Source organism: Streptomyces sp. NPDC049813 (assembly GCF_044465085.1).
In the GTDB taxonomy this organism is placed as follows: Bacteria; Actinomycetota; Actinomycetes; order Streptomycetales; family Streptomycetaceae; genus Streptomyces.
This window is the reverse complement of sequence record NZ_JBITLI010000024.1, coordinates 39,834-89,061: the sequence shown is the minus strand read 5'-3', so window position 1 is coordinate 89,061 and position 49,228 is coordinate 39,834. Positions and strand designations below refer to the sequence as shown.

The window sequence follows — 49,228 nt, the reverse complement described above, 5'->3', positions numbered from 1 at the left end:
GCCCCCCCCCCCCCCCCCCCCCCCCCCCGCCCGGCGCCCCCGCGCCCGCCCCCCCCCCCCCGCCCCCCCCCCCCCCCCCCCCCCCCCCCCCCCCCCCCCCCCGGCCCGGTTCCGACCCCGCCTGGCCCCGCCCGGCGGCCCCCACGAAAACCGGCACAAGGGACGGTTCCTCATGCCCGCTTCCTCCTCCACCGGGCCCGTCGGCACCGTCGGGACCACCGACGCCGTGGCCCGCGCCGACGCCCTGCTCAGCGCCGACCGGCAGTTCGGCGACTCCGCCGCCATCGGCGAGCGCAACCTCGCGCGGTTCCGGCTGGGCCTGACCATGCTGGCGCGCCACGACGCCGAGGGCGCCGACGTGCTGCGGACGACGGCCGCGGGGCCCGACGAGCGACTGCGCCCGCTGTTGTACGACCCGGTGCTGCGCAACTGTTTCGAGGTGGACCTCGTGGAGCTGGAGCGGGGCCGGCTCGACCGCAGTTCGTTCGCCGTCCGCCTGGGCGACGGTGCGGCGCAGACACCACCCCCCACGGGCCCCTGCGAAGCACTCACCGATCCGCATCTGCGTGCCTGGCCGGAGCTCGGCGACACCTGGGTGCTGACGGAGCCGGCCCCGCGCGACGACGCGCAGAAGAAGCTGGGCGAGCGGCTCATGGCGCTGTACCGGGCCGCGCTGGGCAGCGGCGCGACGGCTCCGGTCCGCCCGACGGACGAGACCCTGGCGGGCCTGCGCGAGGGTGCGGCCCTCCTCGCGACGCTGATGCCGGCCTCGGGGGCCGGTGTGCTCGGGCATGTCACCGTGGTCGGCTTCACCCACCGGGAGAGCGAGGAGGGTCCCCTGCAGTCGATGTCCGGCGGCGACCCGCTCCCCTCGGCGGTGCTGCTGGCGCCCGAGCGCTGCGCCAGTCCGTGGCTCGCCGCCGAGAGCCTGCTCCACGAGGGCGCCCACCTCAAGCTCTTCGACGCCCTGCGGACGGGCTCCCTGGTCGCGAACCCCACTGAACGGGTCCCGATCCCGTGGCGGATCGGCTCGTGGACCCTCATCCGGGTCTTCGTCGCCCTGCATTTCTACGTCCATGTGCAGGTGTTCCGTGCGGCCGCGGCCACCGCCGACGAGACGGTGCGCGAGCGATTCGGAGCGCCTCCCACGGTCGAGGAGATCGACGAGCCCAGCCCCGGCACCCCCGCCGCGCGGGGCGGGACGTACCGGACCGCCGCCGAACGGGCCCGCTGCCTCGCGGAGTGTGTGCTGTCGCTGCCCGACGAGGCCCTGACCGAGAACGGGCGGCGGTTCGCCGGCTGGCTCCTCACCGCACTGCGGCTGGTGGACGCCGAGGCCCCGGAGTACCCGGCGCGGACCACCGCTGCGGCGACCGGACCCGAGGTGGCGGCCGTGCGCCTGCCGGAGACCCCCGTGGAGGGGGTCCTGGAGCGGGTCGCACCGGTCGACGCGTGCGCCCTCCCCGGCCTCGGACAGCTCATCGTCAGCACCGCCCGGTCGGCGCGCATGCACTGGCTGAACGCGCGCTCATGGACCGTCTACTCCCTGTGCGACGGACGCGCCCCCGGCTCGCTGCGCACGGCCTACGCCCGCGTGGTGGGCCTGCCGGCGGACTCCGCCGAGGTCGCCCGGCAGGTGGACGGGAGCCTGCGCCGGCTCCTGGCGGCAGGTCTCGTCACCCACAGCGGGTGATGTCCGGGCCCCGTCGCTCCGTCTACGTGTCCGTCAGCCCGGCATCTATGTGTCCGTCAGCCCGGCATCCGTCCCCGCGCCCACATCCGTGCCGGGGCTGTTGGTCTGCAGGCCGGCCAACTGCGCCGCGACCATGGCCTCCTGCCGGCTCGCCACCTGGATCTTCGGCAGAATGACCGAGACGTAGTTGCGCACGGTCTTCTCCGATATGAACAACTCCTGAGCTATCCGGCGATTTCCGTAACCGAAGGAGACCAACCGGAGCACTTCCCGTTCCCGGTCCGTGAGCACCGGGAACGGGAGCGCGTCACGGAATTCCGAGGCCAGGCTCGTCAGCAGGGCGGAGAAGGCGCCGCCGCCCCGCGGCCCCACTATGACGTACCCCCGGGCAACGGCCCGCACGGTACGCAGCAGATCCGTCGTCTCCGTGTTCTTGAGCAGGTATCCCGTGCCTCCCGCCATCAGCGTGGTCAACAGCAACTTGTCGTCGTCGTGTTCAGGGGAGACCGCGGCGATCAGCCGGGCTTGCGGGTACTGCCGGCGTAACTGCTCCAGCAGCTCGATCCCCGCGCGACCGGGCGGGTCGAGGTCGACGATGACCACGTCCGGCCTCTGCTCGTGCACCACCCACGCGCCCTCACGCGCATCCCGCGTTTCCGCGGCGACGGTCATCCCTCCGCTTTCCAGAGCGGAGCGCAGACCGTTCAGGATCAGGGGAATGCCTTCTACGACCACCACGCGAATGCCGGAATCCCGCAACGTGTCGCCCACTCTGCCCCACTCTTCGCGCCATGACGGCGTGCCGCATGCGCAACAGGCTCCGCACGCTGCTTGCTCGTCCTTCACCCCGCAGAGTAGAACTCCGCCCGTCCGTCACCGGCCCGTCCCGGTCACACCTTCCCGGACCTCCCGGGCCCGCGCAGCGCCGTCAGCACGTCGACGCGGTTCGTCGTGATCGAGTCCACGCCCGCCGCGAGCAGCCTGCGCATCGCGCGGCGGGTGTCCGGGGTCCAGGCGGAGACCAGGCAGCCGTCGCGGTGGACGCGGGCCGTCAGCTCCCGGTCGAGCAGCGGGAAGCGGTAGTTGAGCCAGCGCGGGCGGACCGCCGCCAGCAGGGCGGGGCGCGGCGGGGCCAGCGTCGTCCAGGTCAGCGCGATTTCGGCGGCCGGGTCCGCGGCCCGCACCAGGAGCATCGCCCGGGCCCCCGCGCAGTAGTAGACGCGCTCCTCGGCGCCGCACTCCCGGACGGTGCCGACGACCGTGCGCACCGTCCGCGCGTCGGCGCCCGGCAGATCGACCATGACGCGGCCGCCGGCGGGTCCCCCGGACGCGGCGAGCGCGTCGGCGAGCGTGGGCACGCCGCCCGCCGTCAGCCCGCGCACCTCCTGCGCGCAGAGCGCGGACAGCGGGCGGTCGTGTCCCCACAGCCGCTTCAGCGTCGCGTCGTGCAGGAGGACGGGGACCCCGTCGCGGGTCAGTCGGACGTCGATCTCCACCGCGTCCGCGCCCTGGTCCAGCGCGGAGCGCAGGGACGGCAGGGTGTTCTCGCGGACGCGGTACGGGTCGCCCCGGTGGGCCACGGCAGTCAGGGTGCGCATGGCCCCATTGTGGGCCGGGCGGGCTCAGGCGCCGGCGAGCCAGCCGTCCGTGTACATGTCGATCTCCGCGGCGATCCTGGCCTTGCCCGGCGCGTCGAGGAAGGAGGCGTGCACCGCGTTCTTCGCCAGCTCGGCCAGGCTTCGCTCGTCCAGCGACAGGAGGCGGGCGGCCACCGCGTACTCGGTGTTGAGGTCGGTGGAGAACATCGGCGGGTCGTCGGAGTTGATGGTGACGGTCACGCCCGCCTCCACGAACTGCCGCAGCGGGTGCTCGTCGAGCGTGGCGACCGCGCGCGTCGCGATGTTCGACGTCGGGCAGACCTCCAGCGGGATGCCGCGCTCGGCGAGGTGCGCGAGCAGCTTCGGGTCCTGCGCGCTGGACGTGCCGTGGCCGATGCGCTCGGCGCCCAGGTAGGTCAGGGCGTCCCACACCGTGCCGGGCCCGGTCGTCTCGCCCGCGTGCGGCACGGAGTGCAGGCCCGCGGCGAGCGCCCGGTCGAAGTAGGGCTTGAACTGCGGCCGGGGCACGCCGATCTCGGGCCCTCCGAGGCCGAACGAGACCAGCCCCTCCGGGCGCAGCGCGTCGTCCGTCGCCAGGCGCACCGTCTCCTCGGCCGACTCCAGGCCCGCCTCGCCGGGGATGTCGAAGCACCAGCGCAGCACCGTGCCGAACTCCGACTCGGCGGCCTTGCGGGCGTCCTCGATCGCGTCCATGAAGGCGCGGGCGTCGATGCCGCGCCGGGTGGAGGAGAAGGGGGTGAGGGTCAGCTCGGCGTAGCGCACGTTCTGCCGGGCCATGTCGCGGGCCACCTCGTAGGTGAGCAGCCGTACGTCCTCCGGGGTGCGGATCAGGTCCACCACGGACAGGTACACGGTGATGAAGTGCGCGAAGTCCCGGAAGGTGAAGAAGTCGGCGAGGGCCTCGGGGTCCGTGGGCACGGCGGAGTCGGGGTGCCGGGCGGCGAGCGCCGAGACGATCCTGGGCGAGGCGGAGCCCACGTGGTGCACGTGGAGTTCGGCTTTCGGCAGTCCGGCGATGAAGGCCTGCATGCGCTGGCTCACGGATTCCTCCCCAGGAACTCGGGTGATCGGCTGATCGGGGTACCCGGGCATCGTATGCGGGCCCGCCCGGGCGGCGGTCCGGCCGGTCCGGGTGACCCGTAGCATGACGGGACCGACGAACCGAGGGGGCGCTTCACATGGCAGGCGGCACCACACCACAGGGGAACGACCCCTGGGCCGCGCCGCAGGACGCGGCGGCCCGGCAGCCTCAGGGGCCCGAGGCCCGCGGCCTGCACGAGAGCCAGACGGTGACGGCGATGCCGGCCACCAAGGCACCCCAGGTGCCGCCCCCGTCCCCGGCGCCGCCCCAGCCACCGCACGCGGCCCAGGCGGCGCAGGCACCCCAGGCTCCGCAGAGCCCGTACGCCCAGCCGCCGCAGGCTCCGTACGGGCAGCCGGCGCAGGGTGGTCACGCCCCGCAGCCGCCCCAGCCGCAGTCGCCGTACGCGCCGCCGCACGCCCAGCAGGGCGGTGGCCCGGTGCCGCCCCCGCCGGTCTCGCCCGCGGGCCCCGGCCTTCCGGCCTACGGCAGCTACCAGGCCGCCCCGCCGTACGCCCACCCTGGGCAGCCCGCCCCGTACGGGGTCCCGCCGCAGTACGGCTGGCCGGGCGGGATGCCGCCGCAGCCGAGCAACGGGCTCGGGGTCACCGGCATGGTGACCGGCATCGTCTCCGCCGTGCTCTGCCTGATGTGGCCGCTCGCCATCATCCTCGGCATCCTGGGCATCGTCTTCGGCGTGATCGGCCGCGGCAAGGCCAAGCGCGGCGAGGCCGCCAATCCGGGGCAGGCCCTGACGGGGATCATCTGCGGCTCGTTCGGCCTGGTCGTCGGGCTCGGCTTCCTCGGCCTGCTGATCGGCTTCAACGCCTGACCCCGAACCGGGGAACCCCGGCGGGGTGACGGCCGGGCCCGCCTGCGTCAGCGCAGCCGGGCCCGGGCGGCCATCAGCGCGAACCCCAGCAGGTTCGGTCCTCGCCACTGCGCGGGGGAGTGCGCCGCCGGGTCGTCCGCGGCGAGCCCGATGCCCCAGATCCGGTCCAGCGGGCTCGCCTCGACCAGCACCCGCTCGCCCGTGCCGAGCAGGAACGACCGCAGGCCCGGATCGGCGGCGAACTTGTGGACGCTGCCCTCGACGACGATCCGGAACCGCTCGCGCCGCCACACCGCGTCGTCGAAGCCCCGCACCAGTCGCCCCGCGTCCTTCGCCTGCGCGGGGTGGCCCGCCGCCAGCACCGCGCGCTCGGCCTCCCCGTCGGCGAACAGCCGGGCCTTCGCCGCCATCATCCAGTGCTCAGCCGTCGCGTACTCCACGCCCGCCACGGTGAACGGCGACGGCCACCACTGACTCAGGCAGCTCGCGCCCAGCACCCCGTCCGTGCGCGGAGCGTGCCCCCAGAAGTGCAGATACTTCACGCGCGCCCCCGCAGCGAGGGCCGCGACCAGCGATTCCCTGCTGTCGATCTCCATGCACGCGAGTCTGGCACGCACCACGGACACTCCGTCCTGGGTTTTTCAGGGTGACTCGACACCTGGTCGACAGATTCCGTCGCGTAACCAAAAGGCAACAACGGAATCACTTGTTGGCGTACCAGCCCTCTGTCAGGATCGGCACTCAAATCGAGCTGGAGCCACGTCGGGGGCCCGGGACGGGTCGCCGACGCAGGAGAGCGAGAGCGAGCACTCATGCACCACCCCACCCCGGACCACCCCCTCCAGGCCGCGGCCGTCGCCGATGCGGCGCGCGAGCGCTTCGCCGACGGGACGAACTTCGTCGGCGGACGTCCGGCCCGGGGCACCTCGGGCCGCACCCACACCGTCGTCGACCCGGCCACCGGCGCGGACGTGCTCCGGTACGAGCTGGCGGGCCCGGACGACGTGGACGCCGCCGTCGCCGCCGCCCGCGCCGCCTTCCCCGGCTGGTCGGGCGCGACCCCGGGCGAACGCTCCGACGCGCTGCACCGGTTCGCCGGGGTGCTGGCCGAGCGCGCCGAGGAGTTCGCGCGCCTCGAATCGCTCCAGTGCGGCAAGCCGCTCAAGCTGAGCCGCGAGTTCGACGTCCCCGGGACCGTCGACAACACCGCGTTCTTCGCGGGCGCCGCCCGCCATCTACAGGGCCAGTCGGCCGGCGAGTACAGCGGCGACCACACCTCCTACGTGCGGCGCGAGGCCATCGGCGTCGTCGGCTCCATCGCCCCCTGGAACTACCCGCTCCAGATGGCCGCGTGGAAGGTGCTGCCGGCCGTCGCCGCCGGGAACACCATCGTCCTCAAGCCCGCCGAGCTGACCCCGTTCACCTCGCTGCTCTTCGCGCGGGCCGCGACCGAGGCCGGCATCCCCGACGGCGTCGTCAACGTCGTCACGGGCGCGGGCCGGGACGCCGGCGAGCACCTCGTCGGCCACCCCGACGTCGCCATGACCTCCTTCACCGGCTCCACCGGCGTCGGCAAGCGCGTCGCCGAGATCGCCACCACCACCGTCAAGCGGCTCCACCTGGAGCTCGGCGGCAAGGCCCCCTTCGTCGTCTTCGACGACGCCGACCTGGAGGCCGCGGTGCACGGCGCCGTCGCGGGCGCCCTCATCAACACCGGGCAGGACTGCACCGCGGCCACGCGCGCGTACGTGCAGCGCCCGCTCTACGACGCCTTCGTCTCCGGTGTCGCGGACCTGATGGCGACGGTGCGCCTCGGCGACCCGTTCGCCGACGGCACCGACCTGGGGCCGCTCATCTCGCACGCGCAGCGCGACCGCGTCGCGGGCTTCGTCGAGCGGGCGCGCGGCTACGCGCGCGTGGTCACCGGCGGCGAGGCCCCCGGCGGCGACCTCGCCCGCGGCGCCTACTACCGGCCCACCCTCATCGCCGACGCCGCGCAGGACAGCGAGGCCGTGCAGTCCGAGATCTTCGGCCCCGTCCTGGTGGTGCTGCCCTTCGACAGCGACGACGAGGGCATCCGGCTCGCCAACGACACCCCCTACGGGCTCGCCGCCTCCGCCTGGACCCGGGACGTGTTCCGCGCGAACCGCGCCACCCGTGCCATCCGGGCGGGGTGCGTGTGGATCAACGACCACATCCCGATCCTCAGCGAGATGCCGCACGGCGGATATAAGGCATCCGGCTTCGGCAAGGACATGTCCGCCTACTCCTTCGAGGAGTACACGCAGGTCAAGCACGTCATGTTCGACAACACGGCGACCGCGAGGAAGGACTGGCACCGCACGGTCTTCGGGGACCGCCGACCGTGAACCGACCTCCCGCACGAGCCCGGCACCGGGCTCCGAGGGCCTCCCGAAAGGGCACCACGCGCATGGAGCAGTACGAGTCCGACCGCCTGTCCCCAGCCCAAGTGGCCGCTGTCCGGCGGAGCATGACCACCAGCAGGACCCGGGCGGCCCTCTCCCGCCGGTCCCTGATCCGCGGGTCGGCGCTGGGCGCGCTCGCCGTCGGCGGGGCCGGGACGCTGAGCGCCTGCGGCATCCCGGCCGCGAGCAAGTCCGGGGGCGGGATCTCGTCCGAGGACCACTCGGCGAAGGAGAAGGAGATCTCCTTCTCCAACTGGACCGAGTACATCGACATGAGCGACGACGAGAAGCACCGGCCGAGCCTGGAGGCGTTCACGAAGCGCACCGGGATCAAGGTCAAGTACACCGAGGACATCAACGACAACGTCGAGTTCTTCGGCAAGATCAAACCGCAGCTCGCGGCGGGCCAGGACACCGGCCGCGACATCCTCGTGCTCACCGACTGGCTCGCCGCCCGCCTCATCCGCTACGGCTGGGTGCAGAAGCTCGACCCGGCCCACCTGCCGCACGCCTACACCAACCTGGCAGGCCAGTTCCGCAACCCCGACTGGGACCCGGGCCGCGCCTACTCCTACCCCTGGCAGGGCATCGCGACGGTCATCGCCTACAACACGAAGGCCACCGGCGGCCGGAAGATCACCTCCGTCTCCCAGCTGCTCGACGACCCGAAGCTCAAGGGCAAGGTCGGCCTGCTCTCCGAGATGCGCGACACCGTGGGGATGACCCTGCTCGACCTGGGCAAGGACCCGCGCGACTTCACGGCGGACGACTTCGACGCCGCGATCGCACGGCTGCAGAAGGCCGTCGACAAGAGCCAGGTCCGCCGCTTCACCGGCAACGACTACATAGCCGACCTGAGCAAGGGAGACCTGGCGGCCTGCCTCGCCTGGGCCGGTGACGTGGTGCAGCTCCAGGCGGACAACCCGCACGTGGAGTTCGCGATCCCGGACGCCGGATACATCTCGTCGACCGACAACATGCTGGTGCCGAACAAGGCCAGGCACAAGACGAACGCCGAGAAGCTCATGGACCACTACTACGAGCCCGCCGTCGGCGCCCAGCTGGCCGCCTGGATCAACTACGTCACGCCGCTCGACGCCGCCGTCGTCAAGCCGGAACTCCTCAAGATCGACAAGGACGTCGCGAACGACCCGCTCATCGTCCCCGACAAGGCGATGTCGGCCAAGGCGCACAGCTTCCGCTCGCTCACCGCGAAGGAAGAGACGTCGTTCGAGGAGAAGTTCGCCCGGCTGTCCGGCGGCTGAGCCGGCCCCCGCCCGTACCCGCCCCCGCCCCCAGACTCCTTGGACACACCATGACGACCGACCACGGCGGCGACGTCCGTCTCACCGGGATCAGCAAGACGTACGACAACGGGTTCACCGCCGTCCGGCCGCTGGACCTCACCGTCCCGCAGGGCTCCTTCTTCGCGCTGCTCGGCGCCTCCGGCTGCGGCAAGACGACCACCCTGCGCATGATCGCGGGTCTTGAGGACCCGACCACAGGAACGGTTCACCTCGGCGACCAGGACGTCACCGCGCTGCCGCCCCACAAGCGGCCGGTGAACACCGTCTTCCAGTCCTACGCCCTCTTCCCGCACCTCGACATCTTCGAGAACGTCGCCTTCGGCCTGCGCCGGCGCGGCATCAAGTCGGTGAAGAAGCAGGTCGAGGAGATGCTCGACCTGGTCCAGCTCGGCGAGCACATCCGTAAGAAGCCGCAGCAGCTCTCCGGCGGCCAGCAGCAGCGCGTCGCCGTGGCCCGCGCCCTCATCAACCACCCCAAGGTGCTCCTGCTCGACGAGCCGCTCGGCGCCCTCGACCTCAAGCTGCGCCGCCAGATGCAGCTGGAGCTCAAGCGGATCCAGACCGAGGTCGGCATCACCTTCGTCCACGTCACGCACGACCAGGAGGAGGCCATGACCATGGCCGACACCGTCGCCGTGATGAACCGCGGCCGCGTCGAGCAGCTCGGCGCCCCCACCGACCTGTACGAGAACCCCTCCTCCACCTTCGTCGCCAACTTCCTCGGCACCTCGAACTTCATCACCGCCGAGATCGCCGGGCGCGCCGGTGACGACCTGACGCTGAAGGCGGGCGGCGGCACACTGGTCCTGCCCGCCGCGCGCTGTTCCGCCGCCACGGCCACCGGCGGCAAGGTGCTGGTGGGCGTGCGCCCCGAGAAGATCTCCCTCACCCACGCCGACGACGCGGCAGGCGTGCCCGACGGCCGCAACCGCATCACCGGCCGCATCGCGGACTCCAGCTTCATCGGCGTCTCCACGCAGTACGTCGTCGACAGCCCGCTCTGCGACGCCTTCGAGGTCTACGCCCAGAACATCGAGCGCGACGCCCGGCTCGTGCCCGGCGCCGAGGTCGTCCTGCACTGGAACCCCGCGCACACCTTCGGGCTCGACGCGGGACAGGACGCCGGAGCGGGCGTGGAGAAGGTCGCGGAGGACACGGCGGCATGAGCACCCTCACCGAAGCGCCCCCCGAGGCGCCCACCGACACCCCGCGCAGGCCCCGGCGGCGCGGCCGTCTCGTCCCGTACTGGCTGCTGCTGCCCGGCATCCTGTGGCTGGTGGTCTTCTTCGCCCTGCCGATGGTCTACCAGGCCTCCACCTCCGTCCAGGAGGGGTCACTGGAGGACGGCTTCAAGGTCACCTGGCACTTCGCCACCTACTGGGACGCGCTCGGCGACTACTACCCGCAGTTCCTGCGCTCCGTGCTGTACGCGGGCTGCGCCACGGCGCTGTGCCTGCTGCTCGGCTACCCGCTGGCCTACCTCATCGCCTTCCGCGCGGGCCGCTGGCGCAACGTCGTGCTGGTCCTGGTCATCGCGCCGTTCTTCACCAGCTTCCTGATCCGCACGCTCGCCTGGAAGACGATCCTCGCCGACGGCGGCCCGGTCGTCGGCGCCCTCAACACCCTGCACCTGCTCGACGTCACGACCTGGCTCGGGATGACCGAGGGCGACCGGGTGCTGGCCACCCCGCTCGCCGTGGTGTGCGGCCTGACCTACAACTTCCTGCCCTTCATGATCCTGCCGCTGTACACGTCCCTGGAGCGCATCGACGGCCGGCTGCACGAAGCCGCGGGCGACCTCTACGCCTCACCCGCCACCACCTTCCGCAAGGTGACCTTCCCGCTCTCGATGCCCGGCGTCGTCTCCGGCACCCTGCTCACCTTCATCCCCGCGGCGGGCGACTACGTCAACGCGGACCTGCTCGGCTCCACCGACACCCGCATGGTCGGCAACGTCATCCAGACGCAGTTCCTGCGCATCCTCGACTATCCGACCGCGGCGGCGCTCTCCTTCATCCTCATGGCGGCCATCCTCCTCATGGTCACCTTCTACATTCGCCGGGCCGGAACGGAGGATCTCGTCTGATGCGCTGGCTCCGGAAGAATCTCGTGGTGATAGCGGGCCTGATCACGCTCGCCTATCTGCTGCTGCCGAACGTCATTGTCACGGTCTTCTCCTTCAACAAACCCAAAGGCCGCTTCAACTACGAATGGCAGCAGTTCTCGCTGGACGCCTGGAAGAACCCCTGCGGCGTCGCCGACATGTGCGGCTCGCTCTCGATCAGCCTGCAGATCGCGGTGTGGGCGACGCTCGGCGCGACCGTCCTCGGCACGATGATCGCCTTCGCGCTCGTGCGCTACCGGTTCCGGGCGCGCGGCGCGGTCAACTCGCTGATCTTCCTGCCCATGGCCATGCCGGAGGTCGTGATGGCGGCCTCGCTGCTCACGCTCTTCCTCAACATGGGCGCCCAGCTGGGGTTCTGGACGATCCTCATCGCCCACATCATGTTCTGCCTCAGCTTCGTGGTGACGGCCGTGAAGGCGCGCGTCATGTCGATGGACCCGCGCCTGGAGCAGGCCGCGCAGGACCTCTACGCGGGCCCCGTGCAGACCTTCCTGCGGGTGACGCTGCCGATCGCGGCGCCCGGCATCGCGGCGGGCGCGCTGCTCGCCTTCGCGCTCTCCTTCGACGATTTCATCATCACGAACTTCAACGCGGGCTCCACCGTCACCTTCCCCATGTTCGTCTGGGGTTCGGCGCAGCGCGGGACGCCCGTACAGATCAATGTCATCGGCACGGCGATGTTCCTCGTCGCCGTGGTGTGCGTGCTGGCCGGAATGATGGTCGGCAAGCGGAAGAACAAGGCAGTTTCCTAGAGCGTTTTCGAGGGAGTTGGAATCATGGCCGCTGGCGCCATGAATCGTGTGGACCGTGGGCACCGCTGGACCGCGTCGCTCGCCGACGCCAAGCCCGTCCCGTACTGGCTGGACGACCCCGGCAGGCCCGGGGCGCTGCCCGCCCTCACCGGCGACGAGCGGTGCGACCTGCTGGTCGTCGGTGGCGGGTACAGCGGCCTGTGGACGGCGCTGCTCGCCAAGGAGCGGGACCCCGGCCGGGACGTCGTCCTGGTCGAGGCCAAGGAGATCGGCTGGGCCGCCTCCGGGCGCAACGGCGGCTTCTGCGCCGCCTCCCTCACCCACGGCACGGCCAACGGGCTCGCCCGCTGGCCGGCCGAGATCAAGAAGCTGGAGGAGCTGGGCGCCGCCAACCTCGACGCCATCGAGGCCGCCGTCGCCCGCTACGGCATCGACTGCGACTTCGAGCGCACCGGCGAACTGGACGTGGCGACACAGCCGCATCAGGTGAGCGAACTGCGCGACTTCTACGCCGAGTTGGACGAGGCGGGGCTGGCCGGCGGTCTTGAGCTGCTCGACGCCGGGCAGGTGCGCGAGCAGGTCGCGTCCCCGACCTTCCTCGGCGCCCTGTACGACCGCGACGGCGTCGCCCTGCTCCACCCGGCCAAGCTCGCGTGGGGCCTGCGCCGGGCCTGCCTGGACCTCGGCGTGCGGATCTACGAGCACACCCCGGCCACCCGCCTCGCCTCCCACAGCACCGGCGTGGCGGTCCGCACCCCCTACGGCCGGGTCTTCGCCCGGCACGCGGCCCTCGGCACGAACGTCTTCCCGTCCCTGGTCAAGCGAGTGCGTTCGTACACGGTGCCGGTCTACGACTACGCGCTGATGACCGAGCCGCTCACCGCCGCCCAGCTGGAGTCCATCGGCTGGAAGAACCGCCAGGGGCTCGGCGACGCGGCCAACCAGTTCCACTACTTCCGCCTGTCCGCGGACAACAGGATCCTGTGGGGCGGCTACGACGCGATCTACCCCTACGGCGGCCGCGTGCGCGAGGAGCACGACCACCGGCCCGAGACGTACGCGCGGCTCGCCGGCCACTTCTTCACCTGCTTCCCGCAGCTGGAGGGGGTGCGCTTCACGCACGCGTGGGGCGGCGCGATCGACACCTGCTCGCGCTTCTCGGCGTTCTTCGGCACCGCCCACGGCGGCCGGGTCGCCTACGCCGCCGGGTACACCGGCCTGGGCGTCGGCGCGACCCGCTTCGGCGCGGACGTGATGCTCGACCTGCTCTCCGGCGAGCGCACGGACCGTACCGAACTGGAGATGGTCCGCACGAAGCCGCTGCCCTTCCCGCCGGAGCCGTTCGCGTACACCGGCATCGCCCTCACCAAGTGGTCGCTGGCCCGCGCCGACGACAACGGCGGGCGCCGCAACCTGTGGCTGCGGGCGATGGACACCCTGGGCCTCGGCTTCGACAGCTGACGCGGGCCGCGCGGACCGGCGCGCGAAGAAGCCGCCCGAACCCGCGTAACGCCCGGCCCCGCGGCCGCTCTCCCTCGTGACACATCCGCGTCGCAGTGCACAGGGAGGTCCGGATCATGACGGGCTCGGAGATTGGGTCGGCGGTCGAGTGGCTCGTGGCGGTGGCGCCGGACCCGGCGGCGTGCCGCCGCGAGTGGCGGCACGATCCGCTCGCGGTGGCGCTGCTGCCCGCGGGGAAGAAGTGGGACGTGCTGGTCCTGCCGGGGGATCTCGGCCACCCCACGCTCGACGTCCTGCACCGCGTCGTCGGCCGCCCGGGCCCGGTCCTGGCCGGTTTCGGCGACGCCCGCATCGGCTTCTTCGTGCCCCCGGGCACGGTCTCCCGCTGGCTCGGCACGGGCGTGCGCGGCGCGGGGCTCGGCACCTGGATCGTGGTGCCCCGCCCCGGGCGCGCGGCCGGCGGGGTGCGCTGGCTGGTGGAGCCGGACGGCTCCGGCACGCTCACCGATCCGGGGCTGCTGGAGCTCGCGATGCACGAGGCCGCCGCCCAACTGGCACGCGGAGCTGGGGAGGAGCGGGGGAGCAGGGGCTGCTGAAAGCCTTGACAACCGAATTGGTCTGGACCAAGTTGGGCGCACTTCCCCGTGCGCCCGTGCGACCCCGTCGGGCGCACTCCCCGTGCCCCTTCCCCCGCCCCGTCCGGAGGCACCCATGGACCGACCCAGACCCCGGCCCCGTATCGGCGGCCGGCTGCTCACCGCGCTCACGGCCGCCGCGCTCGCCGCGACCGGCCTCACCGCCCTCGCCGCGCCGACCGCCGGCGCGGCCGACGCCGACCTGGCGAAGAACGGCGGCTTCGAGTCGTCGCTGACCGGCTGGACCTGCTCGGCGAACAGCGGCGCGACGGTCACCTCACCGGTGCACGGCGGCGCGGCGTCCCTGCGCGCCACGCCGAACGCGTCCGACAACGCCCAGTGCTCCCAGACCGTCACCGTGAAGCCGGACTCCGCCTACACCCTCTCGGGTTACGTCCGCGGCTCCTACGTCTACCTCGGCGCGAGCGGCACCGGCACCACCGACGTGTCGACCTGGACCGCGTCCGCCCCCGACTGGCAGCTGCTGACCACGACCTTCCGCACCGGGCCCGCCACCACCAAGGTCACGATCTACACCCACGGCTGGTACGGCACGCCCGCCTACAACGCCGACGACATCACCCTGCTCGGCCCCGGCACCGAGGCCCCCGTCCCGCCGACGGCGCCCACCGGCCTGCGGACCGGCTCCACCACCGCCACCAGCGTCGCCCTCTCCTGGACCGCGGTCCCGGGCGCCACGAGCTACGCGCTCTACACGAACGGCACCAGGTCCCGCACGGTGACCGGCACCTCGGCGACCCTGACCGGCCTGACGCCCGCCACCGCGTACAGCCTCCAGGTCACCGCGCTCAACGACGCGGGCGAGTCCGCGAAGTCGGCGGCGGTCACCGCCACCACGGCCCAGGGCACCGGCAACCCGGGCGGGGGCTCCGGTGACCTGCCCGCGCACGCGCTCGTCGGCTACCTGCACGCCAGCTTCGCCAACGGCGCCGGCTACACCCGCCTCGCCGACGTCCCCGACAGCTGGGACGTCATCGACCTCGCCTTCGGCGAGCCGACCTCGGTGACCTCGGGCGACATCCGCTTCAACCGCTGCCCGGTCACCGAGTGCCCGAACGTCGAGTCGGACGCCGACTTCAAGGCCGCGATCAAGGCCAAGCAGGCCGCGGGCAAGAAGGTGCTGATCTCGATCGGCGGCCAGAACGGCCAGGTCCAGCTGACCACGACGGCCGCCCGCGACGCCTTCGTCACCTCGGTCTCGAAGATCATCGACACCTACGGCCTCGACGGCCTGGACATCGACTTCGAGGGCCACTCCCTCTCCCTGAACACCGGCGACACGGACTTCAGGAACCCGACCACGCCGGTCATCGTCAACCTGATCTCGGCGCTGAAGACCCTGAAGGCCAAGTACGGCGAGAAGTTCGTCCTGACCATGGCCCCGGAGACCTTCTTCGTCCAGAACGGCTACCAGTTCTACGGCTCCGGCAAGTGGGGCGGCCAGGACCCGCGCTGCGGCGCGTACCTCCCGGTCATCCACGCCCTGCGCGACGACCTGACGCTGCTGCACGTCCAGGACTACAACTCCGGCCCGATCATGGGCCTCGACAACCAGTACCACTCCATGGGCGGCGCCGACTTCCACATCGCGATGACCGACATGCTCCTCACGGGCTTCCCGGTCGCGGGCGACGCGGCCAACGTCTTCCCGCCGCTGCGCCCGGACCAGGTCGCGATCGGCATGCCGGCTTCCGTGAACGCGGGCAACGGTTACGTCGCCCCGGCCGAGACGGTCAAGGCGCTCAACTGCCTCACCAAGAAGACCGACTGCGGCTCCTACACCACCCACGGCACCTGGCCGGCCCTGCGCGGCCTGATGACGTGGTCGGTGAACTGGGACCGGTTCAACGCCTGGGAGTTCCAGAAGAACTTCGACGCCTACTTCGGCTGATCGCCCAGGCGGCGGCGGTCAGCAGCAGGACCGCCAGGCACCAGCTGCCGACCACGTCCACCGGCCAGTGATACCCCTGGCGGACCAGACCGAGGCCCACGGCCGCGTTCACCACGACGCAGCCGTGGGCCGTCGCACGTGTACGGAACACCGCCCGCAGCAGCAGGACGCACAGGCCGTAGGCGACCGCCGCCGTCGCCGTGTGGCCGGACGGGAAGAAACCGGTCGCCGGGGCCATCGGCGGCGGTCCGGGCCGGGCGAGACCGGCCTGGAGCGGCACGACCAGGGCCGGCACCAGCGCCATCGTGACCAGCGCCACCAGGGCCGGGAACCACTGCCGGGTGCGCCAGGTGACGTAGGCGAGGGTGAGCGCGAGGACCGGCAGCGCCACCGACATGTTCCCCAGGTCGGCGAAGAACTCGGCGGGTCCCGCGGGGAGCGCGCTCGTGCGGGTCGCGTCGCCGAGGCGCTCGTCGGGGGCCAGGAGCGGACCGTCCACCGCGACCTGCCAGGTGAGCCCGGCGAACAGGAGAAGGGCGAGGCCCGCGAGAAGCGCGGGAAAAATGGTCGGCCGGCCCGGAACAGGGGGGGTAGTTCCGGGCCGGCCGAACGGACCGGCGTGCCGCGCGCCCCGGGGGGTGTGGGGCGGGCGGCCGTCCGATCGGTGAGGAGTTCCGGAGCCGGAAGCTCCGGGTGTGTGCGCGAGGGCACGACCAGGGCGGGGCTGGGGAGGCTCCGACCCGGCATCGCCCACAGTCCCCTGTGGGCGGGGTGTTTCTCTCATCTGCAGGAACCGTACGGCAGCGGCCCGGGGGCGCGACAGCGGCTTGGCCAACCTGCCATCGGGCCCCCACACCTTCTTCACATGGCCCGACCGTCGCGGCCCTCGGGCGGCGGGGTCAGAGCGCGGCGAACGCGTTCTCGATGATGTCCAGGCCCTCGTTCAGGAGGTCCTGGCCGATCACCAGCGGGGGCAGGAAGCGCAGCACGTTGCCGTAGGTGCCGCAGGTCAGGACGAGCAGCCCCTCGGCGTGGCAGGCCTTGGCGAGGGCGGCGGTCGCCTCCGGGTGCGGCTCCTTGGTCGTGCGGTCCTTCACCAGCTCGATGGCGATCATGCCGCCGCGGCCGCGCACGTCGCCGATGACGGAGAACTTCTCCGCCATGGCCGACAGGCGGGCCTTCATCGTCCGCTCGATCTCCTGCGCGCGGGCGTTGAGGTCGAGCTCCTTCATCGTCTCGATGGCGCCGAGCGCACCGGCGCAGGCCACCGGGTTGCCGCCGTAGGTGCCGCCGAGGCCTCCCGCGTGCGCGGCGTCCATGATCTCGGCCCGGCCGGTCACGGCGGCCAGCGGAAGGCCGCCCGCGATGCCCTTGGCGGTCGTGATCAGGTCGGGCACGATGCCCTCGTCCTCGCACGCGAACCACTGGCCGGTGCGGCAGAAGCCGGACTGGATCTCGTCCGCGACGAAGACGATGCCGTGGTCCGCGGCGAACTGGCGCACCGCCGGCAGGAAGCCCTTGGCCGGCTCGATGAAGCCGCCCTCGCCGAGCACCGGCTCGATGATGATCGCGGCGACGTTCTCCGCGCCGACCTGCTTGGTGATCTCGTCGATCGCCTGGGCGGCCGCCTCCGGACCGGCGTTCTCCGCGCCGGTCGGCCAGCGGTAGCCGTACGCCACCGGCACCCGGTACACCTCGGGGGCGAACGGGCCGAAGCCCTGCTTGTACGGCATGTTCTTCGAGGTCAGCGCCATCGTCAGGTTCGTACGGCCGTGGTAGCCGTGGTCGAAGACGATGACCGCCTGGCGCTTGGTGTACGCACGGGCGATCTTGACCGCGTTCTCCACGGCCTCGGCGCCCGAGTTGAACAGCGCCGACTTCTTGGCGTGGTCGCCCGGCGTCAGCTCGGCCAGCGCCTCGGCGACCTCGACGTACCCCTCGTACGGCGTGACCATGAAGCAGGTGTGGGTGAAGTCCTGGAGCTGGGCGGAGGCCCGGCGCACGACCGCCTCGGCGCTCGCGCCGACCGAGGTCACCGCGATGCCGGAGCCGAAGTCGATCAGACGGTTGCCGTCGACGTCCTCGATGATGCCGCGGTCCACCCGGGCGGTGAAGACCGGCAGCGTGGAGCCCACACCGGCCGCGACCGACGCGAGGCGGCGGGCCTGCAGCTCCTGCGACTTCGGGCCGGGGATGGCGGTGACGACGCGGCGCTCCTGCGGGATGTCGCTCATGCGGGGCTCCTGGTTCAGATTTCCGGTCTCGCCGGGTGGATCGGGGGATGTTCTCGCAGGTTAGGTGCGCCCGCCGGGGCCGGTCATGCTCCATTCGGGTGGGGTCGGACGGGCGGGTTGTCCGGGATGGACAGCCGTGCCCGGCGGCACGCGGCGGACACCGCGCCACGTCAGCAGTGGACTCCCTGGACACGGGCACTAGATTGAGCCCGGATCTACGTGCTGGGTGACGGACGGACCGCCAGGTCAGGGGGAAGGCCATGAGCAGCGAGGGCATGCAGGGCACGGGCGGTTTCGCCGGGGAGCGCGGGCTGCCCCCCGGCGGGGCGGTGCCGCCGCCGCGCCCCGCCCACGCGCCCGGCGAGCAGAGCGGCTCCGCGGGCAGCGCGTTCCTGACCTGGCTGCGCACGCCCCGGCCCGCCGCCGCGCCCGGCGTCTGGCGGTTCGGACACCGGCCCCGGGCGGCCCAGGAGCCCGAGCGCACCCCGACCCGGCAGCTGCTCAGCGGGGCGCTCATCGCGTTCCTCGTCGGCTGGCTCGTCTGGTCGCTGCTGTGGAACGGCTACCTGGGCGGCTGGTGGCTGCTGCCGCTGTACGCGATGGTCCCGGACTCCTGGGCCTCACCGCACTCGGTCGCCTCCGTCGTCGTGGTCTACCTCTACTACGCGATCTTCGCGGTCGGCATCGCGGTCGCCGTCGGCCGGCTCGGCCGCTGGGGCGAGGTCTGGCGCCGCTTCGGCTACCCCGCCTGGCGCACCGCCGCCCCCGCAGGACCCGAGCGGGCCCCCGCGCCGGACGCCGACCCCGCCCAGTGGCCCCAGCTGCGCGAGGCGGGCGCCGTCGACGCCGCCGAGCGGCTCGGCGCCGACGCCCGCGCGGGGCTGATGCGCGACGTCGACCACGCCCGCATCGCCCGCGCCTGGCAGGGCGTCCGGCGCGGCCGGCACAGCCTCGCCTCGTTCACCGCCGCCGTCGCCCAGGACGGCGCCGCCGCCTGCCCGCACCCCTCGGGCACCCGCGACCTGCCCGCCCGCGCCGCCCGCCACGACCTCGCCACCGCCCAGGTCAGGATCGGCACCGCCGCCGACGACGACCGCAACCCCTACGCCTACCGCGGCGTCGGCCTCGCCCTCGGCCCCGACCTGGTCGGCACCTCGCTGCTGGCCGTCGGCCCGCCCGGCGCGGGCAAGACGAGCGGCGTCGTGTGGCCGCTGGCGGAGTCGCTCTGCCTGGGCGCGCTCGCCGGACGGGCCGCCGTGGTCGTGGTGGGAGCGGCGGGCGCGGGGCTCGGCTCGCCCGACACCTACGACGTCGTCGTCGGCGTCGGCCGGCCCGACTCCGTCTACGACCTCGACCTCTACGGCGGCAGCACCGACCCGGACGAGGCCGCGGCCGTCCTCGCAGAGGCGCTCGTCGGCGACCTCACCGACCCGCACCCCGGCGGCGACAGCCGGCGCTCCACGACCGTCCTCGGTCAGCTCCTCGGCCCCTACTTCACCGTCCACGGCCGCTTCCCCTCCGTGCCCGAGCTGCGCCGCCTCCTCGACGGTTCACCGGCGGCGCTCGGCGCCCTGCGCACCGCGCTCACCGAAGCGGGCCACGAGGCGATGCTGCGCGAACTCGACGCCCGCGAACGCCAGCTGGGGCACCCCGGCGACGTCGGCGCGGTGCTCGCCGACCGGATCGCCCTGCTCGACCGGCCCGCCTTCGCCGCGTTCTTCGACACCTCCGGCGCCACCCGGCCCTTCTCGCTGCGCGCCCTCGACCACCCGGTCCGGGTCCGCGTCGACCTGCCCGAGCGCGGCCACGCCGACGCCTCGCGCATCCTGGCGCGGCTCGTGCTCGCGCAGTTCATGACGAGCGTCGCCGTCCGCGAGGACCGCTCGCTCTTCGCCTGCCTGATCCTGGACGACGCCACCGGGGTCGTCACGCCGCAGGCCGTCCGCGGCCTCCAGCGGCTGCGCTCGGCCAACGCGGGCGCCGTGCTGACCCTGCGCACCCTCGACGACGTGCCCCGCCCGCTGCGCGGACCGCTGCTCGGCTCCGTCGGCTGCCGGATGGCGCTGTCCGGGCTCACCCCCTGGGACGGGCAGGACTTCGCCGAGGTGTGGGGCAAGGAGTGGACCGAGGCCCGCGACGTCACCGACCGGCAGATCATCGCCGAGACCCCCGCGGGCAAGGCCCTGCACGCCGTGCGCCGGGTGATCACCGGGCGCGCGCCGACCGCCCGCGCGGTCACCGTCCGCCAGGTCGAGCGCGAACGCTGGTCCGCCTCCGACCTGGCGCACGCCGTGCCGCCCGGCCACGCCGTGCTCTCGCTCACCACCGTGCGCGGGGAGCACGCGCCGCCGCTCCTGGTGCGGCTGCGGAGCTGACCCGGCGCGCACGGACCAGCACGGACCTGCACGGACCTGAAGGTGCGCTGAGAATCGCCGGGGGTGGCCGCCCGCAGTACGTACGGTGAGGCAGAATCGGCACTGGTCGTTCATACGGACCGGCCAAAAGCTTCACACTTTCGGTCCCCCCCACGTACTTCCGCTCACCCGAAGGCCGCCCCATGCCGCCCACGCTCGCCTCGCTCGTCCACCATTCGGCACTGAAACTCACCGTGCGGGCGGGCGAGGACCATCTGGACACCCCCGTCCGCTGGGCCCACGTGAGCGAACTCGCCGACCCCGTCCCCTACATGGAGGGCGGCGAACTGCTCCTGATCACCGCCCTCAAGCTGGACGCCGAGGACGCCGAGGCGATGCGCCGCTACGTGCGGCGGCTCTGCGCCGCGGGCGTGGTCGGCCTCGGCTTCGCGGTCGGCGTCAACTACGACGCCGTACCGGAGGCACTCGTGCGGGCGGCCCGGGAGGAACGGCTGCCGCTGCTCGAAGTGCCGCCCCGCACCCCGTTCCTCGCCATCAGCAAGGCGGTCTCCGCGGCCATCGCCGCCGACCAGTACCGGGCCGTCACCTCCGGCTTCGCCGCGCAGCGCGAGCTGACGAAGCAGGCGCTGAACGAGGGGCCCGAGGGGATCCTCGCCGTGCTCGCCGGGCAGGTGAACGGCTGGGCCGCGCTGTACGACGCCTCGGGCGCCGTCGTCGCCACCGCGCCCGAGTGGGCGGGCCGCCGGGCCGCCCGGCTCACCGCCGACGTCGAACGGCTGCGGGAGCGGCCCGCCCCGGCCAGCGCGGTCGTCGCGGGCGACGGCGACGACCGCGTCGAACTGCACTCCATCGGCACGGGCCGCCGGGCCCGCGCCGCGCTCGCCGTCGGCACGGCGGCCACCCTCGGCACCGCCGAGCGGTACGCGCTGCACTCCGCGATCGCCCTGCTGACGCTCACCACCGAACGGTCGCGGGCGCTGTACGCCGCCGAGCAGCGGATCGGCGCGGCGGTGCTGCGGATGCTGCTGGCGGGCGAGCCCGACCACGCCCGGGCCGTCGCCGGCGATCTGTACGGGGCGCTGCTGGACGCGCCGTTCCGGATGGTGGCGGCGGAGGCCGTGGCGCCGCCGCCCTCCGGGGTCGCGCCGGCGGCCGGCACGTCGGCCGGGATCACGGCGGGCACCGGGACGTCCTTGCTGCTCGCGGAGGCGGTGACCGGGGCGGGGGGCGCCGCCGGTGACCCGCTGACCGTCCTCGCGGACGTCGTCGAGTCCGCCGCCGCGCGGGCCGGGGAGGCGGTGCTCGTCGTCCCGGACGGGGAGCGCGCGGTGCTGCTCGTCGTCGACGGGGGAGCGGCCGCGGAGGCGTGCGTGCAGTACGCCGAGGTGCTGGAGGCGACCCGTGCGGAGGGCTCCGCCGGGGACGAGCTGGTCATCGGGTTCTCCGCGCCGTCCGGGCCGATCGCCGCGGCGACCGCGTTCCGCCAGGCCGAGCAGGCGCTGTCCGTCGCGCGGCGGCGCGGGCGGGTGCTGGTGGAGCACGAGGACGTCGCCGCGGGGTCGATCCTGCCGTTGCTCGGGGACGACGCGGTGCGGGCGTTCGCGGACGGGTTGCTGCGGGCCCTGCGGGAGCACGACGCGACCGGGCGGGGGGACCTGGTCGCCTCGCTGCGGGCGTGGTTGTCGCGGCACGGGCAGTGGGATGCCGCTGCCGCGGATCTGGGGGTGCATCGGCATACGTTGCGGTACCGGATGCGGCGGGTCGAGGAGATCCTGGGCCGCTCCCTCGACGACCCCGACGTCCGCATGGAGCTGTGGCTCGCCCTGAAGACGACCGGCGTCTAGGGACCTGTCTCCGTCTGCGGGCCCGGTGGGGGCTGGTCGCGCAGTTCCCCGCGCCCCCAAAGGCGCACTGCGTGCGCCCCCGTTTGTCTGTACGTCCGGTGGGGGCTGGTCGCGCAGTTCCCCGCGCCCCTGAAGGCATGCGGCTTCGCCGCAGCCTCATGGGCCCGATGAGATGGCGCACGCAGTGCGCATCTCAGGGGCGCGGGGAACTGCGCGAGAAGCCCCACCGGGCCCGCGGACGAGACGGGGGCGCACGCAGTGCGTCTTTTGGGGGCGCGGGGAACTGCGCGAGAAGCCCCCACCGGCCGGTGGACGAACGACGGCCGCAAAGGGCCAGGCGCCGCCGCGCCTGCACGAGGCGGGCCGGGCCAGAACCCCGCCTAAGCGGCGAAGAGACGGGCCCGCCCACTCCACCCCGGCCAAGACGAAGCACCCCCCGACCCCCCTAAGGTCACAGCAGAGCAAGCGCAAGCGCCACGTCATCGAAAGGCCGGTAGAAGAACCATGACCGCCACCCACCCCTTCTGGCTCGCCGGCCGCCAGGCCACCGGGGACGTCACCTTCGACGTCACCAACCCCTACGACGGCCGCCTCGTCGGCACCGTCAGCACCCCGACCGAGGCCCAGGTCGAGGAGGCCGTGGCGGCCGCCCACGCGGTCCGCGACGAGTTCGCGGCGACCCCGGCCCACGTACGGGCCACGGCACTGAACCACGTGGCGGCCCGCCTCGCCGAGCGCACCGAGGAGATCGCCCGCCTGATCTCCGCCGAGAACGGCAAGCCGATCAAGTGGGCCCGCGGCGAGGTCGGCCGCGCGGTCAGCGTCTTCCGGTTCGCCGCCGAGGAGGCCCGCCGCTGGAACAGCGGCGACGCCCAGCGGCTCGACACCGACCAGGGCGGCACCGGCCGCCTCGCCCTGACCCGCCGCGTCCCCAAGGGCGTCGTCCTCGGCATCGCGCCGTTCAACTTCCCGCTGAACCTGAGCGCCCACAAGGTCGCCCCGGCCCTCGCGGTCGGCGCCCCGATCATCCTCAAGCCGGCCCCCGCGACCCCACTGTCCTCCCTCGTCCTCGGCGAACTGCTCGCCGAGACGGAGCTGCCGGCCGGCTCCTGGTCGGTCCTCACCGTCCCGAACGAGCGGATGCCCGCCCTCGTCCAGGACGAGCGCCTGCCCGTCATCTCCTTCACCGGCTCCGGCCCCGTCGGCTACGCGATCATGGACAGCGTGCCCCGCAAGCACTGCACCCTGGAGCTCGGCGGCAACGGCGCGGCGGTCGTCCTCGCCGACTACGCCTCCGAGGCGGACCTGGACTGGGCGGCGGGCCGCATCGCCACCTTCTCCAACTACCAGGGCGGCCAGTCCTGCATCTCGGTGCAGCGCGTCATCGCCGACGCCGCCGTCTACGACCGGCTGCTCCCGAAGATCGTCGCGGCCGTCGAGGCCCAGGTCACCGGCGACCCCGCCGACGACGCCACCGACGTGGGCCCGCTGGTCAGCGAGGACGCCGCCAAGCGCGTGGCGGCATGGGTGACCGAGGCCGTCGACGCCGGCGCCACCCTCCTCACGGGCGGCGAGCGGGACGGCGCGACCTACGCGCCGACCGTCCTCACCGACGTGCCGGCCGACGCCACGCTCTCCTGCGAGGAGGTCTTCGGACCGGTCCTGACCGTGAAGAAGGTCGACGGGGAGGACGCGGCCTTCGCCGCCGTCAACGACTCCAAGTACGGCCTCCAGGCCGGGGTCTTCACCCACGACCTGCAGACGGCGTTCCGCGCCCACCGCGCCCTGGAGGTCGGCGGCGTCGTCATCGGCGACGCGCCGTCCTACCGCGCCGACCAGATGCCCTACGGCGGTGCCAAGCAGTCCGGCGTCGGCCGCGAGGGCGTGCGCTACGCCATGGACGACTACACCTACGAGCGCGTCCTGGTGCTGACGGGCCTCGCCCTGTGACCGCGGGCCGCGCCCGCTGAGGACCGGCGGCGGCCGGAGCCCGCTGTGCGGGGGCTCCGGCCGCCGCCGCGCGCGTCCGGGGCCGCGCGAGGACTGGCCGGGGCGGCCCGGATCGGGTACATACGATCGAGTAGCACCAGCCGGTAACGGGCCGGTCCGGTGCACCGACGCGCGGCGAGGTGAACCTCATGTCCGCAACACCCAAGCCCCGGGCCAAGGTCTCCGAACGGGAGGCCCGGCAGGTCGCCGAGGCCGCCCGCGAACAGGACTGGCGCAAGCCCAGCTTCGCCAAGGAGCTGTTCCTCGGCCGGTTCCGGCTCGACCTCATCCACCCGCACCCGGTGCCCCCCGACGAGGACGCCCGGCGCGGCGAGGCCTTCCTCGCCCGGCTGCGCGACTTCTGCGACACGAAGATCGACTCGGCCCGCATCGAGCGCGAGGCACGGATCCCCGACGAGACCGTCAACGGGCTCAGGGAACTCGGCGCGTTCGGAATGAAGATCGACACGAAGTACGGCGGCCTCGGCCTCACGCAGGTCTACTACAACAAGGCGCTCGCCCTGGTCGGCTCGGCCAGCCCCGCCATCGGCGCGCTGCTCTCCGCCCATCAGTCGATCGGCGTACCGCAGCCGCTGAAGATGTTCGGCACCCAGGAGCAGAAGGACGCGTTCCTGCCGCGCTGCGCCCGCACCGACATCAGCGCGTTCCTGCTCACCGAACCCGACGTGGGCTCCGACCCCGCGCGCCTGGCCACGACGGCCGTCCCGGACGGCGACGACTACGTCCTCGACGGGGTGAAGCTGTGGACGACGAACGGGGTCGTCGCGGACCTCCTCGTCGTGATGGCGCGGGTGCCGCGGTCCGAGGGGCACAAGGGCGGCATCACCGCGTTCGTCGTCGAGGCCGCCGCCGACGGCATCACCGTCGAGCACCGCAACGCCTTCATGGGCCTGCGCGGCCTGGAGAACGGCCTCACCCGCTTCCACCAGGTCCGCGTCCCCGCGGCGAACCGGATCGGCCCGGAGGGCGCGGGGCTCAAGATCGCCCTCACCACCCTCAACACCGGCCGCCTCTCGCTGCCCGCGATGTGCGTCGGCGCCGGCAAATGGTGCCTGAAGATCGCCCGCGAGTGGTCCGCGGCGCGCGAGCAGTGGGGCAAGCCGGTCGCGTTCCACGAGGCGGTCGGCGCGAAGATCTCCTTCCTCGCGGCGACCACCTTCGCACTGGAGGCCGTCCTCGACCTCTCCTCGCAGATGGCCGACGAGGACCGCAACGACATCCGCATCGAGGCCGCCCTCGCCAAGCTGTACGGCTCCGAGATGGCCTGCCTGATGGCCGACGAACTGGTCCAGATCCGCGGCGGCCGCGGCTTCGAGACCGCCGACTCCCTCGCGGCCCGCGGCGAGCGCGCCGTCCCCGCCGAACAGGTCCTGCGCGACCTGCGCATCAACCGCATCTTCGAGGGCTCGACCGAGATCATGCACCTGCTGATCGCCCGCGAGGCCGTCGACGCCCACCTGTCCGTGGCCGGCGCCCTCATCGACCCCGACACCTCCCTCGCCGACAAGGCGAAGGCGGGCGCGAAAGCCGGCGGCTTCTACGCCAGGTGGCTGCCGAAGCTCGTCGCGGGACCGGGCCAACTCCCGCGCTCCTACGCCGAGTTCCACCCGGCGGGCCACCCCGACCTCTCCGGCCACCTGCGCTACGTGGAACGCGCGGCCCGCAAACTGGCGCGCACCACCTTCTACGCCATGTCCCGCTGGCAGGGCCGCATGGAGACCAAACAGGGCTTCCTCGGCCGCATCGTCGACATCGGCGCCGAACTCTTCGCCATGAGCGCCGCCTGCGTCCGCGCCGAGCTCCTGCGCACCACCGAGGAGCACGGCCGCGAGGCCTACCAGCTCGCCGACGTCTTCTGCCGCCAGGCCCGCATCCGCGCCGACGAACTCTTCGCACGCCTGTGGACCAACACCGACGACGTCGACCGCACGGTCGTCAAGGGCGTCCTCGGCGGCACCTACACCTGGCTGGAGCAGGGCATCGTCGACCCCAGCGGCGAGGGCCCCTGGATCGCCGACGCCACGCACGGCCCGAGCAAGCGCGACGACGTCCACCGCCCGATCCGCTGACCACCCCGCCCCACCCGGCGGGCGGACCGGCCGGTACGCTCCGGCGGATCTGCTGCACGAGACACCGGGGGCCGCATGCGCGACGAGACGAAGTACCGCGACGAGCTGGAGCGCCGCTTCCTGGCGGAGACCCGGCGGATGCGCGGGCGCGGCCTGTTCCTGCTGTCCGCCGGCGGCCTCCTGTGGCTCTACGTCGTGCTGCGGCTCGTCCTGCCCTGGTCCGTCCTCGGCGCCGACCCGGGGTGCGGCGCCCCGCTCTTCGAACGGCTCGAACTCGGTTACCGGGACGGCGTCCGCAACCCCTGCGCGGTGATCCCCTGGCCCACTCTCCTGGCCGTCCTCGCGGTCTCCGTGCCGGTGCTCGTCACCGGCGCGGCCCTGTACGTACGGGGTCTGGTCAGCGCCAACCTCGGCCACTACGTGCGCGGGATGACCCGCTGAGGCCGCGGACCGCCCCCGTACGGGGTAGCCCCGTCCGGCTCACAGCGAAGCCAGGCAACAATAGGGGGATGACCGACAGCCCATCGCCGCTCGCCGACCCGCACCTCGTCTTCGACCCCGCTCCCGGCGACGCCCCCAGGGACATCGCCGTGCTGGGCTCGACGGGCTCGATCGGCACGCAGGCCATCGACCTCGTGCTGCGCAACCCGGACCGCTTCCGCGTCACCGCCCTCAGCGCCGCGGGCGGCCGGGTGGCCCTCCTCGCCGAGCAGGCGCACCGGCTGCGCGTGCGCACCGTCGCCGTCGCCCGCGAGGACGTCGTGCCCGCGCTGCGCGAGGCACTGGCCGCGCGGTACGGGCCGGGGGAGCCGCTGCCGGAGCTTCTCGCGGGGCCCGACGCCGCCACCGAGATCGCCGGGCGCGGCGACTGCCACACCGTGCTCAACGGCATCACCGGCTCGATCGGCCTGGCGCCCACGCTCGCCGCGCTCGGCGCGGGCCGCACCCTCGCCCTCGCCAACAAGGAGTCGCTGATCGTCGGCGGCCCCCTGGTGAAGGCGCTCGCGAAGCCCGGGCAGATCATCCCGGTCGACTCCGAGCACGCCGCGCTCTTCCAGGCACTCGCCGCCGGCACCCGCGCCGACGTGCGCAAGCTCGTCGTCACCGCCTCCGGCGGCCCGTTCCGCGGCCGCACCAAGGCGGACCTCGCGCACGTCACCGTCGAGGACGCGCTCGCCCACCCGACCTGGGCGATGGGCCCGGTCATCACGGTCAACTCCGCGACCCTGGTCAACAAGGGCCTGGAGGTCATCGAGGCGCACCTGCTGTACGACATCCCCTTCGACCGCATCGAGGTCGTCGTGCACCCCCAGTCCTACGTGCACTCCATGGTCGAGTACGTCGACGGCTCCTCGATCCTCCAGGCGACGCCGCCCGACATGCGCGGCCCGATCGCGATCGGCCTCGGCTGGCCGGAGCGGATCCCGGACGCGGCCCCCGCGTTCGACTGGACGCAGGCCGCGAGCTGGGAGTTCTTCCCCCTGGACACCGAGGCGTTCCCCGCGGTGGGTCTGGCCCGGCACGTCGGGGAACTCGCGGGCACGGCCCCGGCGGTGTTCAATGCCGCCAACGAGGAGTGCGTGGACGCCTTCCTGAAGGGCGCCCTGCCGTTCAACGGGATCATGGAGACCGTCACCCGGGTCGTCGAGGAACACGGCGTGCCGGCGGTGCCGGGAACTTCCCTGACCGTCGCGGACGTCCTCGAAGCGGAGACCTGGGCACGCGCCCGGGCCCGTGAACTGACCGATCGGGACGAAGCAGCCGCGGAGGCTCGTGCATGACGACCTTGATGATGATCCTCGGCGTAGTCGTCTTCGTGGTGGGCCTGCTCATCTCCATCGCCTGGCACGAACTGGGCCACCTGTCGACCGCGAAGCTCTTCGGCATCCGCGTCCCGCAGTACATGGTCGGTTTCGGCCCGACCCTCTTCTCGCGGAAGAAGGGCGACACCGAGTACGGCGTCAAGGCGATCCCGCTCGGCGGGTACATCCGCATGATCGGGATGTTCCCGCCCGGCGCGGACGGCCGCATCGAGTCCCGCTCGACCTCGCCGTTCCGCTCCATGGTGGAGGACGCCCGCGCCGCCGCCTACGAGGAGCTCCAGCCCGGCGACGAGACCCGCCTCTTCTACACGCGCAAGCCCTGGAAGCGCGTCATCGTGATGTTCGCGGGCCCCTTCATGAACCTGATCCTCGCGGTCGGCCTCTTCTTCACGGTCCTCATGGGCTTCGGCATCACCCAGCAGACGAACGTGGTCGAGTCCGTCTCGAAGTGCGTCATCCAGGCCAGCGCGGAGCGCGACACCTGCAAGGCCTCCGACCCGCAGTCGCCGGCCGCGGCCGCGGGCCTGCGCGCCAAGGACAAGATCGTCTCGTTCGACGGGATCACCACGGACAAGTGGAACGTGCTGTCCGACAAGATCCGCGAGAGCGCGGGCCGGACCGTCCCGATCGTCGTCGAGCGCGACGGACAGCGCCGGACGCTGCACGCGCACATCGCCACCAACCAGGTCGCGAAGAAGGACTCCGGCGGCCAGATCACCGACGGGTACGTCAAGGCCGGCTTCCTCGGCTTCACCGCCGCCACCGGCGTCGTCCACCAGGACTTCGGCGACTCCGTGACGTGGATGGGCGACCGGGTCGGCGACGCCGTCGACTCCATCGTCGCCCTCCCGGCGAAGATCCCGGCCCTGTGGGACGCGGCCTTCGGCGACGGCCCCCGCGATCAGGACTCCCCGATGGGCGTGGTCGGCGCGGCCCGGGTCGGCGGCGACATCGCGGCGCTCGACATCCCGGCCACCCAGAAGCTGGCGATGTCGCTGATGCTGGTCGCCGGCTTCAACCTCTCGCTCTTCCTCTTCAACATGCTGCCGCTGCTCCCGCTCGACGGCGGCCACATCGCGGGCGCCCTGTGGGAGGCGCTGCGGCGCAATCTCGCCCGGGTGTTCCGGCGCCCCGACCCGGGCCCCTTCGATGTCGCGAAGCTCATGCCGGTCGCGTACGTGGTGGCGGGAATCTTCGTCTGCTTCACGCTCCTGGTGCTGATCGCCGACGTCGTCAACCCGGTGAGAATCTCCTGATCACCCCTGGTTCACCGCGGCCGGACACCCTGGGTGTCCGGCCGCCCACCTTCGGGTGGATTGACCGGCGCGATGTGCTCGGCCGCGCGCCGGTGACGTAATCTCGAAAGCCTCTGGACTCGGTCCTCGATCCACACCTTGGGGTTGCACAGCAGATGACTGCGATTTCACTCGGCATGCCGGATGTACCGCTCAAGCTCGCCGAGCGGCGCAAGAGCCGGCAGATCCAGGTCGGCACGGTGGCCGTCGGCGGCGACGCGCCGGTCTCGGTGCAGTCGATGACGACGACGCGGACGTCCGACATCGGTGCCACGCTCCAGCAGATCGCCGAGCTGACCGCGTCCGGCTGCCAGATCGTCCGTGTGGCCTGCCCCACGCAGGACGACGCCGACGCGCTGCCCGTCATCGCCAAGAAGTCGCAGATCCCGGTGATCGCCGACATCCACTTCCAGCCCAAGTACGTCTTCGCCGCCATCGAGGCGGGCTGCGCCGCGGTCCGGGTCAACCCGGGCAACATCAAGCAGTTCGACGATAAGGTCAAGGAGATCGCCAAGGCCGCCCGGGACCACGGCACCCCGATCCGCATCGGGGTGAACGCGGGCTCGCTCGACCGGCGCCTGCTCCAGAAGTACGGCAAGGCGACCCCCGAGGCGCTCGCCGAGTCCGCGCTGTGGGAGGCGTCCCTCTTCGAGGAGCACGACTTCCGCGACATCAAGATCTCGGTCAAGCACAACGACCCGGTCGTGATGGTCAACGCCTACCGGCTGCTCGCCGAGAAGTGCGACTACCCGCTGCACCTCGGTGTCACCGAGGCCGGTCCCGCCTTCCAGGGCACGATCAAGTCCGCGGTCGCCTTCGGCGCGCTGCTCTCCGAGGGCATCGGCGACACGATCCGCGTCTCGCTCTCGGCACCGCCGGTCGAGGAGATCAAGGTCGGCAACCAGATCCTGGAGTCGCTCGGGCTGCGCCCGCGCCGCCTGGAGATCGTCTCCTGCCCCTCCTGCGGCCGCGCCCAGGTCGACGTCTACAAGCTCGCCGAGGAGGTCACCGCCGGCCTCGACGGCATGGAGGTGCCGCTCCGCGTCGCCGTCATGGGCTGCGTCGTGAACGGCCCGGGGGAGGCCCGCGAGGCCGACCTCGGTGTCGCCTCCGGCAACGGCAAGGGGCAGATCTTCGTCAAGGGCGAGGTCATCAAGACCGTGCCCGAGTCGAAGATCGTGGAGACGCTCATCGAGGAGGCGCTGAAGATCGCCGAGCAGATGGAGAAGGACGGCGTCGCCTCCGGCGAGCCGTCGGTGGCCGTCGCAGGCTGAACCGGTCCCCTCCCGGCCGGTCCGTTCGGCTCACCGCCGTCGTGGCTGGTCGCGCAGTTCCCCGCGCCCCTGAGATGCGCACTGCGTGCGCCATCTCAGCGGCCCATGGGGCTGCGGCGAAGCCGCATGCTCCAGGGGCGCGGGGAACTGCGCGAGAAGCCCCACCGGCGCGTCAGCCGAAGAACTGCATGAAAGGGTCGCGGGCAGTCGCGCGAGCAGCCCCGCAGAGGCCGAGGCGGCACAAAGCACCGGCAGGTACAGTGCGGAGACCAGCCCCCACCAGGCGAAGGCCCACCCGCACGTGTTGACTCAGACCACCACCCGGGTCCTCGAACCGAGCGACCTCGACGCCGCGCTCGCCGTGCTCGACCGCGAGCCGGTCGCCAATGCCTTCGTGACGGCCCGCGTCCGCGTCGCGGGCCTGGACCCCTGGCGCCTCGGCGGCGAGATGTGGGGCTGGTACGAGGACGGCATGCTGGCCTCCCTCTGCTACGCGGGCGCCAACCTCGTCCCGATCTGCGCGACGGACCGCGCGATCCGCGGCTTCGCCGACCGGGCCCGCCGGGCCGGCCGCCGCTGCTCCTCGATCGTCGGGCCCGCCGGACCCACCGCCCAGCTGTGGCGCCTCCTGGAGGCGAGCTGGGGCCCGGCCCGCGACGTCCGGCCCCACCAGCCGCTGATGGTGACCGACCGGATGTCCGCCGACGTCCCCCCGGACCCGTACGTGCGCCGCATCCGCAAGGACGAGATGGACGCGATCATGCCGGCGTGCGTGGCGATGTTCACCGAAGAGGTCGGCGTCTCCCCGCTGGCCGGCGACGGCGGCCTGCTCTACCAGGCGCGCGTCGCCGAACTGGTCGGCTCCGGCCGCTCCTTCGCCCGCCTCGACGAGCACGGCAAGGTCGTCTTCAAGGCGGAGATCGGCGCCGCGACCGACCAGGCCTGCCAGATCCAGGGCGTCTGGGTCGCCCCCGAGTACCGCGGCCGCGGCCTCGCCGCCCCCGGCATGGCCGCCGTGCTGCGCTACGCCCTCGCCGACGTCGCCCCCGTCGTCAGCCTCTACGTCAACGACTTCAACACCCCGGCCCGCGCCGCGTACCGCCGCGTGGGCTTCGAAGAGGTCGGCGCCTTCATGAGCGTGCTCTTCTAGCCCACCCGGCCCCCCATACGTAGCCCCCGCCCCCCGGGGTACCCTCCGGGCTATGCCGCACCGGAACCGGACGGACGACGCCGTCACCATCGGGCCCCTCGATCTGCACGCCCGGGTCGACGAAGCCCTCGCCGTCCAGGCGCACGCCTTCGGCCTGAGCGACGAGGAGGTCGCCGTCCGCCGCCAGATCGTGCTGCGCCACATGACGTACACGGGCGCCCGCGCCCTCGGCGCGACCACGGACTCCGGCCGCCTCGTCGGCTTCGTCTACGGCATGCCCAACGACCGCACCCACTGGTGGTCCACGGTCGTCGAGCCGTACCTGCGCGCCCGCGGCCACGACCACTGGCTCGACGACTCCTTCGTCATCACCGAGCTGCACGTCCACCCCGGCTACCAGAACAGGGGCATCGGCCGGACCCTCATCACCACGATCACCGACGGCGCCGCACAGCCCCGCTCGATCCTCTCCGCGATCGACTTCGACAGCCCGGCCCGGGGCCTGTACCACTCGCTGGGCTACGACGACCTCTCCCGCCAGGTCCTGTTCCCCAGCGCCCCGAAGCCGTACGCCGTCATGGGCGCGCCCCTGCCGCTGCGGCGCTGACCCGGACCGATTTCCGGCCGCGCCGACCGCCCGGCTAACCTCCTGGGCACAACCCTTTCGTCGCAGGAGTCAAGAATCATGGCCAAGGTCCAGGTCCAGCGCATGTCCCGCTTGATGGTGAAGACCCTGCGCGACGACCCGGCGGACGCCGAGGTGCTCAGCCACAAACTGCTGGTCCGCGCCGGTTTCGTGCGTCGCACCGCGGCCGGTGTCTGGTCCTGGCTGCCGCTCGGCCGCAGGGTGTACGCCAACGTCGAGCGCGTCGTCCGCGAGGAGATGGACGCCATCGGCGCCCAGGAGGTCCTGCTCCCCGCACTGCTGCCCAAGGAGCCCTACGAGGCGACCGGCCGCTGGGAGGAGTACGGCGCCGAGCTGTTCCGCCTCAACGACCGCAAGGGCGGCGACTACCTCCTCGGCCCGACCCACGAGGAGATCTTCACCCAGCTGGTCAAGGACCAGTGCACGTCCTACAAGGACCTGCCGGTGATCCTCTACCAGATCCAGACGAAGTACCGCGACGAGGCCCGCCCGCGCGCCGGCATCCTGCGCGGCCGCGAGTTCCAGATGAAGGACTCCTACTCCTTCGACCTGACCGACGAGGGCCTCGCCGAGTCCTACGCCCTGCACCGCGCCGCCTACCAGCGCGTCTTCGAGCGCCTCGGCCTCGACTACCGCATCTGCGCCGCCACCGCGGGCGCCATGGGCGGCTCCAAGTCCGAGGAGTTCCTCGCCCCGGCCGGCGCGGGCGAGGACACCTTCGCCGACTGCCCGCAGTGCGACTACGCCGCCAACACCGAGGCGGTCACCTTCGCCCTGAAGCCGGTGGACGCGGCCGGCGCCCCCGCGCTCGAGGAGATCCCCACGCCCGACACCCCGACCATCGAGACGCTCGCCGCGCACCTCGACGTCCCGGCGTCGGCCACCCTGAAGAACCTCCTCGTCAAGGTCGACGGCGAGATCGTCGCCGTCGGCGTCCCCGGCGACCGCGAGGTCGACATGGACAAGGTCGAGGCGCACTTCTCCCCGGCCGCCGTCGAGCTGGTCACGGCCGAGGACTTCGAGGGCCGCGACGACCTGGTGCGCGGCTACGTCGGCCCGCAGGGCCTGGAGAAGGTCACCTACCTCGCCGACCCGCGCGTCGCCCCCGGCACCGCCTGGATCACCGGCGCCAACAAGCCGGGCGTCCACGCGAAGAACGTCGTCGCGGGCCGCGACTTCGAGGTCTCCGAGTACGTCGACGTCGTCGTGGTGCAGGAGGGCGACCCCTGCCCCAACTGCGGTACGGGCCTGAAGCTGGACCGCGCCATCGAGATCGGCCACATCTTCCAGCTCGGCCGCAAGTACGCCGACGCCTTCCAGCTCGACGTGCTCGGCCAGAACGGCAAGCCGGTCCGCGTCACCATGGGCTCGTACGGCATCGGTGTCTCGCGCGCCGTCGCCGCCCTCGCCGAGCAGCACGCCGACGACAAGGGCCTCATCTGGCCCGAGGAGATCGCCCCGGCCGACGTGCACGTGGTCGCCGCCGGCAAGGCCCTCCAGACGGAGCTGGCCCTGGACGTCTCGGAGCAGCTGGCCGCGGCCGGCGTCCGCGTCCTGGTCGACGACCGCCCCGGCATCTCCCCGGGCGTGAAGTTCACCGACTCCGAGCTGATCGGCGTGCCGAAGATCCTCGTCGCGGGCCGCCGCAGCGCCGACGGCGTCGTGGAGCTGAAGGACCGCCGCACCGGCGAGCGCGAGGAGCTGACGGTCGCGGAGGCCGTCGCCCGCCTCACCGCCTGAGCGCCCCACCGCACACGGCAGCGCCCCGGATGTCCGCATCCGGGGCGCTGCCGTGTGCGCTGGGGCGAGGGGCTCAGAGCCAGCCCGCGAACTCCAGCAGGTTCTCGCCGTCCCGCTCCCGGCCCACCCGCAGGGCCCGCACCCCCGACTCGACGGCCCGGAACAGCGTCCAGCCCCGCAGCCGCTCCTGGTCCACGTCGAGCGACTCGGCCAGCCGCTTCACGCGGCGCCGGGTGATGGCGGGGCCCGACGGCGAGCCGATCAGGTCCTCGACGCGGTCGCGCACGAGCCGGGCCAGGTCGAACGCGCACTCGCCGACGACCGGGTCAGGACCGACCGCGAGCCACGGCATCCGCTCCCCGGAGACCACCTTGGACTGACGGAACGTGCCGTGCAGCAGCCGCGGCTCCGGCGGCGCCGCCGCCAGCTCGTCCCGGGCGCCGACCGCCGCGTCGACCAGCGGGGCGACCTCGGGGAAGGCCGCCACGGACGCCCGCATCGCCGTGGCCTGGCGGCCCGTGCGCTCCGGCACGGTCTCGCAGTTGCGCCCGGCCGGCGGCTCCGTCCACAGCCGCCGCAGCGTGCCCGCCGCTTCCAGGAGCGCCTTCGCCTCCGGCAGCGTGCGGACCGAGACCTCCGGGTGCAGCCGCTCCAGGAGCATCGCCCCGTCGTTGATCCCGGGATCGAGGAGGCGGACCGCCCCGAAACCGTCCCAGTGCGTCAGCGCCGCCCGCTCCGCCTCGGGACGGAACCGCTCGGGCGCCAGCTTCAGCACCGCGGGCGCCCCGTCGGCCGTACGGACATGGGCGACCAGGCTGCTGCGCCCGCCGGGCACCTGCACCCGCTCGACGGTGACCTCGCGCCGGGCCGCGGCCTCGTCGAGCAGGACGCCGAGCCGGTCCAGCCACGAGGTCGCCCCCTCGTCGCGCACCTCGCCGAGAGCGTTCACCAGCCGCTGCGGCGGTTCGAGAGCCATGCGCGAGAGATTCCCTTCCGAGCGGGCGCGGTCGCCGGAGCCGGCGACCGCTTACGTACGCGGGGACGCCGAGGCGGGCGCGGAGGGCACCGCGGCCCGTTCGGCGAGCCCAGGGAAGGCTACGCTCCCGCCGCGCCAGCGCACCGCACGGACCGCCGCCTCCCGCAGCGCGTCCGCCGCGTCCCGGCGCCGTGCGCCGCCCGCCGCCCGCACCAGGTCCGCGTAGACGCCGGCGACCTTGTCCTCGATGTCCGCGGCGAGCCGGGCCGCCCCGGCCGCGTCCGGCACCGGGAACGGCAGCGCGTACGCCCCGGCCGACTCCTCCGGGGTGCCGCCCAGGTCGCGCACGGTGCGCCGGAGCCCGTCGCGGCGGGAGCGGTGCGCGTCGTAGGCCGCCCTCGCCTCCGCGCGCCGGCTCTGCCCGATCCGGCCGCCGACCACCCCGTACCCGTACACCGCCGCGTGCTCGGCGCGCAGGGCCGCCTGCACCGAGGCCAGCAGTCCGCTCTCGTCCATCCCGTCCATCCCGTCTATCCCGGTCATCCCGGCCATCCCTCCGTCAGCAGGTACGCGTGCGCGGCCCCGGCGGCCGCCACCGACGCGAGCAGCCGGGCGTGCTCGGCGGGGGTGCCGGGGTCGGCGAGGGCCGCGGTGCGCCGGTCCGACAGCGCCCGCTCGGCCGCCGCCAGCGCCGTGCGCACGTCCGCCTCGGCGACCGGCGGCGTGGTCGGCGACGGGGTGAGCGCCGACGGCCGCCTGGCCCCGCCGAACGCCGACACGTGCCGCTCCACCTCCGCGCGCAGCGGGCCGAGCCGGTCCGCGAGCGCGGGGCGCGCGGCGAGCGCCGCGTCGTACTGGCCGAGCAGATCGGCGCTCTCCCGGGCCGCGCGCGCCCTCAGCCGCTTCTCCAGCGCGAGCGAGGGGGCGCCCCCGGTGCCTTCGTCGCCGCCGTCCGAGCACCCGGTCAGCAGCGCGGCCCCGGCCAGCGAGGCGAGCATCGTTCTACGGCGTGGCCCTGGGCGGGCCTGGGAGGTGAGGGGCACGGGCGGTCGTCCTCGGCAGGCTGGGGGCGGTGTCGGCACGACCGGGGCGGCACGGCCGGTGATCACCGTACCGTCGCCCCGCGCCCCGTGGACCGCAACACCCCCCTGGACCGGATACCCTTTGACCTGACGCGCAGAGGAACGCCGACACACCACAACAGCACACGCGGCCGAGGAGTCACCCGGATGAGCACGACCCAGAACGAGAGGCTGCGGGAACTACTGGAACCGCTCGTGGGCTCCCAGGGGCTCGACCTCGAAGAGATCGAGATCGCCTCGGTAGGACGGAAGCGGGTGCTGCGCGTCGTCGTGGACTCCGACACGGGAGCCGACCTCGACCAGGTCGCCGATGTGAGCCGCGCGCTCTCGGCGAAGCTCGACGAGACGGACGCGATGGGCGACGGCGAGTACGAGCTGGAGGTCGGGACGCCGGGCGCCGAGCGCGCCCTCACCGAGCACCGGCACTACGTCCGGGCGACGGACCGCCTCGTGAAGTTCCAGCTGACCGACGAGTCCGAGCTGGTGGCGCGCATCCTGACGGTCGACGACGACGGCCTCGACCTGGAGGTGCCGGGCGTGAAGGGCCGCAAGGCCACCGCCCGCAGGCTCGGCTTCGCGGACATCGCCAAGGCGCGGGTCCAGGTCGAGTTCAACCGCAAGAACAAGAACGACGTATCGGAAGCAGAGGAGGCGTAGCCGTGGACATCGACATGAGTGCCCTGCGGGGGCTGGTCAGGGAGAAGGAGATCTCCTTCGACCTGTTGGTCGAGGCGATCGAGTCGGCCCTCCTCATCGCCTACCACCGCACCGAAGGAAGTTTCCGCCGCGCCCGCGTGAAGCTGGACCGCGAGAGCGGCCATGTGACGGTGTGGGCGACGGAGGACCCGGCGGACCTCGAAGAGGGCCAGGAGGCCAAGGAGTTCGACGACACCCCCTCGGACTTCGGCCGCATCGCCGCCACCACCGCCAAGCAGGTCATCCTGCAGCGGCTGCGCGACGCGCAGGACGACGCGACGCTCGGCGAGTACGCGGGCCGCGAGGGCGACATCGTCATGGGCGTCGTCCAGCAGGGCCGCGACCCGAAGAACGTGCTGGTCGACATCGGCAAGCTGGAGGCGATCCTGCCGGTGCAGGAGCAGGTGCCGGGCGAGGTCTACCAGCACGGCATGCGCCTGCGCTCGTACGTCGTCCGGGTGGCGAAGGGCGTGCGCGGTCCGTCCGTGACCCTCTCGCGCACGCACCCCAGCCTGGTGAAGAAGCTCTTCGCCCTGGAGGTGCCGGAGATCGCCGACGGCAGCGTCGAGATCTCGGCCATCGCCCGCGAGGCCGGCCACCGCACGAAGATCGCCGTGCGCTCGACGCGCAGCGGGCTCAACGCCAAGGGTGCCTGCATCGGCCCGATGGGCGGCCGCGTGCGCAACGTGATGGGCGAGCTGAACGGCGAGAAGATCGACATCGTCGACTGGTCGGACGACCCGGCGGAGATGGTGGCGAACGCGCTCTCCCCGGCCCGGGTCTCCAAGGTCGAGATCGTCGACCTCGGCGCCCGCTCGGCCCGGGTGACGGTCCCCGACTACCAGCTCTCCCTCGCCATCGGCAAGGAAGGGCAGAACGCGCGGCTCGCGGCCCGGCTCACCGGCTGGCGCATCGACATCCGCCCCGACACCGAGCAGGCCGCCCCCGAGGGCGACAGCCGGGATGGTCGGGACCGGGACGGTCGGGACGGCGGCCGCGACGGCCGGGACCGTCGCGGCGGGGAATAAATCCGGGCGCTGTGCGCTTGGATCACGACAGAATGTGACAAGAAACAGCCGTTCGATTTATGCCCCGAAGGGGTGAGGTCGATACGGGGAGGTAGACTTAATCGTGTCTGGCCGGACGCACGCCCGCGCATGCCCTGAGCGAACCTGTGTGGGATGCCGGGAGCGAGCGGCCAAGAGCGATCTGCTGCGGATCGTGGTGACCGAGGGCCGATGCGTCCCCGATGATCGCGGTACGCTGCCCGGCCGGGGTGCCTACGTGCACCCCGCCCTGGTCTGTCTCGACCTGGCGGTCCGCCGCCGGGCGTTCCAGCGGGCGTACAAGGCCCCTGGACCGTTCGACACGGAGGCGCTGCGCCACCGGATCGAGCAGGCGACACCGTAAGAAGCGCCGCACGGAACCCCTGTGCGGCCCTGGTACCCCGCGAGTTGGAAGTAGGTCGAGATTGCGATGAGCACTCGATGAGCACGCGATGAGTACGCCCATGAAGTAGCGACGGTCCGGCGTAACCCGGACCTAAAAGGAGCGAAGTGGCTAAGGTCCGGGTATACGAGCTCGCCAAGGAGTTCGGCGTAGAGAGCAAGGTCGTCATGGCCAAGCTCCAAGAACTCGGTGAGTTCGTACGTTCGGCGTCCTCGACGATCGAGGCGCCGGTAGTACGCAAACTGACAGACGCCCTCCAGCAGGGCAACGGCGGCAAGCCCGCCAAGAAGGCCGCGCCCGCGAAGCCCGCGGCGCCGCGTCCCACCCCCTCTCCCGCGCAGGCCGCCAAGCCTGCCGCGCCGCGCCCGCCGGCCCCGAAGCCGGCCGCCGCCGAGCAGGCTCCGGCCGCGCCGGCCGCCCCCGCGTCGGCCCCGGGCCCGCGCCCCGGCCCGAAGCCGGCTCCCAAGCCCGCTTCGCCGGCGCCCGCCGCGCCCGAGTTCACGGCGCCCCCCGCGGCTCCCGCCGCCCCGGCCGCCTCGTCGGCCCCGGCGGCCGGCAGCCCGCGTCCGGGTGCCCGTCCCGGTGCCCCCAAGCCCGGTGGCCGTCCGGCCCCCGCGCAGGGTGGCCAGGGCCGCGACAGCCGTGGTGGCGACCGCGACAACCGCGGTGACCGCGGTGACCGTCAGGGCGCCCCGCGCCAGGGCGGCCAGGGTGGCGCCCCCCGTCCCGGCGGTGCCCGTCCCGCGGGTCCGCGTCCGGGCAACAACCCCTTCACCTCTGGTGGCTCCACCGGCATGGCGCGCCCGCAGGCGCCCCGTCCGGGCGGCGCCCCGCGTCCCGGCGGCCAGGGTGCCCCCGGCGGCCCCCGTCCCCAGGGCGGCGGCCAGGGTGGTCCTCGTCCGCAGGGTCAGGGCGGCGCCCGTCCGACCCCGGGCGGCATGCCTCGCCCGCAGGGCGGCGCGGCCGGTCCGCGTCCCGGCGGCGCCCCCGGTGGTAACCGTCCGAACCCGGGCATGATGCCGCAGCGTCCCGCCGCGGGCCCGCGTCCCGGTGGTGGCCCCGGCGGTGGCCGTGGTCCCGGCGGCGGCGGTCGTCCGGGTGGCGGCGGCGGTCGTCCCGGTGGCGGCGGCTTCGCCGGCCGTCCCGGCGGCGGTGGCGGTGGCGGCTTCGCCGGCCGTCCCGGTGGTCCCGGTGGCGGTGGCGGCGGTTTCGCCGGTCGTCCCGGTGGCGGCGGTGGCCGTCCCGGCTTCGGTGGCCGTCCCGGTGGTCCGGGTGGCCGCGGTGGCACACAGGGCGCGTTCGGCCGTCCCGGCGGGCCCGCCCGTCGTGGCCGCAAGTCGAAGCGGCAGAGGCGCCAGGAGTACGAGGCCATGCAGGCCCCGTCGGTCGGCGGCGTCATGCTGCCTCGCGGCAACGGACAGACCGTCCGCCTGTCGCGCGGTGCCTCGCTCACCGACTTCGCCGAGAAGATCAACGCCAACCCGGCGTCGCTCGTCGGCGTGATGATGAACCTCGGCGAGATGGTCACGGCCACGCAGTCCGTCTCCGACGAGACGCTGAAGCTCCTCGCGGACGAGATGAACTTCGTCCTGGAGATCGTCAGCCCCGAGGAGGAGGACCGCGAGCTGCTGGAGTCCTTCGACATCGAGTTCGGCGAGGACGAGGGCGGCGAGGAGATGCTCGTCTCCCGTCCGCCGGTCGTCACCGTCATGGGTCACGTCGACCACGGTAAGACCCGCCTGCTCGACACCATCCGCAAGACGAACGTCATCGCGGGTGAGGCCGGCGGCATCACGCAGCACATCGGTGCGTACCAGGTCACGACCGAGGTGAACGAGGAAGATCGCAAGATCACCTTCATCGACACCCCGGGTCACGAGGCCTTCACCGCCATGCGTGCCCGTGGTGCGAAGTCGACCGACATCGCGATCCTCGTGGTCGCGGCCAACGACGGCGTCATGCCGCAGACGGTCGAGGCGCTCAACCACGCCAAGGCCGCCGAGGTCCCGATCGTCGTCGCGGTCAACAAGATCGACGTCGAGGGTGCCGACCCGACCAAGGTGCGCGGTCAGCTGACCGAGTACGGCCTGGTGGCCGAGGAGTACGGCGGCGACACCATGTTCGTCGACATCTCCGCCAAGCAGGGTCTCAACATCGACTCCCTGCTCGAGGCCGTGGTCCTGACCGCGGACGCCTCGCTCGACCTGCGGGCCAACCCGGAGCAGGACGCGCAGGGCATCGCGATCGAGTCGCACCTCGACAAGGGCCGCGGTGCCGTCTCGACGGTCCTGGTCCAGCGCGGCACGCTGCGCATCGGCGACACGATGGTGGTCGGCGACGCGTACGGCCGAGTCCGCGCGATGCTCGACGACAACGGGAACAACGTCGAGGAAGCGGGTCCCTCGACCCCCGTCCTCGTGCTCGGTCTCACCAACGTCCCGGGTGCCGGCGACAACTTCCTGGTGGTGGACGAGGACCGTACGGCCCGTCAGATCGCCGAGAAGCGCGCCGCCCGCGAGCGCAACGCCAACTTCGCGCGCCGCGGCGTCCGGTTCTCCCTGGAGAACCTGGACGAGGCCCTCAAGGCCGGTCTGGTGCAGGAGCTCAACCTCATCATCAAGGGCGACGCGTCCGGTTCGGTGGAGGCCCTCGAGTCCTCGCTGCTCCAGCTCGACGTCGGCGACGAGGTCGACATCCGCGTCCTGCACCGCGGTGTGGGTGCGGTCACCGAGTCCGACATCAACCTGGCGACCGGCTCCGACGCCATCGTCATCGGCTTCAACGTCCGGGCAGCCGGCCGTGCGCAGCAGATGGCGGAGCGCGAGGGCGTCGACGTCCGGTACTACTCGGTGATCTACCAGGCCATCGAGGAGATCGAGGCGGCCCTCAAGGGCATGCTCAAGCCGGAGTACGAAGAGGTCGAGCTCGGCACGGCGGAGATCCGCGAGGTCTTCAAGTCGTCCAAGCTGGGCAACATCGCCGGTGTGCTCGTCCGGTCCGGCGAGGTCAAGCGCAACACCAAGGCGCGCCTGCTGCGCGATGGCAAGGTCATCGCGGAGAGCCTCAACATCTCCGGCCTGCGTCGCTTCAAGGACGACGTCACCGAGATCCGCGAAGGGTTCGAGGGCGGTATCAACCTCGGCAACTTCAACGACATCAAGGTCGACGACGTCATCGCGACGTACGAGATGCGCGAGAAGCCGCGCGCCTGATCCCACGCGGATCATCCACGCGGCAAGCGGTTCGGGGCCGGTCGGCGGAGCTTATTTCCGTCGATCGGCCCCGGCCGTTGCGTGTACGGTCTTCGTATCGGCGTCACGTCAGTCACGACCGTACGAACCCGCACCGGCGGGACATCCGGACACACATGTATGTGGGGACTCTGTCCTTCGATCTGCTCCTCGGCGACGTGCACTCGCTGAAGGAGAAACGCTCTCTGGTCCGTCCGATCGTGGCCGAACTCCAGCGCAAATACGCGGTGAGTGCGGCGGAGACGGGGAACCAGGACCTCCACCGGCGGGCCGAGATCGGGCTCGCGGTGGTCTCCGGGGACACGGGACACCTCTCCGACGTGCTGGACCGCTGTGAGCGGCTGGTCGCCGGACGGCCCGAGGTGGAACTGCTCTCGGTTCGACGCAGGCTCCACAGCGACGAAGACTGAAGCAACAAGCGAGACAGTTACTAAGGAGACGGACCAGTGGCCGACAACGCGCGCGCCAAGAGGCTGGCGGACCTCATCCGAGAGGTGGTGGCCAAGAAGCTGCAGCGCGGGATCAAGGACCCGCGGCTCGGCACCCACGTCACCATCACGGACACCCGCGTCACGGGTGACCTGCGGGAAGCGACCGTCTTCTACACGGTGTACGGGGACGACGAGCAGCGCGCCGAGGCGGCTGCCGGACTGGAGAGCGCCAAGGGTGTCCTGCGCTCCGCGGTCGGCGCGGCGGCCGGGGTGAAGTTCACGCCGACCCTGACCTTCGTCGCGGACGCCCTGCCGGACAACGCCAAGACGATCGAGGACCTCCTCGACCGGGCGCGGCAGTCCGACGAGAAGGTGCGCGAGACGTCCGCGGGCGCCACGTTCGCCGGCGGCGCCGACCCGTACCGCAAGTCGGAGGACGCGACCGACGCCGCGGCCTCCGACGACGGCGAGGACGAGACGGACGGCGACGCCTGAGCATGTCCGACCGCACCCCACCGCCCGACGGCCTTGTCATCGTCGACAAGCCGTCGGGCTTCACTTCGCACGACGTCGTGGCCAAGATGCGCGGGATCGCCAGGACCCGCCGCGTCGGCCACGCGGGCACCCTCGACCCGATGGCGACGGGGGTGCTCGTGCTCGGCGTCGAGCGCGCCACCAAGCTCCTCGGCCACCTCGCGCTGACCGAGAAGGAGTACCTGGGCACCATCCGCCTGGGCCAGAACACCCTGACCGACGACGCGGAGGGCGAGATCACCTCGTCCACCGACGCCTCCGGGGTCCGGCGCGAGGCGATCGACGCGGGCATCGCCGAGCTGACCGGCGCCATCATGCAGGTGCCGTCGAAGGTCAGCGCCATCAAGATCAAGGGCGTCCGCAGCTACAAGCGGGCCCGGGACGGCGAGGACTTCGAGATCCCGGCGCGGCCGGTCACGGTCTCGTCGTTCATGGTCCACGACATCCGGGACGCGGTCGCCGAGGACGGCACCCCCGTACTCGACCTGGTCGTCTCCGTGGTCTGCTCTTCCGGCACCTACATCCGGGCGCTCGCCCGCGACCTCGGCGCGGGCCTCGGTGTCGGCGGGCACCTCACCGCGCTGCGCCGCACCCGTGTCGGGCCCTACAAGCTCGATGCGGCGCGCACGCTCGACCAGCACCAGGAGGAGCTGTCCGTGCTGCCGGTCGCCGAGGCCGCGGCCGCCGCGTTCCCCCGCTGGGACGTGGACGAGCGCCGCGGGAAGCTGCTGCTGAACGGCGTACGGATCGACATGCCCGAGGAGTACGCGGGCCGGGGGCCGGTCGGCGTCTTCGACGCGGCGGGCCGGTTCCTCGCGCTCGTCGAGGAGTCGAAGGGCAAGGCCAAGAGCCTCGCCGTGTTCGCCTGAGGAGCAGAGTCGCCTTCGTGGAGCGGCGGTCGCCCGGACACCGGGTGGCCGCCGCTCCACGCTCCCCCTGTTCCCCCTTTGTTCCCCCTTTCAAGGGTCTATCCGCGCGGCCGTTTCGTTCACCCCTTCGGGCAGGCGCTCGGAGTGATATGGGGGAGCGGAAGGGGGCGCGTTCGCTCCGCGTCCTGTCCGGCTGATCACCGCGCGCCTACCGTCGGACATACGGGGCGTAACGGAGAGCGGCGGGAGGGGCGCGGCATGGTGGATCCGCCTCTGGTACGGATCTGTGATCTCGCCGGGCGGCCGCGCGGGACGGGGTTCGTCGCGGACGACCGCGGCACCGTCGTCACCAGCCACGAGGCGGTGGACGGACTCGGACGCGTGGTGCTGCACGGGCCGGGCGGGGCGACCTGCCTGGTGGGGCCCGATGCGGTGGTCGAACTGCCCGGGATCGACCTCGCGCTGGTGCGCACCGACGGCCTGGGCGCACCGCCGCTGCCCGTCGGGGCGGGCCCCGGCCGGAAGCCGGGCACGTATCTGCGGATCGCCGCCGGCGGGTGGCGCGAGGCCCGCGTGCTCGGGCACGTCGACGTGACGTACACCGCGACCGACCGCTTCCACCTGCTGGCGGGCGCGATGGAGCTGGCGGTCGGCACGGCCGGGGCCGACGCGCTGCGGCTGGGCGGCCAGGCCGCGGGCGGGCCCGTCCTGGATGCCGGGACCGGTGCCGTCGTCGCGGTCCTCGCCACCGCCCTGCACGCCGGACGCGAGGCCGCCGGATTCGCCGTGCCGCTGCGCGCGGCGGCACGCGCCGAGCCCCGGCTCGCCGCGCTGCTGGCCCGCAACGACGCCACCGTGCCCGCGTACGGCCCCGATCTGAACCTGGCCGCCGTGCTCCAGCTGGCTGCCGTCTCGGTCGGCAGCGACGGGCCGGGCCCGGCCGGTGTCCGTCCCGTCGAACGGCCCGGCCTCGTCCGGGAGCTGACCGCGTTCACCTGCGGTGACGCGTCCGTGTGCGCCCTGGTCGGGGAGCCGGGCAGCGGCCGCACGACAGAACTGGCGGCGTTCGCCGCGCGGCGGGCCGGGGGCGAGGGGGCCGCGCCGACGCTCTGGCTGCGCGGCGCCGACCTGCGCGGCACCGACACCTCGGTGACCGATGCCGCGGGGCGGGCTCTGGAGCGGGCCGGGCGGATCGTCGCGGCGTCCCGGTCCGCCCGCACGGACGCCCTCGGGGACCTCTCGCCGCAGCGGGTCGCCGCCGTCGCCCGGGCCGCGGGAGCCCCGCTCGTGCTGGTCCTGGACGGGCCCGAGGAGATGCGGCCGGTCCTCGCCCACCGGCTCGCCGCGTGGTCGCGGGAGACCGAGCGGGCCCTGGCCGCGTCCGGGACGCAACTCGTCGTGGCGTGCCGGCCCGAGTACTGGGAGCAGGCCGGGGCGCTCTTCGGCGGCGCGGCACTGCACGGGCGGCCGGGACGGCTGCCCGCCTGTGTGCGGGTGGGGGAGCTGACGGCGGAGCAGGCGCGCACGGCACGCGAGCGGTTCGGCCTGCCCGAGGACGCGCTCGCCGCGGCCGACGCGCGGCATCCGCTCGCGCTGCGGCTGCTGAGCGAGGTGCGCGCGGCGCTGCCCGCGGGCGCGGACGGCGCACCCGGCCGCGACGAGGTGTTCGCCGCCGCGCTCGACCTGATGTGCCTGCGGGTCGCGGTCCGGCTCGCGGCGCCCGGCGGGGTGCGCGGCAGCGGCGTGCGGCGGCTCGCGGCCCGGATCTCGGGACAGCTCCACGAGGCGGCGCGGCGCTCCCTGGGGCCCGGGCAGGGGGAGCTGGACCGCGAGACGTTCGAGGAGCTGTTCCCGTGGGGGCCGCGCGCCGGGGTCAGCGGATGGGCCTCGGCGGTGCTCGCGGAGGGCGTGCTGGTGCCCGCGGGGGCCGGGTACCGGTTCGCGCACGAGGAGATGGCCGACTGGATCCAGGGCACGCACCTGGACCTCGACGGGGCGCTGGACGCGCTGGTGTTCCGGCGGCGCGGCGGCTCCGTACCCGTGCCGCGCCACCGGGCCGGGCCCGTGGTGCGGGCCCTGCTGGCGGTGGAGCGGCAGGCGGGCCCGGCCGGACTCGCCGCGCGGCTGCGGGCGTTGTGCTGCTGGTTCGCGTCGCCCGCGCAGACGCGGACCCTGGGCGAGGCGGGCTGGTGGTCGGCGCATCTGGTCAGCGAAGTGCTGCTCCGCGTCCATGACCTCCGCCCCTACCGCGGGCTCCTGGAGGAGCTCGCCGACCGCGGGGCCTTCGGGCCCTGGTTCTGGACGGCGCTCCCGGTGGACGACGACACCCGCTTCGCGCTGCTGCGCCGCCTCGTCGTGCACGACGCGCCGCGGCCCGGCGGCCGCTACCTCGACGCCGTCGCCGCGGCCCTGGCCGCCGGGCCGGGCCCCGCGTACCGGCGCCTGACCCGGTGGTTCGACGACGAGCGGCCGCTGCCCGCGCTGCCCGACGCCACCGTGGCCACCGCCGCGCAGGCGCTGCTCCACACCCACCGGGGCCGGGCCGTCGACGACCTCGTGGAGGCGCTGGTCGACTGCGCCCACCCGCGGGCCGACGAGCTGCTGGCCGACCTCGCCGACGAGGAGCCGTCCGCGCTGTGCCGGGCCGTCGACCGGTGGGCCCGCGACGAGCGGCCCGCGCGGCACGTGGCGGCCGGCGCCTACGGGCCCCGGGTGGCCGCCCGGGTGACGGCCGAGACCGACCGGGCGCTGCTGCGGGACGCCGCGCTCGCCCTGCTGGCCCGCCCCGCGGAGTGCACGCCGCACGGCGCCGCGCTCGCCCTGCTCGTCCAGGACCCGCAGTCGCGCGCCGGCTACCTGGGACCGGCCCTGCGCCGGTTCGCCGCCCACGACCCGCAGCTGCCCGCGGCGGCGCTCGTCCCGGCCCTCGCCACGCACCCGGAGGCGGTGTTCGCGGCGTTCCGCACCCGGCTCGGCGACCCGGGGCCCGGCCTGGGGGAGCTGTTGCGCACCCTCGCCGACCTCACGCCGCCCGCGCTGGCCGGGCGGGCCGGCGCGCTCGTGGGCGAGCTGGCCCGCACCGCCCCGGAGGCCGCCGCAGGTCCCCTCGCGGCCTTCGTCGACCGGCGCCTGGAGCAGGGGCCCGCCGCGCACGCCCTCCTGTTCCCGCTCGTCACCGAGCTGCTGCGGTCCGGGTCCCCGGCCGTGCGCACCGCGCTCGCCGCCGTCCTCGCCACGCCCGGCACGGCCGGCTCGCGCGAGCCGCGGGCCCAGCTGCTCGACGTGCTGCTCGGCCAGGAGCGGGAGCCGGCCGTCCTGGACGCGGTGCTGGGCGCGGCGGCCTGGAGCACGGTGCGGCGCGGACAGCCCCGCACGCGCGAGCTGGTGCACCGTACGGGCACGCTGCTCGTCCGCACCCCGGAGGGCGCCGCGCGCTTCGACCGGAGCCTGGTGGAGCTGGCGCGGACGGTGCCGGGGTTCGCCGCGCCGGTGGCCCGCTGGCTCGCGGCGGCGCCCCAGGAGTGGGCCGCCCTGGTCGGGCCGAGCGCCCGCCGCATGATCGGGAACCTGGCGGGTCACCGGGTGCCCGCCTGAGCCCGCCCGATGAGGGAGGCGGACGGTCGGCATGGCACTCTTAGAGCTGCGTCGTCGGCGCCCGGAACGAGAGATCGTCGGGGCCGCCGGGACCGCAGGGACGGATTCGTCGTACACAGGTTTGCGAGGAGCAATCACCGTGCAGCGCTGGCGTGGCTTGGAGGACATCCCCCAGGACTGGGGGCGCAGCGTCGTCACCATCGGCTCCTACGACGGGGTGCACCGCGGGCACCAGTTGATCATCGGGCGGGCCGTGGAGCGGGCGCGCGAGCTGGGGCTGCCGGCCGTCGTCGTCACCTTCGACCCGCACCCGAGCGAGGTCGTGCGCCCCGGCTCGCACCCGCCGCTGCTCGCCCCGCACCACCGGCGCGCCGAGCTGATGGCCGACCTCGGTGTCGACGCCGTGCTGATCCTGCCCTTCACCACCGAGTTCTCGAAGCTGTCGCCCGCGGAGTTCGTGGCGAAGGTGCTCGTCGACAAGTTGCACGCGCGCGTCGTCGTGGAGGGCCCCAACTTCCGCTTCGGGCACAAGGCCGCGGGTGACGTGGCCTTCCTCGCCGAGCAGGGCGGCACCTTCGACTTCGGTGTCGAGGTCGTGGACCTGTACGTGAGCGGCGCCGCCGGCGGCGGGCAGCCCTTCTCCTCCACGCTGACCCGGCGCCTGGTCGCCGAGGGCGACGTGGCGGGCGCCCGGGAGATCCTGGGCCGGCCGCACCGCGTCGAGGGCGTCGTGGTGCGCGGCGCGCAGCGCGGGCGCGAGCTGGGCTTCCCCACCGCGAACGTGGAGACGCTGCCGCACACCGCGATCCCCGCGGACGGCGTCTACGCCGGGTGGCTGCACGTGAACGACGAGGCGATGCCGGCGGCGATCTCGGTCGGCACCAACCCGCAGTTCGACGGCACGGAGCGGACCGTCGAGGCGTACGCCATCGACCGGGTGGGGCTCGACCTGTATGGGCTGCACGTGGCCGTGGACTTCCTGGCCTTCGTGCGGGGCATGGCGAAGTTCGAGTCCCTGGACGAGCTCGTCGAGGCCATCGCGAACGACGTGAAGCGCTCGCGCGAGCTGGTCGAGGAGTACCAGGCGTAGGTGTCCCACGTCACACCCGGGCATGTCACAATCGGGCCCGCTCGCTCCGTCTCGTTGGTGGAAGCACATCACCACGGCACAGGGAGCACGTCATGGAAGCTCGGCTGAACATGTTCGGCAGCAAGACCGCCATGGGGTTCGTCAAGCGCCTCGTCGCGGCGAACCTGTCGGTCGCGGACTCCGGCCTGCCGGCCGCGACGCAGGAGTTGGTGAAGATCCGGGCCAGCCAGATCAACGGCTGTTCGGGCTGCCTGGACATGCACACCAAGGAGGCCGCCGCCGCGGGGGAGACCGCGCTGCGGCTCACCATGGTCGCGGCCTGGCGGGACGCCACGGTCTTCACGGAGGCCGAGCGCGCCGCCCTGGAACTCACGGAGCAGGGCACGCGGCTGGCGGACGCGGCGGGTGGCGTCACGGACGAGGCGTGGGCGGCTGCGGCCAAGCACTATGACGAGGAGCAGCTTGCCGCGCTGGTCTGTCTGATCGCCTCCATCAACACGTTCAACCGGTTGAACGTGATGACGCGGCAGCCGGGTGGGGGGTATGTGGCCGGGCAGGCGGCGGCGCTCATGAAGGACTGAGCCTGCGCTCCGCCCGGCGCGGGGTCGGGCGGGGCCGGGGTTGTTCGCCGCTGGGGTGACCGAGCAGTCGCGGGTGCACGCCACGTCGTGGTTGCGGCGCAGTTCCCCGCGCTTCCCTCGGTCGGCAGCGGCGGAGTGGTTCCGCGTCGTCCGCCCGCCCGCCGTTGGGGTGACTGAGTGATCGCGGGTGCACGCCTCGTCGTGGTTGCTCGCGCAGTTCCCCGCGCCCCTGGAAGCGGCGGCTTCGCCGCGCTTTCCCCGGTCGGCAGCGGCGAAGTGGTTCCGCGTCGTCCGCCCGCCCGCCGTTGGGGTGACTGAGTGATCGCGGGTGCACGCCTCGTCGTGGTTGCTCGCGCAGTTCCCCGCGCCCCG

Annotated in this window: 40 protein-coding genes; 31 read left to right on the top strand and 9 right to left on the bottom strand. The window is 73.2% G+C overall.

Annotated elements, in window-relative coordinates:
• Positions 1–172 precede the first annotated feature (172 nt).
• A complete protein-coding gene (locus ACIBW6_RS33735) occupies positions 173–1,693 on the top strand; it encodes an aKG-HExxH-type peptide beta-hydroxylase (RefSeq protein WP_399066528.1) in 1,521 nt (506 codons plus the stop codon).
• Between the two features lie 45 nt (positions 1,694–1,738).
• Here ACIBW6_RS33735 and ACIBW6_RS33730 read toward each other — a convergent pair whose 3' ends face one another.
• The 3 genes from ACIBW6_RS33730 to ACIBW6_RS33720 form a co-directional block, all read right to left on the bottom strand.
• Entirely contained in the window at positions 1,739–2,464 is a 726-nt protein-coding gene (locus tag ACIBW6_RS33730) for a LuxR C-terminal-related transcriptional regulator (protein WP_399066526.1), read from the bottom strand.
• Between the two features lie 119 nt (positions 2,465–2,583).
• Positions 2,584–3,291 carry a glycerophosphodiester phosphodiesterase gene (locus tag ACIBW6_RS33725; protein WP_399066524.1) on the bottom strand — a complete coding sequence of 236 codons (708 nt, stop codon included), beginning with the start codon at positions 3,289–3,291 and terminating at the stop codon, positions 2,584–2,586.
• 24 nt (positions 3,292–3,315) lie between these two features.
• Positions 3,316–4,341 (bottom strand): adenosine deaminase, encoded by a 1,026-nt coding sequence (locus ACIBW6_RS33720; protein WP_399066533.1) that lies wholly within the window; start codon positions 4,339–4,341, stop codon positions 3,316–3,318.
• Between the two features lie 149 nt (positions 4,342–4,490).
• On the opposite strand from ACIBW6_RS33720, the gene ACIBW6_RS33715 reads away from it, so the two are divergent.
• A complete protein-coding gene (locus tag ACIBW6_RS33715; RefSeq protein WP_399066522.1) occupies positions 4,491–5,225 on the top strand; it encodes a DUF4190 domain-containing protein in 735 nt (244 codons plus the stop codon).
• 47 nt (positions 5,226–5,272) lie between these two features.
• On the opposite strand, the gene ACIBW6_RS33710 is transcribed toward ACIBW6_RS33715, so the two are convergent.
• Complete coding sequence (locus tag ACIBW6_RS33710) at positions 5,273–5,821, bottom strand: NADAR family protein (protein WP_399066520.1); 549 nt, start codon at positions 5,819–5,821, stop codon at positions 5,273–5,275.
• A gap of 216 nt (positions 5,822–6,037) precedes the next feature.
• On the opposite strand from ACIBW6_RS33710, the gene ACIBW6_RS33705 reads away from it, so the two are divergent.
• The 8 genes from ACIBW6_RS33705 (at position 6,038) to ACIBW6_RS33670 (ending at position 15,843) form a co-directional block, all read left to right on the top strand.
• Positions 6,038–7,594, top strand: coding sequence for a gamma-aminobutyraldehyde dehydrogenase (locus ACIBW6_RS33705; protein ID WP_399066518.1), 1,557 nt, complete (start codon positions 6,038–6,040; stop codon positions 7,592–7,594).
• 62 nt (positions 7,595–7,656) lie between these two features.
• Complete coding sequence (locus ACIBW6_RS33700; RefSeq protein ID WP_399066517.1) at positions 7,657–8,916, top strand: spermidine/putrescine ABC transporter substrate-binding protein; 1,260 nt, start codon at positions 7,657–7,659, stop codon at positions 8,914–8,916.
• 50 nt (positions 8,917–8,966) lie between these two features.
• A complete protein-coding gene (locus ACIBW6_RS33695; protein ID WP_399066515.1) occupies positions 8,967–10,124 on the top strand; it encodes an ABC transporter ATP-binding protein in 1,158 nt (385 codons plus the stop codon).
• Positions 10,121–11,044 carry an ABC transporter permease gene (locus ACIBW6_RS33690; RefSeq protein WP_399066513.1) on the top strand — a complete coding sequence of 308 codons (924 nt, stop codon included), beginning with the start codon at positions 10,121–10,123 and terminating at the stop codon, positions 11,042–11,044. Before ACIBW6_RS33695 ends, ACIBW6_RS33690 begins: the two co-directional genes overlap by 4 nt.
• Positions 11,044–11,835: an ABC transporter permease gene (locus tag ACIBW6_RS33685; RefSeq protein ID WP_399066510.1), complete on the top strand. Its 792-nt coding sequence runs from the start codon at positions 11,044–11,046 to the stop codon at positions 11,833–11,835. Before ACIBW6_RS33690 ends, ACIBW6_RS33685 begins: the two co-directional genes overlap by 1 nt.
• A 24-nt stretch (positions 11,836–11,859) precedes the next feature.
• Entirely contained in the window at positions 11,860–13,296 is a 1,437-nt protein-coding gene (locus ACIBW6_RS33680) for an NAD(P)/FAD-dependent oxidoreductase (RefSeq protein WP_399066509.1), read from the top strand.
• 116 nt (positions 13,297–13,412) lie between these two features.
• Entirely contained in the window at positions 13,413–13,892 is a 480-nt protein-coding gene (locus tag ACIBW6_RS33675) for a hypothetical protein (RefSeq protein ID WP_399066507.1), read from the top strand.
• A 115-nt stretch (positions 13,893–14,007) separates the two neighbouring features.
• Positions 14,008–15,843 (top strand): chitinase, encoded by a 1,836-nt coding sequence (locus tag ACIBW6_RS33670; protein WP_399066506.1) that lies wholly within the window; start codon positions 14,008–14,010, stop codon positions 15,841–15,843.
• On the opposite strand, the gene ACIBW6_RS33665 is transcribed toward ACIBW6_RS33670, so the two are convergent.
• Both ACIBW6_RS33665 and gabT read right to left on the bottom strand, forming a co-directional pair.
• Complete coding sequence (locus ACIBW6_RS33665) at positions 15,797–16,342, bottom strand: phosphatase PAP2 family protein (protein ID WP_399066504.1); 546 nt, start codon at positions 16,340–16,342, stop codon at positions 15,797–15,799. The genes ACIBW6_RS33670 and ACIBW6_RS33665 overlap by 47 nt on opposite strands.
• Before the next feature lie 400 nt (positions 16,343–16,742).
• The gene (gene gabT / locus ACIBW6_RS33660) at positions 16,743–18,077 is read right to left on the bottom strand and encodes a 4-aminobutyrate--2-oxoglutarate transaminase (protein WP_399066501.1); all 1,335 of its coding nucleotides are present in this window, start codon (positions 18,075–18,077) and stop codon (positions 16,743–16,745) included.
• 260 nt (positions 18,078–18,337) lie between these two features.
• On the opposite strand from gabT, the gene ACIBW6_RS33655 reads away from it, so the two are divergent.
• The 11 genes from ACIBW6_RS33655 to ACIBW6_RS33605 all read left to right on the top strand — a co-directional run bounded on the left by ACIBW6_RS33655 (position 18,338) and on the right by ACIBW6_RS33605 (position 34,303).
• Entirely contained in the window at positions 18,338–20,452 is a 2,115-nt protein-coding gene (locus ACIBW6_RS33655) for an ATP-binding protein (RefSeq protein ID WP_399066499.1), read from the top strand.
• Between the two features lie 182 nt (positions 20,453–20,634).
• Complete coding sequence (locus tag ACIBW6_RS33650) at positions 20,635–22,296, top strand: PucR family transcriptional regulator (RefSeq protein ID WP_399066497.1); 1,662 nt, start codon at positions 20,635–20,637, stop codon at positions 22,294–22,296.
• 504 nt (positions 22,297–22,800) lie between these two features.
• Positions 22,801–24,246 (top strand): aldehyde dehydrogenase family protein, encoded by a 1,446-nt coding sequence (locus ACIBW6_RS33645; RefSeq protein ID WP_399066495.1) that lies wholly within the window; start codon positions 22,801–22,803, stop codon positions 24,244–24,246.
• Positions 24,247–24,434: 188 nt separating this feature from the next.
• On the top strand, positions 24,435–26,375 hold the full coding sequence (locus ACIBW6_RS33640) for an acyl-CoA dehydrogenase family protein (RefSeq protein WP_399066493.1): 1,941 nt from the start codon (positions 24,435–24,437) through the stop codon (positions 26,373–26,375).
• A 75-nt stretch (positions 26,376–26,450) separates the two neighbouring features.
• Positions 26,451–26,816 (top strand): hypothetical protein, encoded by a 366-nt coding sequence (locus ACIBW6_RS33635; protein WP_399066491.1) that lies wholly within the window; start codon positions 26,451–26,453, stop codon positions 26,814–26,816.
• Positions 26,817–26,884: 68 nt separating this feature from the next.
• Positions 26,885–28,156 (top strand): 1-deoxy-D-xylulose-5-phosphate reductoisomerase, encoded by a 1,272-nt coding sequence (gene dxr, locus ACIBW6_RS33630; protein WP_399066488.1) that lies wholly within the window; start codon positions 26,885–26,887, stop codon positions 28,154–28,156.
• Between the two features lie 8 nt (positions 28,157–28,164).
• Positions 28,165–29,454 (top strand): M50 family metallopeptidase, encoded by a 1,290-nt coding sequence (locus ACIBW6_RS33625; protein ID WP_399066531.1) that lies wholly within the window; start codon positions 28,165–28,167, stop codon positions 29,452–29,454.
• A gap of 155 nt (positions 29,455–29,609) precedes the next feature.
• The gene (gene ispG, locus ACIBW6_RS33620) at positions 29,610–30,767 is read left to right on the top strand and encodes a flavodoxin-dependent (E)-4-hydroxy-3-methylbut-2-enyl-diphosphate synthase (RefSeq protein WP_399066486.1); all 1,158 of its coding nucleotides are present in this window, start codon (positions 29,610–29,612) and stop codon (positions 30,765–30,767) included.
• Between the two features lie 301 nt (positions 30,768–31,068).
• Positions 31,069–31,917: a GNAT family N-acetyltransferase gene (locus ACIBW6_RS33615; RefSeq protein WP_399066484.1), complete on the top strand. Its 849-nt coding sequence runs from the start codon at positions 31,069–31,071 to the stop codon at positions 31,915–31,917.
• A 52-nt stretch (positions 31,918–31,969) separates the two neighbouring features.
• Positions 31,970–32,524: a GNAT family N-acetyltransferase gene (locus ACIBW6_RS33610; RefSeq protein WP_399066482.1), complete on the top strand. Its 555-nt coding sequence runs from the start codon at positions 31,970–31,972 to the stop codon at positions 32,522–32,524.
• Positions 32,525–32,602: 78 nt separating this feature from the next.
• On the top strand, positions 32,603–34,303 hold the full coding sequence (locus ACIBW6_RS33605) for a proline--tRNA ligase (RefSeq protein ID WP_399066481.1): 1,701 nt from the start codon (positions 32,603–32,605) through the stop codon (positions 34,301–34,303).
• Positions 34,304–34,376: 73 nt separating this feature from the next.
• On the opposite strand, the gene ACIBW6_RS33600 is transcribed toward ACIBW6_RS33605, so the two are convergent.
• Genes ACIBW6_RS33600 through ACIBW6_RS33590 form a run of 3 tightly spaced genes read right to left on the bottom strand, consistent with a single transcriptional unit; the run spans position 34,377 to position 36,322 of the window.
• Positions 34,377–35,279: an aminoglycoside phosphotransferase family protein gene (locus ACIBW6_RS33600; RefSeq protein ID WP_399066479.1), complete on the bottom strand. Its 903-nt coding sequence runs from the start codon at positions 35,277–35,279 to the stop codon at positions 34,377–34,379.
• A gap of 51 nt (positions 35,280–35,330) precedes the next feature.
• Complete coding sequence (locus ACIBW6_RS33595) at positions 35,331–35,831, bottom strand: ferritin-like domain-containing protein (protein WP_399066477.1); 501 nt, start codon at positions 35,829–35,831, stop codon at positions 35,331–35,333.
• Positions 35,819–36,322: a hypothetical protein gene (locus tag ACIBW6_RS33590; protein WP_399066475.1), complete on the bottom strand. Its 504-nt coding sequence runs from the start codon at positions 36,320–36,322 to the stop codon at positions 35,819–35,821. The genes ACIBW6_RS33595 and ACIBW6_RS33590 overlap by 13 nt, the downstream gene beginning before the upstream one ends.
• Positions 36,323–36,508: 186 nt before the next feature.
• Here ACIBW6_RS33590 and rimP point away from each other — a divergent pair, with 186 nt between their 5' ends.
• The 10 genes from rimP to ACIBW6_RS33540 all read left to right on the top strand — a co-directional run bounded on the left by rimP (position 36,509) and on the right by ACIBW6_RS33540 (position 48,856).
• The gene (rimP, locus tag ACIBW6_RS33585; protein WP_399066473.1) at positions 36,509–37,018 is read left to right on the top strand and encodes a ribosome maturation factor RimP; all 510 of its coding nucleotides are present in this window, start codon (positions 36,509–36,511) and stop codon (positions 37,016–37,018) included.
• Between the two features lie 2 nt (positions 37,019–37,020).
• Entirely contained in the window at positions 37,021–38,085 is a 1,065-nt protein-coding gene (gene nusA / locus ACIBW6_RS33580) for a transcription termination factor NusA (protein ID WP_399066472.1), read from the top strand.
• 103 nt (positions 38,086–38,188) lie between these two features.
• Positions 38,189–38,467, top strand: coding sequence for a YlxR family protein (locus ACIBW6_RS33575; RefSeq protein WP_399066470.1), 279 nt, complete (start codon positions 38,189–38,191; stop codon positions 38,465–38,467).
• Positions 38,468–38,613: 146 nt separating this feature from the next.
• Complete coding sequence (gene infB, locus ACIBW6_RS33570) at positions 38,614–41,718, top strand: translation initiation factor IF-2 (RefSeq protein WP_399066468.1); 3,105 nt, start codon at positions 38,614–38,616, stop codon at positions 41,716–41,718.
• Positions 41,719–41,873: 155 nt separating this feature from the next.
• Entirely contained in the window at positions 41,874–42,167 is a 294-nt protein-coding gene (locus tag ACIBW6_RS33565) for a DUF503 domain-containing protein (RefSeq protein WP_037626190.1), read from the top strand.
• Positions 42,168–42,203: 36 nt separating this feature from the next.
• Positions 42,204–42,683 (top strand): 30S ribosome-binding factor RbfA, encoded by a 480-nt coding sequence (gene rbfA / locus ACIBW6_RS33560; RefSeq protein WP_399066466.1) that lies wholly within the window; start codon positions 42,204–42,206, stop codon positions 42,681–42,683.
• 2 nt (positions 42,684–42,685) lie between these two features.
• The gene (gene truB, locus ACIBW6_RS33555; protein WP_399066464.1) at positions 42,686–43,591 is read left to right on the top strand and encodes a tRNA pseudouridine(55) synthase TruB; all 906 of its coding nucleotides are present in this window, start codon (positions 42,686–42,688) and stop codon (positions 43,589–43,591) included.
• Positions 43,592–43,849: 258 nt separating this feature from the next.
• On the top strand, positions 43,850–47,185 hold the full coding sequence (locus ACIBW6_RS33550) for a serine protease (protein WP_399066462.1): 3,336 nt from the start codon (positions 43,850–43,852) through the stop codon (positions 47,183–47,185).
• Positions 47,186–47,324: 139 nt separating this feature from the next.
• Positions 47,325–48,275, top strand: a complete 951-nt coding sequence (locus ACIBW6_RS33545; RefSeq protein ID WP_399066460.1) for a bifunctional riboflavin kinase/FAD synthetase — start codon at positions 47,325–47,327, stop codon at positions 48,273–48,275.
• Between the two features lie 92 nt (positions 48,276–48,367).
• On the top strand, positions 48,368–48,856 hold the full coding sequence (locus tag ACIBW6_RS33540) for a carboxymuconolactone decarboxylase family protein (RefSeq protein ID WP_399066458.1): 489 nt from the start codon (positions 48,368–48,370) through the stop codon (positions 48,854–48,856).
• The last annotated feature ends 372 nt before the right edge of the window (positions 48,857–49,228 follow it).

Bases quoted from the DNA above. Each gene is read 5' to 3' on its own strand.
- ACIBW6_RS33625 (WP_399066531.1), top strand. From the start codon at position 28,165: ATGATGATCCTCGGCGTAGTCGTCTTCGTGGTGGGCCTGCTCATCTCC.
- ACIBW6_RS33725 (WP_399066524.1), bottom strand. From the start codon at position 3,291: ATGCGCACCCTGACTGCCGTGGCCCACCGGGGCGACCCGTACCGCGTC.
- ACIBW6_RS33700 (WP_399066517.1), top strand. From the start codon at position 7,657: ATGGAGCAGTACGAGTCCGACCGCCTGTCCCCAGCCCAAGTGGCCGCT.
- ACIBW6_RS33605 (WP_399066481.1), top strand. From the start codon at position 32,603: ATGGCCAAGGTCCAGGTCCAGCGCATGTCCCGCTTGATGGTGAAGACC.
- ACIBW6_RS33640 (WP_399066493.1), top strand. From the start codon at position 24,435: ATGTCCGCAACACCCAAGCCCCGGGCCAAGGTCTCCGAACGGGAGGCC.
- ACIBW6_RS33735 (WP_399066528.1), top strand. From the start codon at position 173: ATGCCCGCTTCCTCCTCCACCGGGCCCGTCGGCACCGTCGGGACCACC.
- ACIBW6_RS33565 (WP_037626190.1), top strand. From the start codon at position 41,874: ATGTATGTGGGGACTCTGTCCTTCGATCTGCTCCTCGGCGACGTGCAC.
- ACIBW6_RS33635 (WP_399066491.1), top strand. From the start codon at position 26,451: ATGCGCGACGAGACGAAGTACCGCGACGAGCTGGAGCGCCGCTTCCTG.
- ACIBW6_RS33645 (WP_399066495.1), top strand. From the start codon at position 22,801: ATGACCGCCACCCACCCCTTCTGGCTCGCCGGCCGCCAGGCCACCGGG.
- ACIBW6_RS33540 (WP_399066458.1), top strand. From the start codon at position 48,368: ATGGAAGCTCGGCTGAACATGTTCGGCAGCAAGACCGCCATGGGGTTC.
- ACIBW6_RS33695 (WP_399066515.1), top strand. From the start codon at position 8,967: ATGACGACCGACCACGGCGGCGACGTCCGTCTCACCGGGATCAGCAAG.
- ACIBW6_RS33705 (WP_399066518.1), top strand. From the start codon at position 6,038: ATGCACCACCCCACCCCGGACCACCCCCTCCAGGCCGCGGCCGTCGCC.
- dxr (WP_399066488.1), top strand. From the start codon at position 26,885: ATGACCGACAGCCCATCGCCGCTCGCCGACCCGCACCTCGTCTTCGAC.
- ACIBW6_RS33650 (WP_399066497.1), top strand. From the start codon at position 20,635: ATGCCGCCCACGCTCGCCTCGCTCGTCCACCATTCGGCACTGAAACTC.
- ACIBW6_RS33720 (WP_399066533.1), bottom strand. From the start codon at position 4,341: ATGCAGGCCTTCATCGCCGGACTGCCGAAAGCCGAACTCCACGTGCAC.
- gabT (WP_399066501.1), bottom strand. From the start codon at position 18,077: ATGAGCGACATCCCGCAGGAGCGCCGCGTCGTCACCGCCATCCCCGGC.
- ACIBW6_RS33710 (WP_399066520.1), bottom strand. From the start codon at position 5,821: ATGGAGATCGACAGCAGGGAATCGCTGGTCGCGGCCCTCGCTGCGGGG.
- ACIBW6_RS33655 (WP_399066499.1), top strand. From the start codon at position 18,338: ATGAGCAGCGAGGGCATGCAGGGCACGGGCGGTTTCGCCGGGGAGCGC.
- ACIBW6_RS33595 (WP_399066477.1), bottom strand. From the start codon at position 35,831: ATGGCCGGGATGACCGGGATAGACGGGATGGACGGGATGGACGAGAGC.
- ACIBW6_RS33670 (WP_399066506.1), top strand. From the start codon at position 14,008: ATGGACCGACCCAGACCCCGGCCCCGTATCGGCGGCCGGCTGCTCACC.
- ACIBW6_RS33690 (WP_399066513.1), top strand. From the start codon at position 10,121: ATGAGCACCCTCACCGAAGCGCCCCCCGAGGCGCCCACCGACACCCCG.
- ACIBW6_RS33675 (WP_399066507.1), top strand. From the start codon at position 13,413: ATGACGGGCTCGGAGATTGGGTCGGCGGTCGAGTGGCTCGTGGCGGTG.
- ispG (WP_399066486.1), top strand. From the start codon at position 29,610: ATGACTGCGATTTCACTCGGCATGCCGGATGTACCGCTCAAGCTCGCC.
- ACIBW6_RS33715 (WP_399066522.1), top strand. From the start codon at position 4,491: ATGGCAGGCGGCACCACACCACAGGGGAACGACCCCTGGGCCGCGCCG.
- rimP (WP_399066473.1), top strand. From the start codon at position 36,509: ATGAGCACGACCCAGAACGAGAGGCTGCGGGAACTACTGGAACCGCTC.
- ACIBW6_RS33680 (WP_399066509.1), top strand. From the start codon at position 11,860: ATGGCCGCTGGCGCCATGAATCGTGTGGACCGTGGGCACCGCTGGACC.
- ACIBW6_RS33550 (WP_399066462.1), top strand. From the start codon at position 43,850: ATGGTGGATCCGCCTCTGGTACGGATCTGTGATCTCGCCGGGCGGCCG.
- ACIBW6_RS33600 (WP_399066479.1), bottom strand. From the start codon at position 35,279: ATGGCTCTCGAACCGCCGCAGCGGCTGGTGAACGCTCTCGGCGAGGTG.
- ACIBW6_RS33685 (WP_399066510.1), top strand. From the start codon at position 11,044: ATGCGCTGGCTCCGGAAGAATCTCGTGGTGATAGCGGGCCTGATCACG.
- ACIBW6_RS33610 (WP_399066482.1), top strand. From the start codon at position 31,970: ATGCCGCACCGGAACCGGACGGACGACGCCGTCACCATCGGGCCCCTC.
- truB (WP_399066464.1), top strand. From the start codon at position 42,686: ATGTCCGACCGCACCCCACCGCCCGACGGCCTTGTCATCGTCGACAAG.